Annotated in this window: 51 protein-coding genes and 4 tRNA genes (1 of these 55 running past the window's edge); 7 read left to right on the forward strand and 48 right to left on the reverse strand. The window is 67.0% G+C overall.

Annotated elements, in window-relative coordinates:
- The 5 genes from D105_RS15105 to D105_RS0111565 all read right to left on the reverse strand — a co-directional run.
- Positions 1-182: transposase (locus D105_RS15105; protein ID WP_196799921.1), on the reverse strand; the 182-nt coding region annotated here is incomplete at its 3' end.
- A gap of 286 nt (positions 183-468) precedes the next feature.
- On the reverse strand, positions 469-2085 hold the full coding sequence (locus D105_RS0111550) for an ABC transporter ATP-binding protein (protein WP_018867489.1): 1617 nt from the start codon (positions 2083-2085) through the stop codon (positions 469-471).
- A 2-nt stretch (positions 2086-2087) separates the two neighbouring features.
- Complete coding sequence (locus D105_RS0111555; RefSeq protein ID WP_018867490.1) at positions 2088-3356, reverse strand: ABC transporter permease; 1269 nt, start codon at positions 3354-3356, stop codon at positions 2088-2090.
- Positions 3349-4728, reverse strand: coding sequence for an ABC transporter permease (locus D105_RS0111560; RefSeq protein WP_018878515.1), 1380 nt, complete (start codon positions 4726-4728; stop codon positions 3349-3351). Before D105_RS0111560 ends, D105_RS0111555 begins: the two co-directional genes overlap by 8 nt.
- Before the next feature lie 47 nt (positions 4729-4775).
- A complete protein-coding gene (locus D105_RS0111565) occupies positions 4776-6635 on the reverse strand; it encodes a peptide-binding protein (protein WP_018878516.1) in 1860 nt (619 codons plus the stop codon).
- 252 nt (positions 6636-6887) lie between these two features.
- On the opposite strand from D105_RS0111565, the gene D105_RS0111570 reads away from it, so the two are divergent.
- Positions 6888-7691 (forward strand): enoyl-ACP reductase, encoded by an 804-nt coding sequence (locus D105_RS0111570; RefSeq protein WP_018867493.1) that lies wholly within the window; start codon positions 6888-6890, stop codon positions 7689-7691.
- Between the two features lie 339 nt (positions 7692-8030).
- Here the strand turns inward: D105_RS0111570 and D105_RS0111575 are convergent, their stop codons facing one another.
- The 22 genes from D105_RS0111575 to prmB form a co-directional block, all read right to left on the reverse strand.
- The gene (locus tag D105_RS0111575; RefSeq protein ID WP_018878517.1) at positions 8031-9920 is read right to left on the reverse strand and encodes a SurA N-terminal domain-containing protein; all 1890 of its coding nucleotides are present in this window, start codon (positions 9918-9920) and stop codon (positions 8031-8033) included.
- Between the two features lie 391 nt (positions 9921-10311).
- A tRNA-Asp gene (locus tag D105_RS0111580) sits at positions 10312-10388 on the reverse strand.
- 36 nt (positions 10389-10424) lie between these two features.
- Positions 10425-10500 (reverse strand) — tRNA-Val (locus D105_RS0111585).
- Positions 10501-10511: 11 nt separating this feature from the next.
- Positions 10512-10784, reverse strand: coding sequence for an HU family DNA-binding protein (locus D105_RS0111590; RefSeq protein WP_017940837.1), 273 nt, complete (start codon positions 10782-10784; stop codon positions 10512-10514).
- Positions 10785-11044: 260 nt separating this feature from the next.
- The gene (gene lon / locus D105_RS0111595) at positions 11045-13510 is read right to left on the reverse strand and encodes an endopeptidase La (protein WP_018867495.1); all 2466 of its coding nucleotides are present in this window, start codon (positions 13508-13510) and stop codon (positions 11045-11047) included.
- Positions 13511-13592: 82 nt separating this feature from the next.
- Positions 13593-14873 carry an ATP-dependent Clp protease ATP-binding subunit ClpX gene (gene clpX, locus D105_RS0111600; RefSeq protein WP_018867496.1) on the reverse strand — a complete coding sequence of 427 codons (1281 nt, stop codon included), beginning with the start codon at positions 14871-14873 and terminating at the stop codon, positions 13593-13595.
- 148 nt (positions 14874-15021) lie between these two features.
- Positions 15022-15663: an ATP-dependent Clp endopeptidase proteolytic subunit ClpP gene (clpP, locus tag D105_RS0111605; protein ID WP_018867497.1), complete on the reverse strand. Its 642-nt coding sequence runs from the start codon at positions 15661-15663 to the stop codon at positions 15022-15024.
- Entirely contained in the window at positions 15660-16967 is a 1308-nt protein-coding gene (gene tig, locus D105_RS0111610) for a trigger factor (RefSeq protein WP_026279296.1), read from the reverse strand. Before tig ends, clpP begins: the two co-directional genes overlap by 4 nt.
- Positions 16968-17049: 82 nt before the next feature.
- Positions 17050-17136 (reverse strand) — tRNA-Leu (locus D105_RS0111615).
- Between the two features lie 122 nt (positions 17137-17258).
- Positions 17259-17334 (reverse strand) — tRNA-Lys (locus tag D105_RS0111620).
- Positions 17335-17473: 139 nt separating this feature from the next.
- On the reverse strand, positions 17474-18742 hold the full coding sequence (locus D105_RS0111625; protein ID WP_028484713.1) for a YeeE/YedE family protein: 1269 nt from the start codon (positions 18740-18742) through the stop codon (positions 17474-17476).
- A 138-nt stretch (positions 18743-18880) separates the two neighbouring features.
- Positions 18881-19567, reverse strand: coding sequence for a 7-cyano-7-deazaguanine synthase QueC (gene queC, locus D105_RS0111630; RefSeq protein ID WP_018867500.1), 687 nt, complete (start codon positions 19565-19567; stop codon positions 18881-18883).
- A 1-nt stretch (position 19568) separates the two neighbouring features.
- Positions 19569-20264 carry a 7-carboxy-7-deazaguanine synthase QueE gene (queE, locus tag D105_RS0111635; RefSeq protein WP_018878518.1) on the reverse strand — a complete coding sequence of 232 codons (696 nt, stop codon included), beginning with the start codon at positions 20262-20264 and terminating at the stop codon, positions 19569-19571.
- Entirely contained in the window at positions 20261-21010 is a 750-nt protein-coding gene (gene ybgF / locus D105_RS0111640) for a tol-pal system protein YbgF (RefSeq protein WP_018867502.1), read from the reverse strand. Before ybgF ends, queE begins: the two co-directional genes overlap by 4 nt.
- 121 nt (positions 21011-21131) lie before the next feature.
- Positions 21132-21686, reverse strand: coding sequence for a peptidoglycan-associated lipoprotein Pal (gene pal / locus D105_RS0111645; RefSeq protein WP_018867503.1), 555 nt, complete (start codon positions 21684-21686; stop codon positions 21132-21134).
- A gap of 45 nt (positions 21687-21731) precedes the next feature.
- Entirely contained in the window at positions 21732-23018 is a 1287-nt protein-coding gene (gene tolB, locus D105_RS0111650; RefSeq protein WP_038032937.1) for a Tol-Pal system beta propeller repeat protein TolB, read from the reverse strand.
- Positions 23019-23052: 34 nt separating this feature from the next.
- A complete protein-coding gene (gene tolA / locus D105_RS0111655) occupies positions 23053-24066 on the reverse strand; it encodes a cell envelope integrity protein TolA (RefSeq protein ID WP_018876942.1) in 1014 nt (337 codons plus the stop codon).
- Between the two features lie 10 nt (positions 24067-24076).
- A complete protein-coding gene (gene tolR / locus D105_RS0111660; protein WP_017940849.1) occupies positions 24077-24529 on the reverse strand; it encodes a protein TolR in 453 nt (150 codons plus the stop codon).
- Between the two features lie 3 nt (positions 24530-24532).
- On the reverse strand, positions 24533-25207 hold the full coding sequence (gene tolQ, locus D105_RS0111665; protein WP_018867507.1) for a protein TolQ: 675 nt from the start codon (positions 25205-25207) through the stop codon (positions 24533-24535).
- A 32-nt stretch (positions 25208-25239) separates the two neighbouring features.
- Positions 25240-25659 carry a tol-pal system-associated acyl-CoA thioesterase gene (gene ybgC, locus D105_RS0111670; protein ID WP_018878520.1) on the reverse strand — a complete coding sequence of 140 codons (420 nt, stop codon included), beginning with the start codon at positions 25657-25659 and terminating at the stop codon, positions 25240-25242.
- Positions 25656-26699: a Holliday junction branch migration DNA helicase RuvB gene (gene ruvB / locus D105_RS0111675; RefSeq protein ID WP_018867509.1), complete on the reverse strand. Its 1044-nt coding sequence runs from the start codon at positions 26697-26699 to the stop codon at positions 25656-25658. The genes ybgC and ruvB overlap by 4 nt, the downstream gene beginning before the upstream one ends.
- Positions 26700-26795: 96 nt before the next feature.
- Positions 26796-27689: a 50S ribosomal protein L3 N(5)-glutamine methyltransferase gene (gene prmB / locus D105_RS0111680; protein WP_018878522.1), complete on the reverse strand. Its 894-nt coding sequence runs from the start codon at positions 27687-27689 to the stop codon at positions 26796-26798.
- An 84-nt stretch (positions 27690-27773) separates the two neighbouring features.
- On the opposite strand from prmB, the gene asd reads away from it, so the two are divergent.
- On the forward strand, positions 27774-28628 hold the full coding sequence (asd, locus tag D105_RS0111685) for an archaetidylserine decarboxylase (protein WP_018878523.1): 855 nt from the start codon (positions 27774-27776) through the stop codon (positions 28626-28628).
- Positions 28629-28880: 252 nt separating this feature from the next.
- Here asd and D105_RS0111690 read toward each other — a convergent pair whose 3' ends face one another.
- Positions 28881-29636, reverse strand: a complete 756-nt coding sequence (locus D105_RS0111690; RefSeq protein ID WP_018878524.1) for a DUF3581 family protein — start codon at positions 29634-29636, stop codon at positions 28881-28883.
- A gap of 43 nt (positions 29637-29679) precedes the next feature.
- Entirely contained in the window at positions 29680-31569 is a 1890-nt protein-coding gene (recQ, locus tag D105_RS0111695) for a DNA helicase RecQ (protein WP_018878525.1), read from the reverse strand.
- 176 nt (positions 31570-31745) lie between these two features.
- Between recQ and D105_RS0111700 the strand changes: the two genes are divergently transcribed.
- The 4 genes from D105_RS0111700 to D105_RS0111715 all read left to right on the forward strand — a co-directional run bounded on the left by D105_RS0111700 (position 31746) and on the right by D105_RS0111715 (position 35947).
- Positions 31746-32210: a c-type cytochrome gene (locus tag D105_RS0111700; RefSeq protein ID WP_018867514.1), complete on the forward strand. Its 465-nt coding sequence runs from the start codon at positions 31746-31748 to the stop codon at positions 32208-32210.
- Positions 32211-32223: 13 nt separating this feature from the next.
- Positions 32224-33222, forward strand: coding sequence for a diguanylate cyclase (locus D105_RS0111705; RefSeq protein WP_018867515.1), 999 nt, complete (start codon positions 32224-32226; stop codon positions 33220-33222).
- A gap of 78 nt (positions 33223-33300) precedes the next feature.
- Positions 33301-33699, forward strand: coding sequence for a hypothetical protein (locus D105_RS0111710; RefSeq protein ID WP_018878526.1), 399 nt, complete (start codon positions 33301-33303; stop codon positions 33697-33699).
- A gap of 427 nt (positions 33700-34126) precedes the next feature.
- Positions 34127-35947: an ABC transporter ATP-binding protein/permease gene (locus D105_RS0111715; RefSeq protein ID WP_018878527.1), complete on the forward strand. Its 1821-nt coding sequence runs from the start codon at positions 34127-34129 to the stop codon at positions 35945-35947.
- Positions 35948-36208: 261 nt separating this feature from the next.
- Here D105_RS0111715 and arfB read toward each other — a convergent pair whose 3' ends face one another.
- The 17 genes from arfB to D105_RS0111800 all read right to left on the reverse strand — a co-directional run bounded on the left by arfB (position 36209) and on the right by D105_RS0111800 (position 55223).
- Entirely contained in the window at positions 36209-36625 is a 417-nt protein-coding gene (gene arfB, locus D105_RS0111720; protein ID WP_018878528.1) for an alternative ribosome rescue aminoacyl-tRNA hydrolase ArfB, read from the reverse strand.
- Between the two features lie 7 nt (positions 36626-36632).
- Positions 36633-36938 carry a hypothetical protein gene (locus D105_RS0111725; RefSeq protein WP_026280478.1) on the reverse strand — a complete coding sequence of 102 codons (306 nt, stop codon included), beginning with the start codon at positions 36936-36938 and terminating at the stop codon, positions 36633-36635.
- 166 nt (positions 36939-37104) lie between these two features.
- A complete protein-coding gene (locus tag D105_RS0111730) occupies positions 37105-38697 on the reverse strand; it encodes a peptide chain release factor 3 (protein WP_018878530.1) in 1593 nt (530 codons plus the stop codon).
- A gap of 132 nt (positions 38698-38829) precedes the next feature.
- Positions 38830-39636: a tetratricopeptide repeat protein gene (locus tag D105_RS0111735; protein ID WP_018867521.1), complete on the reverse strand. Its 807-nt coding sequence runs from the start codon at positions 39634-39636 to the stop codon at positions 38830-38832.
- Between the two features lie 169 nt (positions 39637-39805).
- Positions 39806-40285 carry a ribosomal protein S18-alanine N-acetyltransferase gene (gene rimI / locus D105_RS0111740; protein WP_018878531.1) on the reverse strand — a complete coding sequence of 160 codons (480 nt, stop codon included), beginning with the start codon at positions 40283-40285 and terminating at the stop codon, positions 39806-39808.
- Positions 40286-40393: 108 nt separating this feature from the next.
- Complete coding sequence (locus D105_RS0111745; RefSeq protein ID WP_018878532.1) at positions 40394-41125, reverse strand: uracil-DNA glycosylase family protein; 732 nt, start codon at positions 41123-41125, stop codon at positions 40394-40396.
- A 4-nt stretch (positions 41126-41129) separates the two neighbouring features.
- Positions 41130-41954 (reverse strand): CDP-diacylglycerol--serine O-phosphatidyltransferase, encoded by an 825-nt coding sequence (gene pssA, locus D105_RS0111750; protein ID WP_018867524.1) that lies wholly within the window; start codon positions 41952-41954, stop codon positions 41130-41132.
- Positions 41951-42625 carry a phosphatidylserine decarboxylase gene (locus D105_RS0111755; protein WP_018867525.1) on the reverse strand — a complete coding sequence of 225 codons (675 nt, stop codon included), beginning with the start codon at positions 42623-42625 and terminating at the stop codon, positions 41951-41953. Before D105_RS0111755 ends, pssA begins: the two co-directional genes overlap by 4 nt.
- Positions 42626-42686: 61 nt before the next feature.
- Positions 42687-43703, reverse strand: a complete 1017-nt coding sequence (gene ilvC, locus D105_RS0111760) for a ketol-acid reductoisomerase (protein WP_018862774.1) — start codon at positions 43701-43703, stop codon at positions 42687-42689.
- Positions 43704-43769: 66 nt separating this feature from the next.
- Positions 43770-44264, reverse strand: coding sequence for an acetolactate synthase small subunit (ilvN, locus tag D105_RS0111765; protein ID WP_018867526.1), 495 nt, complete (start codon positions 44262-44264; stop codon positions 43770-43772).
- A 22-nt stretch (positions 44265-44286) separates the two neighbouring features.
- Positions 44287-46005: a biosynthetic-type acetolactate synthase large subunit gene (gene ilvB / locus D105_RS0111770; protein WP_018878533.1), complete on the reverse strand. Its 1719-nt coding sequence runs from the start codon at positions 46003-46005 to the stop codon at positions 44287-44289.
- Between the two features lie 289 nt (positions 46006-46294).
- Positions 46295-47878, reverse strand: coding sequence for a DNA mismatch repair protein MutS (locus D105_RS0111775; protein WP_018877046.1), 1584 nt, complete (start codon positions 47876-47878; stop codon positions 46295-46297).
- A 149-nt stretch (positions 47879-48027) separates the two neighbouring features.
- Positions 48028-49194 (reverse strand): aldo/keto reductase, encoded by a 1167-nt coding sequence (locus D105_RS0111780; protein ID WP_018878534.1) that lies wholly within the window; start codon positions 49192-49194, stop codon positions 48028-48030.
- A 228-nt stretch (positions 49195-49422) separates the two neighbouring features.
- Complete coding sequence (locus tag D105_RS0111785) at positions 49423-50319, reverse strand: hypothetical protein (protein WP_018878535.1); 897 nt, start codon at positions 50317-50319, stop codon at positions 49423-49425.
- Positions 50320-50596: 277 nt separating this feature from the next.
- Positions 50597-51814: an acetoin utilization protein AcuC gene (locus D105_RS0111790; protein WP_018878536.1), complete on the reverse strand. Its 1218-nt coding sequence runs from the start codon at positions 51812-51814 to the stop codon at positions 50597-50599.
- Entirely contained in the window at positions 51811-54366 is a 2556-nt protein-coding gene (locus tag D105_RS0111795; RefSeq protein WP_018878537.1) for a nitric oxide reductase activation protein NorD, read from the reverse strand. Before D105_RS0111795 ends, D105_RS0111790 begins: the two co-directional genes overlap by 4 nt.
- Positions 54363-55223, reverse strand: a complete 861-nt coding sequence (locus tag D105_RS0111800) for a CbbQ/NirQ/NorQ/GpvN family protein (RefSeq protein WP_018867533.1) — start codon at positions 55221-55223, stop codon at positions 54363-54365. The genes D105_RS0111795 and D105_RS0111800 overlap by 4 nt, the downstream gene beginning before the upstream one ends.
- 219 nt (positions 55224-55442) lie before the next feature.
- On the opposite strand from D105_RS0111800, the gene D105_RS0111805 reads away from it, so the two are divergent.
- Positions 55443-55760 (forward strand): hypothetical protein, encoded by a 318-nt coding sequence (locus D105_RS0111805; RefSeq protein ID WP_018877049.1) that lies wholly within the window; start codon positions 55443-55445, stop codon positions 55758-55760.
- 576 nt (positions 55761-56336) lie between these two features.
- Here D105_RS0111805 and D105_RS0111810 read toward each other — a convergent pair.
- Entirely contained in the window at positions 56337-57206 is an 870-nt protein-coding gene (locus tag D105_RS0111810; RefSeq protein ID WP_018877050.1) for a glycine betaine ABC transporter substrate-binding protein, read from the reverse strand.
- A 52-nt stretch (positions 57207-57258) separates the two neighbouring features.
- A protein-coding gene (locus tag D105_RS0111815; RefSeq protein WP_018877051.1) for a proline/glycine betaine ABC transporter permease crosses the window boundary here: on the reverse strand, positions 57259-57671 show its 3' portion. It continues 430 nt past the right edge of the window; only the last 413 of its 843 coding nucleotides appear in the window; its start codon lies off the right edge, out of view; it ends in the stop codon at positions 57259-57261.

Genomic DNA, 57671 nt, shown 5'->3' on the forward strand with positions numbered 1-57671 from the left:
CGGTAGCCCAGGCGGCCCTCGGTGCGCTCGCCCGGTGCCGCCTGGAGCTGGTCGCTCATCTCGGCTTCCAGAACCTGCTGGACCGCCTCGCGCACCAGCGTGCGCATCAGTTCCTCGTCTGTCCCCAATAACGCTCGCAGTGACGTGCGATCCGCAGTAGCCTGGCTCTTGTGAGTGGTCATGGTCTCGCCCTCCTTGAGGGGTTCCGGTGGTCGCTAACCAACCCGAATACCATGGCCGCTCACCTCCTGCCAGCTTCTGCACATAACTCAGCACACTACTCTCGAGAAGCGGAGAGCCTGGATATCACCCAGGACAAGACCGATTGCCAGCCCACTACAAACCGCCCTTGGTCTTCTCCGTGCACTCGGTCTCCTCTGTGGTGCAAAAATGCCCTTGACCTTCTTCGTGCCTTCGTGGTGAATCAAAACGACCGCACCAAGGCACATTGCCGCCGGCTCGCCCGGTTCAGAGGTAGCGCGAGACGCGGGGCACGGCGTCCAGCAGGTGGCGGGTGTACTCGGCCTTCGGGCTGGCCAGCACCTCCTCGGTGGCGCCGATCTCTTCCATGCGTCCGTCGTGCATCACCAGCATGCGATCGGAGAAGTACTCGACCACGCCCATGTCGTGGGTGATGAAGATCATCGCCAGACGCCGCTCGGCCCGCAGCCGGGCAAGGATCTGCAACACCTCGGCCTGCACCGACACGTCCAGCGCACTGGTGACCTCGTCGCAGATGATCACGTCCGGATCCAGCACCAGGGCCCGCGCGATCGCGATGCGCTGGCGCTGACCGCCGGAGAACTCGTGCGGATAGCGCCACAGGGTATCTTCCGGCAGCGCCACCTGCTGCAGGACCTGCCCGGCCAGGGCGATGCGTTCGTCCACGTCCGCCCCGATGCCGTGCACCGCCATCGGCTCGGTCAGCAGCGTCAGCACGTTCAGGCGCGGATTCAGGGACGAGGCCGGGTCCTGGAACACCACCTGCAGGTGGCGCCGCAGTCGGCGCAGGGGCTTGCGCGGCATGCGGGTCAGCGACTCGCCGCGGTAGCGGACCTCGCCACCGGTCGGTTCCACCAGGCGCAGGATGGCCCGGCCCAGGGTGGTCTTGCCACAGCCGGATTCGCCGACCACCGCCAGCACCTCGCCGTTCTCCAGCTCGAAACTGACATCGTCCACCGCGCGCACCACGTCGACCTGGCGGCGCATCAGCCCCTTGAGCACCGGGAAGTGCACCTGCAGCCCGGAGACCTGCAGCAGCGCATTGCGTCCGGCGCCCGGCACCGGCGGCAGCGGGGGCAGATTCTCCGGCAGGGCCTGGATCAGCTTGCGCGTATAAGCATCCTGCGGGTCGCGCAACAACGGCAGGCACTCGCCCTGCTCCACCAGCCGCCCCTCGCGCATCACCGCCACCCGGTCGGCCACCGAGGCCACCACCCCGAAGTCGTGGGTGATCAGCAGCACCGCCATGCCGTTCTTCTCGCGCAGGCGGTCGATCAGCTTCAGGATCTCGGCCTGGATGGTCACGTCCAGCGCGGTAGTCGGCTCGTCCGCGATCAGCAGGTCCGGCTCCGCCACCAGCGCCATCGCGATCATTACCCGCTGGCGCTGCCCGCCGGAGAGCTTGTGCGGATACTCGTCGCGGCGCTGTTCGGGGTTCGGCAGCTGCACCTCGCGCAGCACCTCCAGCGTGCGCGCGGCGCGCTGCTCCGGGCTCATCTGGGGGCGGTGCAGACGCAGCACCTCCTCGATCTGATCGCCCACGGTCAGCACCGGATTCAGCGAAGTCATCGGCTCCTGGAAGATCATCCCCACTCGGTCGCCGCGTACCTGCTGCATCGCCGGGGCTGGCAGCCCCAGCAGTTCCTGGCGTCCCTCGCGCCCGGCCAGCCAGACCTCGCCCGTGGGGCGCTCGAAGCCCTCGTCCAGCAGGCGCATGATGGCCAGCGCGGTGATCGACTTGCCGGAACCCGACTCCCCGACCAGCGCGAACAGTTCGCCACCGCGGATGGCGAAGCTCGCCTCCGCAACCAGCGGTGCCTCGCTGTCACGGTGACGGATCTGCAGGTTGCGCACCTCCAGCATGTTCAGCGCACCCCGCCGCTGGTCGCGCTGGTGGCACCGGCCGCCGGACGCGCGCCGGCATCGCGATTGGCACTGCGCGCGGCCGAGCGCGCGTGCGGGTCCACGGCGTCGCGCAGGGCCTCGCCGATCAGGTTGTAGGCGAACACCGTCAGGAAGATCGCCCCGCCGGGGAAGGCCGCCATCCACCAGTTGAAGGTGGAACTCTGTACCGCCTGGTTCAGCATCTGCCCCCAGGAGGGATCATCCACCAGACCCAGGCCGAGGAACGATAGCGTCGCCTCGGCGAGGATGGCCGAGGCGACCCCGAAACTGGCCGCCACCAGGATCGGCGCGATCCCGTTCGGCAGCATGTGCCGGAACAGGATCGACGGCAGCGACAGCCCCGACGCGATCGCCCCCTGCACGAAGTCCTGCTGGCGCAGGCGCAGGAACTCCGCGCGCACATAGCGCGCGTAGCCGGACCAGGAGGTCAGGCCGATGATCAGCATCATCAGGTACAGCGAGCGACCGAAGAAGGCGACGAAGGTCAGCAGCAGGAACAGCGTCGGGATCGCCTCGAAGATCTCCACCAGGCGCATGCCGATGATGTCCACGATCCCCGAGAAGTAGCCCATCAGCCCGCCCAGGATCACCCCGATCCCCAGCGCGATCCCGGTGGCGATGAAGCCGATGGACAGCGCGATGCGCGAGGCGTGGATCATGCGCGAGAGGACATCCGCACCGGTGTCGTCAGTGCCGAACCAGTGCACCCGATCCGGCGCCTCGCGCGGGGCCTCCAGGCCGGTATCGGCATAGTCGCGCAGGTAGTCGCGCGGCGAATACGGGATCGGGGCGCGAATCACAGTCTGGTATTCGCCCATGCGCTCGGCCTCGCGGTACTGATCGTGGATCACCAGCGACGGCGGCGAGACCGTCTGCCAGGCCACCGCGGCCAGCACCGCGCCCAGCGCGGCCCACAGCCCGAAGCGTCGCCAGGGCCGCCCGGGCAGGCGCCAGAAGACCAGCGCCAGCACCAGCAGACCGAACAGCGTCACGTCGGCTGCCGTCAGATAGCGCAGGAAGGGCATCGCCCACTCGCCGTCGGTGGTCTGCACCAGCAGCGGATGGGAGGTCGCCAGCACCGGCGCGAGGATCGCCACCAGAGTCAACAGCGCGATCCAGCCAATCCCGAGGCGCGCGCCCCAGCGCAGCAGGACCTCGCCCACCACGCGCCGCGCCCAGGAGCGGCTGCGGCGACCCCCGGTTTCCGGATGGCGGCTCGGCTCAGTCATAGTTCACCCGCGGATCGACGATGGCGTAGGCGAGGTCCGCCAGCAGGTAGCCGACCAGGGTCAGCACCCCGGAGATCAGGGTGATCGACAGCACCAGTTCGCGGTCGCGCGTCTGCACGGCCTCCACCGCCAGCTTGCCCATGCCGTCAATGGAGAAGATGGCCTCCACGATCACCGACCCGGCCAGCAGCGAGGGCAGCAGGGTGGCGGACACGGTGATCAGCGGCAGCAGGGAGTTGCGGAACACGTGGCGCCACAGCACGTCGTGCTCGGCGACCCCCTTGGCCCGCGCGGTGCGCGCATAGTCCGAGGTCAGGTTCTCCAGCACCGCCGAGCGCGACAGCTTGGCCAGGAACGCCAGCCCGCCGTAGGACAGACACAGCACCGGCAGCACCAGGTGCCAGGCCCGATCCAGCAGGAAGCCGGGCACCATGCTGCCCGGCGCCAGTCCGAGGGCCAGCGCAAGCCCCGCGCCCAGCCCCAGCGTCCCCAGATAGAAGCCGCGCAGCACCCCCCAGTCGCTGTGCGCCATCAGCCAGCCGACCGCGGCGCCGACCCCCATGGCGACCCCGGTACTGACCATCCCGGCAACGGCCAGGTCGCGGAACATCAGCCAGCCACACAGGGCCCCGAGTACGGCCCCGACCCCACCACGGATCCGCGCCGGCAGGGTTCGCGCCAGGTAGATCCCCAGGGCCGCGCCCAGAAACGGCAGGATCAGCAGCAGCGGCAGGGCCCACACCACCTCCACCGTCGGCAGGAAGGTCATATCCAGTGCCGCGCGCTGGCTGATGCCCCCGGTGGGAAACCACTGCCAGAACTGGTCGGAGGCGAAGAAGCCGATCAGCAGCACGCCCGCCAGCATGGTCGGCACCGACCACAGCGCCAGCAACACCACGCCGGATTGCGAGTCGAAGGCCTGGCCGTGCTGGGTGGCCGCGCGCACCCCCACGGCCACCGCGACGATGTAGATCAGCGGGATCGACAGCACGTTCAGCAGCAGCGTAATCGGCAACCGCTCCGCGATCAGGTCGACCACCGGGCGGCCGTAGCGAAAACTGGTCCCCAGGTTGGGCGCCTTGAAGTGCGGCCATCCGGTCAGTGAACCGTCCGCGTCCTGGGCGAAACCGATCGGCGAGATGTTGTTGAGCCAGCGCCCGAACTGCACCGGCGCCGGTTGATCCAGGCCGTAGAGGCGGTTGTAGTACTCCTCCATCGCCTTCTGCGCCTGCGGCTCCAGGCCCTGCCCCTCCACCAGGGTCAGGGCGCTGATGCCCCCGGGCGCCGCCGCCATCACCGCGAACACGACCACGGTGATGCCGAACAGGGTCGGCACCATCAGGATCATGCGGCGCAGGATATAGGTCAGCATCCCGCGCGCCGCCTGCCGATCGGTTCCACTACGTGGCCCATGGGCGACTACTGTCCGTAGCGCTGGAGTTCGAAGGGCACGTAGATCTCCAGCGGCACCGCCCCGAGGTTCAGCCCCAGCGCGGTCTGTTCCAGGTTCTGGATGCGCCGGTCGATGAAGGCCAGCGTCTGGCGCCGCATCAGGAAGGTGTAGGGCTGGTCCTCGTGCAGGATGCGCTCGGCCTCGCGCCACAGCTCCATGCGCGCCGGCTCGTCCACCTCGCCGCGGGCCGCCTCGATGATCGCGTCCAGCTCGGGGTTCTGGTAGTGGATAAAGTTATCGCCGCCGGAAACGGTCTGGCTGGAGTGGAACATCTGGTAGATATCCACCTCGACGCCACTGGTCCAGCCCAACGTGATGGCGTCGAAGTCCTGGCGAGAGAGCTTTTCCAGCATCACCGACCACTCGGTCGGCTGGGGCCGCATCTCCACTCCGGCACGCGCATAGAGATCGCGCAGGAACAGAGCGATGCGGCGGGTGTCCTCATTGTCCTGGAAATACGCCAGCTCGAAGGAGAACGGCTCGCCGTCCTCGTTCACCAGCACGCCATCCCGGTTACGCTCGCGGTAGCCGGCCTCGGCGAGCAGCTCCAGGGCCCGCTCGACATCAAAGGGGATGGGTTCGAGATCCGGATTGTGCTGATCGCTGCGTGGCGAGAACGGCGAGATCGCCCGCTCGGCATACCCCAGCATGACCTCCTCGATCAGCCGGTCGACGTCGGTCAGGTAGCTCATCGCCTTGCGCACCCGCGGATCGGCGAAGCGCGTTGGCTCGCCGTTGCGCTGCTGATTCCAGGCGATATAGGAATAGCCCGCCGTCGGACTCATGTACTCGTGGGTGTCCGCGCGTTCGCGCAGCGCCTCGTCGTCACGTAGCCGGGCGTATTCACGCGGCCGCGCGCCGTAGACATCGATATCCCGGTTGCGGAAGGTGGTCAGGCGCGCGCTGTCGTTCTGGATTACGCGCCAGACCAGGCGATCCAATGGCGGCTCGATCGGGCCCCAGTAGCGCGGGTTGCGCTCCAGCTCGATGCGCCCGGCGTCCGGCGTCCAGCCGGTCGGGTCCTCCAGCCGGTAGGGGCCGGAACCGAGCAGGATGCCGCGCGACTCGTTGAAGGTCTCGGGGTCCTCCAGGTAGCGCTCGTAGAAATGCTTCGGCAGCACATCGAGCCCACCGGCCACCCGCATCGCATCGAAGTAAGGTTCCTCGAACACGAACCGTACCGTGCGTTCGTCCACGGCCTCCACGGCCTCGACCTTCTCCAGGAAAGCACGCGCCCGCGGCACGGCGATGGCGTCGGTCATCAGGAAATCGAAGGTGAACTCGACGTCCTCCGCGGTCAGTGGCTCGCCATCGGAAAACTGGGGCCCCGAACGCAGGCGGAAGGTCAGCTCCGTCCCGCTGTCGTCGAATTCCCAGGACTCGGCCAGCAGACCCTGCCATTCCAGGGTGTCCGGATCGCGAACCACCAGCGACTCCAGCACATAGTTCTGCACCTCGGAGGCATAGGCATCCGAGGACACATACGGCGTAATGGTCGCGAGCCCGGTGCCAAAGGCCTGCACCAGCCAGTCACCCTCGGCGTAGTCCTCCTGCTCCGCGGCCCGTGCCGCGCGGCGGAAGGCCGACGGGACCGCGTCCGCCCGCGGGGCCTGCTCGGCCTCCATGCCGGCGAAACGTCCCGAGGCCAGGTCCGACTCCAGCCCCTGCAGGCTGCGCCGCAGCGCCCGCAGGTCCCGAGCCTGCTCGCTCATGGTGTTCTGCATGGAGGCCATGCGCTGCCACTGGCGGTCGATCTGGACCATCACCAGCAGCAACAGGATGCCCAGCACGATCAGGGTCACGATCCAACCGAAATGACGACTCACAAGACCTCCGGGTTGTTGCGCTGGCCGCCCGCCACACTGTTTTCGGCATGACGGGCGAGCGGTCGCGGGGACCGCGGGTGCTGGCACTATAGCAAGCCACCTGCTTCGGCTCATCGGGTGCTGGCCGCACTAGCACCACATCGGTATGATCCCGGAGACAGTCGCGCCCGTCCCCGGTTCCGCAGCCGGGCGGGCGCCGTCGAGACGGCCCGCCCGGGTACGTCCGCACGGATCCGAACCAAGGAGTGTCACATGGGTTTTCTGAAGGGCAAGCGCGCACTGATCGTCGGCGTTGCCAGCAACCGTTCCATCGCCTACGGCATTGCCGCGGCCATGCATCGCGAGGGCGCCGAGCTCGCCTTCACCTACCAGAACGAACGCCTGCGCGATCGCGTCGAGAAACTGGTCGCGGACTTCGACTCCGACATCCTGGTGCCCTGCAACGTCGAGGATGACCGCGAGATCGAACAGGTCTTCGAGCACCTGGACAATTACTGGGACGGCGTCGACATCCTGGTGCACTCGGTGGCCTTCGCACCCAAGGAGCAACTGGAAGGCGACTTCCTCGACAACATGACCCGCGACGGCTTCCGCATCGCGCACGACGTCAGCTCCTACAGCCTCGCGGCCTTTGCCAAGGCCGGCCGCGCGATGATGAAGGATCGAGACGCCTCCATCCTTACCCTCAGCTATCTGGGCGCCGAACGCTCGATGCCCAACTACAACGTGATGGGTCTGGCCAAGGCGAGCCTGGAGGCGAACGTCCGTTACCTGGCCTATACGCTGGGGCCGGAGAGCACCCGGGTGAACGCGATCTCCGCCGGCCCGATCCGCACCCTCGCGGCCTCCGGGATCGGCGAGTTCAAGCGCATCCTCGACCACGTCGAGGCCAATGCCCCGCTGCGGCGCAACGTGACCACCGAACAGGTCGGAAACGCCGGCGCCTTCCTCTGCTCCGATCTCGCCTCCGGCATCACCGGCGAGATCATGTATGTCGACTCCGGCTACAACACGGTGGGCCTGGGCGCGGCCGAGATCGGCCTCGACAACAAGTAGCTCGCGGGCTTCGGCCCCGATGCCGCCTCTTCCCGTGGCAGACATGGAAAAGCCCGGCCCGCATGAGCGGAGCCGGGCTTTCTTGTTTTCGGGCTGCAACCGGTCTCGGCCAATCAAACCCGCTCGGCATTAGCGGCCATAAGGCAAGGGCGTTGAACCACAGAGTGCACAGAGGACACGGAGAATTCGCAGGGACTGCTTAGCGCGAAGGTATTCCGAGAGACAGGACAAACGCATCGCTCCCCGCGCCCCGTCCAGTCAGTCACAATCGACGTTCTTCGTGGGCTCCGTGTCCTCCGTGGTGTTACGTCCCTTGGCCTTTCCAAACAACGACTCAGGCTAGTCGAGCGCGTCGGGGAAGCGCTTGATGTCGGCCTGCTCTTCCAGCCAGGCGAGGTAGGCCCGGAATTCGGCGCTGCCATAGGCATTACCGATCTGGTCACGCTCCTGCTGGCGTGCAGCGGCATCGGCGGCGTCCTCGCCCATACGCACCTCTTCCAGCACGGTCACGGCAAAGTCGCCGTCGCCGATCCGGGCACCGGCGATCTCCACCGCGCCCTCGCCCGGGGCCGGCAGGCGGAACAGGTGGTCCTGCAAGCCGGTGGGCAGTTCCGCGGCGCGCTCGCGGGTGACCTCGACCGAGCGACTCCAGGCCCCGTTCTCGTCCGCCTCTGAGGCCCAGTCCTCCGCCGCGGTCAGGCGCTCGATCAGGGCCTCGCCGGCTTCACGGGCAGCATCGGCCGCCGCCTGACGCTGCAGGCGCTCGCGAATCGTGTCTTCCACCTCCGCCAGCGGGCGCACCTCGGACGGCTGGTGTTCGTCGACCCGCAGGATCACCGTGGAGCCGTCCTGCAGGTCGATTGCCTCGCTGTTGTGGCCGTCTTCCAGCACCCGCGGATCAAACGCCGCATTGCGAATGGAGCGGTGCCGCGCAATGCCGTCCCCGGAGCCCCGCGAGAACCAGTCGCTGGTCTGGATCTCCAGCCCGGTCGCATCGGCCGCCGGCTCCAGGCTGTCGGGGAACTCGATCCCCAGCGCCATCATGTCGTCCAGGGCGTCGATCTGCATCTGCTCCGCCGTGCGATCGCGCAGATCCTGCTCGACCTCGTCGCGGATCTCTTCGAACGGCTGCGGCTGGGCCTCCTGGATCGCGGTCACCTCGAGGATGAACCAGCCTCGCTCGGTGCGCACCGGCTGGCTGATCAGGTCCTTCGGCAGGGTAAAGATCACGGTCTCCAGCGTGGAGCCCAGATCCCCCCGGGCGATCTCGCCCAGCTCCCCGCCACGGTCGGCGGTCAGGCTGTCCTCCGAGTATTCCTCGGCCAGCTCGGCAAAGTCCTCGCCGGCCTCCAGCCGCTCGCGCAGCTCCCGGATGCGGGCCTCGCCCTCCTCGCCCGTGTCCTGAATACGGATCTGGCGCACCTCGCGCAGCTCCGGCTGCTCGTAGCGGCTGCGGTTCACCCGGTAGTGCTCGCGCACCTGGTCCTCGGTGACCTCGACCCCGGCCTCCAGGCCCTCCGGATCCAGCCGGAGATAACTCACCCGTACGCGCTCGGTGGTGGTGAACTCATCGGGATTGGCTTCGTAGTAAGCCTGAATGGCGTCCTCGTCCACCACGTCCGGACGGTCGAACTCGTCCGCGGAGAAGACCCGCCAGCTGGCCACGCGGGTCTGGTTGCGCAGACGACTGTAGTCTTCCACCAGGCTTTCCGGTACCACGCCGGTCGCCTGGATCCCCCGCTGGATCTGCGACAGCACAATGCTGCGCGCGATGTCCTGTTCGAAGTCCGCAGGACTGATGCGCTGGGCGTTCAGCAGCTGGCTGTAGCGTTCGCGGCTGAAGCGCCCCTCTTCCTGAAAGACCGGCATGCCGCGGATCTCGCGCAGCACGCTGTCACCGGCGGCCTTGAACCCGGCGGAATCCGCCGCCTGGCGCAACAGTTCCTGACGGATCAGCGTCTCCAGGGCCTGCAGGCGGATGCCCTGCTCGTCGAGCACATCATCGGGGATCTCGCCGCCGAACATGCGCGCCATCTCGTCGCGCTGGGCGCGCGCCTCCTGATGCACATCGCGCACCGCGATATCCGTGCCGTTCACCTCGGCCGCCACCAGCGGGCCGGCCCCGCCGAAGTACTCGCCCAGGCCCCACAGGGCAAAGGGAATGGTGATCAGGCCGATGATCACATAGGCGAGCCAGCCGCTCGCCCGGTCACGAATCGCTTGCAACATGATGGTCTCTGCTCACTCCGCCGTGGAGAGGAAATCGGGAATCAACCGCCGATGGTAGCAGGCGCGCCCGCGCACGTCTGCGCCTAGGTTATCCACCACGAAGCGCACGAAGGCACGAAGAAGGGCAAGGTCAAGGGCGTTTGCACCACAGAGGACACGGAGGGCACGGAGAAAGTCGATAGCGATCCGCGGGAAGGACAGAGCATCGTAGGATTGGAAGGATGAAGTTGTGTCAGGGGGGGGGACGGCGCGTGTTGCCGCGGCCCCGAATTCCTTGCCCTTCTCCGTGTCCTTCGTGTCCTCTGTGGTGCAAACGCCCTTGACCTTCTTTTCTCCTGGATCGCAATAGCCAAAAAAGAAAAAGGCGCCACAAGGGCGCCTTTCTCGGAGATGGCGGAGCGGACGGGACTCGAACCCGCGACCCCCGGCGTGACAGGCCGGTATTCTAACCAGCTGAACTACCGCTCCGTATTCTTGCAGTGCAACCAGGGTCAGGGTTGCACTTGGTGGGTGCTGACGGGTTCGAACCGCCGACATTCGCCTTGTAAGGGCGACGCTCTACCAACTGAGCTAAGCACCCGATAAAGCGCGCTAGTTTACTCGATCCTTGAGCGCTTTACCAGCCTTGAACGAAGGCGTTTTCGAAGCGGCGATCTGGATGGTCTGACCGGTACGCGGGTTACGACCGGTGCGGGCCTCACGCTCGCGCACCAGGAAGGTACCGAAGCCGACAAGGGAGACCTGGTCACCCTTGGCGAGGGTGTCGCCAACAACACTTACCATGGCATCCACGATCCGGCCGGCCTGGGCCTTGGGGACATCGGCTTCCGCCGCGATCGCGTCGATCAGTTCGGATTTATTCATGAAGCGCTTCCTTATCTCAGTGGTGACTCAGGCTTTCTGCCGGACTGGGCCTAGCTTACACCAGCCGGAGGCCTTTTCTCCATGGCCCCGCAACTGCCCTCGGCGAGAAATCAGGTGATGCGGATGGGGTTATAGCAAGCCCCCGGAAAACGAGTCAAACGCGATCTCCTGACCGCCCCCGCACGGGTGTGATCCAGTCCACAAAAAACCGCGGAGCCCCGGTCTGCGGGTCCCCGCGGTTTCCGTCCGTTTACAGACGCTTAGTGGTGCCGAACCCGGCGACGGCCGGATTCCTTGGCCGGTTTGACGACTTCTTCGACCTTCTCCGGGGTTTCGCCCGCCTTGCCCTCCGGCATATGCGTCAGCGCCACCTCCAGGACCTCGTCGATCCAGCGCACCGGGCGAATATCGAGCTTCTGCTTGATGTTCTTCGGGATGTCGACCAGATCCTTCTCGTTTTCTTCGGGGATCAGGACCGTGCGGATCCCGCCGCGATGGGCGGCCAGCAGCTTCTCCTTCAACCCGCCGATCGGGAGGACCTGGCCGCGCAGGGTGATCTCCCCGGTCATCGCCACATCCGCTCGCACCGGGATCCCGGTCAGTGCCGAGACGATCGCGGTGCACATGCCGATACCGGCAGATGGTCCGTCCTTGGGCGTCGCACCCTCCGGCACGTGGATATGCAGGTCCTTCTTCTCGTGGAAGTTTTCCTCCAGCCCCAGGGCCTCGGCACGCGAGCGCACCACGGTCAGCGCCGCGTGGATGGATTCCTGCATCACGTCGCCGAGCTTCCCGGTCTGCTGGGTCTTGCCCTTGCCCGGGACCACGCTGGCCTCGATAGTCAGCAGCTCGCCCCCGACCTCGGTCCAGGCCAGACCGGTCACCTGACCGATCTGATCGTTCTCCTCGGCCAGGCCGAAGCGGAAACGGCGCACGCCCAGGTACTTCTCCAGCGTCTTCGGGGTCACCGACGTGGTCCGCGCACGCTCCTTCTCGCTGGCCAGCAGGCGCTGCTTGGCCACCTTGCGGCAGACCTTGGCGATCTCGCGCTCCAGCGAGCGCACACCGGCCTCCCGGGTGTAATAGCGCACGATGTCGCGCACCGCCGCATCGGAGATCTGGATCTCGGCCGGCTTCAGGCCATTGGCCTTGATCTGCTTGTCGAGCAGGTAGTTGTGGGCGATGTTGACCTTCTCGTCCTCGGTGTAGCCGGACAGCCGGATGACCTCCATGCGATCCAGCAGCGGCCCGGGGATGTGCATGCTGTTGGCCGTGGCCACGAACATCACGTCGGACAGGTCGAAATCGACCTCCAGATAGTGGTCGCTGAACGTGTGGTTCTGCTCCGGATCCAGCACCTCGAGCATGGCCGAGGCGGGGTCGCCCCGGAAATCCATCGCCATCTTGTCGATCTCGTCGAGCAGGAACAGCGGGTTGCGCACCCCGACCTTGGCCAGGTTCTGGATGATCTTGCCCGGCAGCGAGCCGATGTAGGTGCGACGGTGGCCGCGGATCTCGGCCTCGTCACGCACCCCGCCCAGCGCCATGCGCATGAACTTGCGGTTGGTCGCACGAGCGATGGACTGACCCAGCGAGGTCTTGCCGACGCCGGGCGGGCCCACCAGGCACAGGATCGGGCCCTTCAGCTTGCGCACTCGCGACTGCACGGCGAGGTACTCGAGGATGCGTTCCTTGACCTCTTCTAGGCCGTAGTGGTCCTCGTTGAGGATCTTCTCGGCACGCGCCAGATCCTTGCTGACCCGGGTCTTCTTCTTCCACGGGACATTGACCAGCCAGTCGATGTAGCTGCGCACGACGGTGGCCTCGGCCGACATCGGCGACATCATCTTCAGCTTGTTCAGCTCGGCGGTGGCCTTCTTCTTGGCCTCCTCCGGCATCCCGGCCTTCTCGATCTTCTCGGCCAGGTCTTCCTGTTCGTTCGGCGCGTCCTCGAGGTCGCCCAGCTCCTTCTGAATGGCCTTCATCTGCTCATTCAGGTAGTACTCGCGCTGGGACTTCTCCATCTGCTGCTTCACGCGGCCGCGGATCTTCTTCTCGATCTGCAGCACGTCCATCTCGCCCTCGATCTTGGCGACCAGGTGCTCCAGGCGTTCGCGCACATTGGCGATCTCGAGGACCTGCTGCTTCTCCTCGAGCTTCAGGGACATGTGCGCGGCGATGGTATCGGCCAGGCGCGAGGTGTCGTCGATCCCGGCCAGCGAAGTCAGGATCTCCGGCGGGACCTTCTTGTTCAGCTTGATGTACTGCTCGAACTGGTTCAGCGCGGAGCGGCCGAGGACCTCGAGTTCCTTGTCCTCGGTGTCGTATTCCTCGTCGATCAGCCGGATGTCGGAGACGAAGTAGTCCTCCTCCTTCTCGGCATCACCGGTGGTGGAAACATCCATCACGCGGGCGCGCTGGGCCCCCTCCACCAGCACCTTGATGGTGCCGTCGGGCAGGCGCAGCAGTTGCAGGATGTTGCCCAGGGTACCGATATCGTGCAGATCGCCGGCTTCGGGTTCGTCGACCTCGGCGCTCTTCTGGGCGACCAGCAGGACCTGCTTGTTCTCGGCCATGGCCGAATCCAGCGCGCGGATCGACTTCTCGCGACCCACGAACAGCGGGATGACCATGTGCGGATAGACCACGACATCGCGAAGCGGCAGCACCGCGACGCGCTTGACGGGGGAGTCCACCTCGTTCTGGGAGGAGTGGGTATCGGTCATGTTGCCCCCTCAGGGCTGGACGAATGTACAGAAGGAAGTGGGGGCGGCGGCGCCCATTTCAAGGGCGCCGCAACACTTCCGCTCAGGAATCCGCGGCCGCCTGCTTCTTGGCGAACGAGTCGTTCTCGTACACCAGATACGGCTCGGCATCGCCGCGGATCACCGCCTCGTCGATCACCACCTTGCTGACGCCTTCCATGGACGGCAGCTCGTACATGGTGTCGAGCAGGATGTTCTCCATGATGGTGCGCAGGCCGCGCGCCCCGGTCTTGCGCTCCATCGCCTTGTGGGCGATCGCGGACAGGGCGTCGTCGCGGAACTCCAGTTCCACCCCTTCCATCTCGAACAGGCGGGCATACTGCTTGACCAGGGCGTTCTTCGGCTGGGTCAGGATGGTGATCAGCGCGTCCTCGTCCAGCTCGTCCAGGGTCGCCTGCACCGGCAGGCGACCCACGAACTCGGGGATCAGCCCATAGCGCACCAAGTCGTCGGCCTCCAGCTGCTTGAGCCACTGGCCACCGGACTTGGCCGCCTCGGTGGTACGCAGCTCGGCGCCAAAGCCGATGCCGCCCTTCTCGGCGCGCTGCTGGATGACCTTCTCCAGCCCGGAGAAGGCCCCGCCGCAGATGAACAGGATGTTGCTGGTATCGACCTGCAGGAACTCCTGCTGCGGATGCTTGCGTCCGCCCTGCGGGGGGACCGAGGCGGTGGTGCCCTCGATCAGCTTCAGCAACGCCTGCTGCACACCCTCGCCCGAGACGTCACGGGTGATGGAGGGGTTGTCCGACTTGCGCGAGACCTTGTCGATCTCGTCGATGTAGACGATGCCGTTCTCGGCCTTCTCCACATCGTAGTCGCACTTCTGCAGCAGCTTCTGGATGATGTTCTCGACATCCTCGCCCACGTAACCGGCCTCGGTCAGCGTGGTCGCGTCGGCGATGGTGAACGGGACGTTCAGTACTCGCGCCAGCGTCTCGGCCAGCAGCGTCTTGCCGGAGCCGGTCGGGCCGATCAGCATGATGTTCGACTTGGACAGCTCGACATCGTCCTTGCCGGCCTTGGCCTGCAGACGCTTGTAGTGGTTGTACACCGCGACCGAGAGGATCTTCTTCGCGGAGTTCTGGCCGATCACGTAATCGTCCAGGATCGCGCGGATCTCGTGCGGGGTCGGGAGGGAATCCCGCTCGGTGTGGCCGGCCTCCTGCATCTCCTCGCGGATGATGTCATTGCACAGCTCGACGCACTCGTCGCAGATGAATACGGATGGCCCGGCGATCAGCTTGCGCACCTCGTGCTGACTCTTTCCGCAGAAAGAACAGTACAGGAGCTTGCCGTCGGCGGAGGGGGTGGTTTCGTCGCTCATCCGTTTGCCTCGGTTGCGATTTCAGTGTTCTTCAAAACATGCCCCGTTTGCCTGTGAGTTGCAAACGGGCCAAGCAGAAGTCCGGTATTGAGGCCCCGCCCCGGAGCCGGTTTCCGGGGCGCGGTTGCGATCGGCGCGGACGAGGGGATCAGTCGTCCGCGGAGTTGCGGTGGGTCAGGACGTGGTCGACCAGGCCGTATTCCTTGGCGTCGGTCGCGGTCATGAAACGGTCGCGATCGGTGTCCTGCTCGATCTTCTCGATCGGCTGGCCGGTGTGGTGGGCCAGTACGCGGTTCAGCTCGTCGCGGATCTTCAGGATCTCGCGGGCATGGATATCGATATCCGACGCCTGACCCTGAAAGCCGCCCAGCGGCTGGTGGATCATCACCCGCGAGTGCGGCAGCGTATGGCGCTTGCCGGGGGCCCCGCCCGCCAGCAGAACAGCGCCCATGCTCGCGGCCTGGCCCACGCACAGCGTGCTGACCTCGGGCTTGATGAACTGCATGGTGTCGTAGATCGCCATGCCAGCGGTGACCGCGCCCCCCGGGGAGTTGATGTACAGGCTGATCTCCTTGTCCGGGTTCTCCGACTCGAGGAACAGCAGCTGAGCCACGATCACGTTGGCCATGTAGTCCTCGACCGGACCCACACAGAAGATGACCCGGTCCTTCAGCAGACGGGAATAGATGTCGTAGGCGCGCTCGCCGCGGGCGGTCTGTTCGACCACCATCGGGACCAGGTTCAGGCCCTGGGCATGCTGCGCACCCTGGTCGGCCATGTCGTGGCTCATTCAGTCGACTCCTTGTTCGGATTCATGACGTCCTGGAAGCTGGTTTCCTTCTCGGTGACCTTGGCCTGCTCGACCACCCAGTCGACCACCTGGTCTTCCAGCACCAGCGACTCCAGGTTGCTCTTGGCCTGGGGATTGGAGCGGTAGTAGTTCTTCACCTCTTCCGGGTCCTCGTAGGTCGCGGCCATCTCCTCGAGATCGCGCTCGACGCGCTCGGCGTCCACCTCGAACCCCTTCTGGTCGATGATCGCACGCAGGGCCAGCCCCAGGCGGACGCGGCGCTTCGCCTCGTCCTCGAACAGGCTGTCCGGCAGCGGCTGGGTCTGCTCGGCACCCCCGAAACGCTTCTCGGCTTCCTCGCGCAGACGGTTGATCTCCGACTTCACCAGGGCGTCCGGCAGGTCGAAGTCGTGCTTGTCGACCACGGCCTCCAGGACCTGCTGCTTCACCCGGCCCTTCAGGGCCTGACGCAGTTCCCGCTCCATATTGGACCGCACATCAGCGCGAAGTTTCTCCACCGAGCCGTCCTCGATGCCGAATTTCTTCGCGAACTCTTCGTCGACCTCCGGCAGCTTGGGCCCCTCGACCTGCTTGATGGTCAGGGCGAACTGCGCGGTCTGGCCCTTCAGGTTCTCCGCCGGGTAATCCTCGGGGAAGGTGACGTCGATGGTCGGCTCCTCGCCGGCCTTCACGCCCTTGAGCTGCTTCTCGAAGCTCTCGATCAGGCGCCCGGCGCCGACCTCGACCTGGAAGTCCTCGGCCTTGCCGCCCTCGAACTCCTCGCCGTTCAGGGTGCCGACGAAGTCCAGGGTGACACGGTCGCCCTTCTTCGCCTTGCGCTTGACCTCGGCCCACTCCTTGTTCTGCTCGCGCAGCGAGTCAATTACGCGGTCGATGTCCTCGTCCGCCACCTCGGCCTTCGGCCGCTCGATCTCGACGTCGGCGAAGTCGGCCACCTGCACCTCCGGGAACACCTGGAAGCTGGCGGTGAACTCGATGGCGTCGCCGCCCTCCAGGCTGGTCGGCTCGATGCTCGGGTTACCGGCCGGTTCCAGGCCCTCCTGCTGCACCGCCTCGCGGTAGCTCTCCTGCAGGACCTCGCTCAGCACCTCCTGGTAGACGCCGGTGCCATAGCGCTGGCGCACCACCTTCAGCGGGACCTTGCCCGGGCGAAACCCGTCCAGCTTGACCCGCTTGGCCAGGGACTTCAGGCGGTTGTCGACCTCGGTGTCGACCCGCTCGGAGGGGACCTGGATGGTCATCTTGCGTTCCAGGTTGCCGGTGGCTTCAACAGAAACTTGCATGGAGGGCCTCGTCATAGTTCGGATATCGGTCATCCCTGCCGATCGCAGTGGTAACCTTCATGGCGTTGGGAAATGCGGACTGTGGTGCGAAAGGAGAGACTCGAACTCTCACGGGTTTTACCCCACTGGGACCTAAACCCAGCGCGTCTACCAGTTCCGCCACTTTCGCGATCTTGCAGAAAACTCTTGTTGTGTTCGCGCGTTAGCCGCGCATTCTAGCGTGTTCCCCGCCCACAAACACAAAAGGCCCGTATGAACGGGCCCTTGTGCCGGCGCGGGGACCGGAGAAAATGGTGGGTCGTGTAGGATTCGAACCTACGACCAATTGGTTAAAAGCCAACTGCTCTACCAACTGAGCTAACGACCCTTTTCGGTTTGGCCGGCGGCGACCCCGCGGGTCGCCCTGGCCGAGCTGCAAAACCGAAGGCCCGGGATCACCGGGCCTCCAGTGCCGCGTAGTTTACGGCGCGGCGGGGAAAACGCAAGGCGCCCCCGCCGCTACGCCATCAGATGGCTTCCAGCTTGCGCATGCCACCCGGCAGCAGCTTCATGTCCACCAGCGAGGTGATCAGCGCCTTGCCGAAGGAGGCCTCGTCTTCGTAGACCATCTTGTAGTACTGGATCTTCATGGTCAGCGCGGCCCCGAAGACGATCATGATGAAGGTCAGGAAGCCGCCCAGCGCGAGCGTGGAGATCCCGGTGATGCCCTGGCCGATGGTGCAGCCCATCGCCAGCACGCCACCGAAGCCCATCAGGATCGCGCCGATGAAGTGGTTCACGAAGTCGCGCACCGAGGCGAACCACTCGAAGCGGAACGCACGGGTAACCAGGGCCCAGAAGAAGGAGCCGAGGATCACGCCGGCCAGCGCCATCACGCCGAAGTACAGCACGGTGTTGTCAAACCCGCTCGACACGTAACGCAGGCTCTGGCCCATCGGATTGATGAAGGTGAACGACTGGTTGGCCCACGGGGCACTCTCGGACGGGCGCTCACCCGCGTCGGCATCGGCCACGAAGTCCCAATCGGCCACGTAGGCCTGCGGGGTATAGGTGTCCATGCCATCGTCGATCTGGATGTTGCTGGTCAGCCACCAGGCGCCGAGCACCATCAGGCCGATCACCAGACCGCCCAGGATGTTGTCAAAGCTCTTGCGGAAGTCCGCGGCCTTGAAGATCAGGGCCAGCAGCAGCACGCCGATCACCGCGCCCAGCACCAGGCGGGCGGTCAGGCCGTTCTCTTCGCCGGCCACCAGGGTACCCAGGTCCTGGCCCGCCGGGGTGGAGATGGCCAGCGCGGTGGTCCAGTCCATGAACAGCAGGGAATAGAGGGTATCGGAAGTACCCGGCAGCGGGCGCACCATGTAGTAGGCGATGATCGCGATCACGATCAGCACCATCAGCGACTTGATGTTGCCGCCACCGACGCGCACCAGGGTCTTGTTCCCGCAGCCGGAGGCGTAGGTCATGCCGATCCCGAACAGGAAGCCGCCCAGGGCATGCTCGACCCACTGGAACTCGCTCATGCGGTAGTTCGGGAAGGAACCGTCGGCGCTCAGCACCCCGAAGAACTCGAGGATGGCCACGCCCAGCATGGCCACGGCGATCGCTAGCAGCCAGGAGCGCATACGCCCGGTATCACCCATGTTCACCCAGTCGGAGACGGCGCCCATGGTGCAGAAGTTGGTCTTGTTCGCCACGGCCCCCATGATGAAGGCGAGGATGAACGCCCCACCGAGGAACGCCATCGCGGCAGTTGAAAAACTGGAGAATTCCATCACGTATCCTCTCGACGAAAGATTTCAGGGCAGGCCTGCACCCACGGGGTGCGCAGCATACATCGGACGCTAGACGAGATCGAGCCCGTTTTCATTCCTGCGGGAACGAACATGCAGCCGGCGGGCTGCCGGCGGGCATCACGCGGGGATATAGCGGGTCGGGTCCGGCACGCCGGCCGCAGCAAAGCCCTCGCGCCGGATGCGGCAACTGTCGCAGCGGCCGCAGGCGCGCCCCTCGGCATCGGCCTGATAGCAGCTGACCGTGTGGCGGTAGTCCACCCCGAGCTCGCTGCCCGCCCGGATGATCTCGGCCTTGGACAGGTGCATCAGCGGCGCCCGCACCTCCCAGGGCGTGCCCTCGACCCCGCTGCGGGTGGCCACCCGGGCCAGGTCGCGGAACGCGTCGATGAAGGCCGGACGGCAATCCGGATAACCGGAATAGTCCACCGCATTGGCGCCGACGTAGAGCAGCCGCGCGTCCAGGGTCTCGGCCAGCCCCAGGGCCAGGGCCAGAAACACCGTGTTGCGCGCCGGCACGTAGGTCACCGGGATGCCCTCGGTCGGCGCGGTCGGTACGTCGATCGCCGTGTCTGTCAGCGCCGAGCCACCGATGGCGCTCAGGTCCACCGCCACCACGCGGTGGTCGGTCACGCCCTGGTCCGCGGCGACCCGCCGCGCAGCCTCCAGCTCGGTCCGGTGGCGCTGTCCATAGTCAATGGACAGGGCATGGCACTCCAGGCCTTCGGCGCGCGCCATGGCCAGGCAGGTCGCCGAGTCGAGCCCGCCCGAGAGCAGCACCACGGCCTGTTCCGCGCGTTCGTTCATATCAGCGGCCCGGCTGATCGCCCCAGAGGAGCTTGTGCAGCTGAACCTGGAAGCGTACCGGCACACGTTCGGCCACGATCCAGTCAGCCAGGGTCCGCGGCTCCAGTTCGCCGAACACGGGCGAGAACAGGACCTCGACCTCCGGGTCCAGCCCCAGGCGCTCGAGCTCGGCCCGGGCCCAGTCAAAGTCTGTGCGCCCGGCCAGCACGAACTTCAGCTGGTCCCCGGCCTTCAGCCGCGGAATGTTATCGGGGAGGTTGCGTTCGGCCTCCTTCGAGCCCGGCGCCTTCCAGTCCATCACGATGGCGACCCGGGGGTCGACACCGGCGATGTCCATCGCCCCGCTGGTCTCCAGCGACACCGTGAACCCGGCGTCGCATAGTGCCTCCAGTAGCGGCAGGCAGCCCGGCTGGGCCAGGGGTTCACCACCGGTCACGCAGACATGCCGCACCCCGGTGCGCCCGACCCAGTCGAGGACCGTCGGCAACATCAGCGCCTCGCCGCCCTCGAAGGCGTATTCGCTGTCGCACCAGCGGCAGCGTAGCGGGCAACCGGTCAGGCGCACGAAGGCTGTGGGCCAGCCGACCTGCGCCGCCTCGCCCTGCAGCGAGACAAACATCTCGCTGATCCGCAGCCGCACCGACGCCGGGTCGACGACCCCCGAGCCACGGGCGTCACGCAACGGGGCGGTGGTCATTGGGCGCGATCGATCCGCTGCAGGCGTTCGCGGGCCAGGCGGTCCAGTGTCGTACCGCCATAGTCGGCACGCACTGCCTCCAGGGCCTCGCGGGCCGCATCGAAGTCCTCCAGCTCGTAGTGGGAGTACCCGATCTTCAGCAGGGCATCCCCACTCTTGTCGCTTTCGGGGAAATCCTCGCGCAGGCGCTGGAAGTCCTCGAGCGCCGCCTCGAATTCGCCGCTGGCGTACTTCGCCTCCGCCAGCCAGTACCACGCATTCGCGGTAAAGCTCCCCTCGGGGTAATCCTCGATGAAACGCTCCAGCTTGCGCATGGCGGTGGCGTAATCACCGGCCATCAGATCGTCAAAGGCCTCCTGATAGGCGGCCTGCTCGTCGGCCTCAGGCAGATCCAGCTCGACCACCTCCTCGCGCGGGGTTGCGTCCGGCACCGGGGCCCCACCCTCGACGGCGGCCACGCGCTCGTCCAGGTGGCGGAACTGGTCGCGCTGACGGGTACTGAGGCGGTTCACCTCGTGGCGCAGGGTCTCCACCTCCCCGCGCAGTTCGCGCAGGTCCCGGTTCAGCGACTCGGAAACCTGCAGCAGCTCGTTCATCGCGCTGGAGTCCAGCACGCGTTCGATACGGTCCAGGCGCCGATCCAGCTGGCGGATCTGCGACTGGGTCGCGAACACGGTGTCGTCCTGCGCCCCGGCGGTCCCCGGCATCAGAGCCAGCGGGGTCAGGACAAAGGCCGCGGCCAGCATGGCCGCCAGGAACGGCCCCGGGCGCGCCGGGTTCCGAAACAGAAATGCCCCCGAGGGGGCATCTCCGCAAGACGTCCTGAACATCGATCGCATCTGGCTTCCCGGGTTTACCTACCCTGACTCAGCGCCGGGATTCGTAGACGAGCTCGACCCGGCGGTTCTTGGCCCAGGCCTCCTCGTTCTGCTGGAAGGCCACCGGCATCTCCTCACCATAACTGATGACCTCGAGCTGGTCATCCGAGGCGCCGTTCAGATTCAGCACCCGCCGCACGGACTGCGCACGGCGTTCGCCCAGGGCCAGGTTGTATTCGCGGGTGCCGCGCTCATCCGTATGCCCCTCCAGGCGCATGCGCGCGCCGGGGTTCTCCGCCAGGTAGGCCGCGTGGGCCTCCAGCATCGGCATGAATTCGGATTTCACCTCGTCACGGTCGAAGTCGAAGTAGACCAGGCGCTCGGCCAGCGGACTGTCCGGGTCGTCCAGGGCGGCGGCATCGAACTCCCGGTCGCGACCGATACCACGGGCCTCGGCGGCCTCGCGTTCGGCCCGCTCCTGCTCGGCGGCACGTTCGCGCTCGGCGGCACGCTCGGCATCCTCGGCATCGCGGGTCGGAGTGGCACAAGCCGACAGGGCCGCGATCACCACGGCGGCAAGGGTCAGACGAAACGCGTTGTTCATGGTGTTGGTTCCTCGAAAGAAGGTGACAGTCAAAGGGTCCGAAAATCAGTTCAGGGGTGACCAGGCCGGCTCGCGCACCTCGCCTTCACGGGCGGCCAGACGCTGGTGCACCTGGCCGTCGCGGCTGACGGAACCGAGCACGCCCCGCCCCCCGTCGGTCATGGCATACAGGATCATGCTGCCATTGGGGGCAAAGCTTGGCGACTCTGCATCGCGTCCGTCCGTGAGGCGCGTCACACGGCGGTCATCCAGATCGAGTCGGGCCAGCTGAAATCCGCCGTCACCCCCATGGACATACACCAGCGACCGCCCGTCCGGCGAGATGGTAGCGGCGGCCGCGTAGCCGCTCTCGAAGGTCAGACGCCGCGCATTCCCGCCGCCGGCTGGCTGGGCATAGATCTGCGGGGCCCCCGCCCGGTCGGAGGTGAAATAGATCGTCTCGCCGTCCGGCGACCAGACCGGCTCGGTCTCGATCGCGCTGGAACGCGTCAGCTGCCGCAGATCCCCGGAGGCCAGGTCCATCACATAGATGTTCGGCGAGCCGTCGCGCGACAGGCTCAGCGCCAGCTGGCGACCGTCCGGCGACCAGGCCGGGGCACTATTGATCCCGGTGAAGCTGGCGATACGCGAGCGCTCGCCGGTCTCCACATTCTGGCGAAAGACCTCGGAACGGCGGTTCTCGAACGAGACGTAGACCAGCTCGCGGCCATCCGGGGACCAGTCCGGCGACATGATCGGATCCTCGGAGCGGAACAGGGTGCGCGGATTGGCTCCGTCGGAATCGGCCACCTCCAGCCGGAAGGTGCGCGAGTCGTTCTGGCGCTCGACACTGACGAACGCGATACGCGCGCTGAAGGCGCCCGGGTCGCCGGTGATCTGTTCGTAGACGATGTCCGATACGCGGTGGGCGCCCCTCCGGAGCATGTCCGCCGGCACCGGGATGCGCCAGCCACCCAGGCGCTCCTCCGCCAGCACGTCGAACACGTGGAACTCCACGATCACGTTGTCCCCGTCCGGGCGCTTGGAGCCCACCACCAGGTACTCCATGCCGGCGTCGGCCCAGGGCTGCGCGATGAAGTCGGCCGGGCCCGAGGGGGCCCGCGGCAGCCCCTCGCGCTCAACGTCGAACAGACCGCTACGGGTCAGATTCGCGGCCAGGATTCGCCCCACATCCTCGTCCGGGCGGCCCTCACCCTCCCAGGTGAACGGTGCGACCGCGACCGGAATGGCCCCGGTCACACCCTCGGTCACGGTCACTTCCAGCACCGCGTGAGCCTGCGCCGACCACAGCAGCGCCAGCCCCAGCAGCATCGCGTGAATCATTCGTTGCATGGTGTTCCTCGTGGCCCGGTTGGGAGCGGGCCGGTCAGTCGGGCTCGAAACGGATGCGCACCCCGCCGCGCACGGCATCCGCGTCGGGCGGACGCGGCAGCGAGGACAAACGGTCCATGGTCTGGCGGACCGATTCGCAGAAGGCGGACCCGCCCGAGCAGCTCTCGATATCGAAATTGATGATACGCCCGGTCTCGTTGACACGCACGAGAACAATGGCACGGTCCGACGCATCCAGGCCCGAGGGCTGGCGCCAGCGCCGCTGCACCACCGACTGCACCTGGGCACGCCATTCGTTCAGCTCCTGATCCAGCTGCGCCTGGCGCTCGGCGGCCTCGCGTTGCGCCTGTGCCTCGGCCAGACGTTCGCGCTCGCGCTCCATCGCCTCGCGCCGGCGCTGCTCTTCCAGTTCACGCTCCTGCTCGGCGCGACGCTCGGCCTCCTCCCGCTCGCGGCGTTCGGCCTCCTCGCGTTCGCGCCGCTCCGCCTCTTCCCGCGCCTGGCGCTCCGCCTCCTCGCGCTCCCGCCGCTCGGCTTCCTCGCGTTCGCGCGCCTCCTCGGCCTCACGCCGCGCCTGTTCCGCGGCCTCGCGTTCCTGGCGGATGCGCTCGCGCTCGGCCTCGGCCTCCTCGCGCGCGCGTTGGCGTTCTTCCTCCGCCTCGCGGCGCGCCTGCTCGGCCTCCTCCAGCGCCTGCTGGCGCGCGCGCTCGGCTTCCTCGCGGCGGCGCTGTTCCTCGGCCTGGCGACGTTCCTCCTCGCGCCGGGCCTGCTCCTCGGCACGGCGGCGTTCCTCCTCGGCGCGCAGCTGCTCGGCGACCTGCTCCTGTTCGGCCACCTCGCGCTGGTGCTCGACACGATCGAAGGTCTCGGCATCCACCGCGACCGCGTCGATCACCTCGATATCCTCCTGCACCGCGATCTCCACCGCCGCCCGGGTCGAGGTCGGCGACATCAGGCTCACGTTCAGCAGCAACGCCGCGAACAGCACCCCGTGCAGGATCAGGACGAGGAGCAGGCTGAGGGGGTGACGGCGCAGGAGCTCGAACACGGCGTGTGGCTCAGTCCTGGTTGTTACGTGGCGGTTCGGTGATCAAGCCGACACGACCGCCCCCGGCGCGCTGGAGGGCGACCATTGCATCGATCACCCGGCCGTAGTCCACGTTGCGGTCCCCGCGCACGAAGGTCTGGGTGCCCGGATTCTCGGCGAGGAACTCGCGCACGATCTCGGTCATCTCCTGCGGCGCCAGCGGCTCGTTCACGTACGGGCCCTGGTTCAGGCTCATGGCCCCGGAGGCATCCACGGTGACTACCAGCGGCTCGGCTGCGGACGGATCCTCGTCCATGGCCTCGGCGTCGGCCTCCGGCAGATCGACCTCCACGCCCTGCTGCAGCATGGGGGCGGTGATCATGAAGATGATCAGCAGGACCAGCATCACGTCGATGAACGGCACGACGTTGATCTGCGACATGGGCCGCCGCAGGCGGCGGCTGTTGCGACGCGACTCGGCCATGGTTCAGGCCGGCGCCCCGGCGGCGCCCTCGGCCGGCTTGCCCGCGCCCTGGCGGTTCAGCAGGGCCACGAACTCGTCGCTGAAGTTCTCCAGGCGCGAGGCCACGCGATCGACGTCCCCGGCAAAGCGGTTGTAGGCGATGACCGCCGGGATGGCCGCGAACAGGCCCAGCGCGGTCGCGATCAGCGCCTCGGCGATCCCCGGAGCGACCATGGCGAGTGTGGCCTGCTGCACCCCGGAGAGCCCGAGAAATGCATGCATGATGCCCCACACGGTCCCGAACAGGCCGATGTACGGGCTGGTGGAGCCAACCGTGGCCAGGAATTGCAGGTAGCGCTCCATCTCGTCGGTCTCGCGGGCGATGGCCACGCGCATCGCGCGATGGGCCGGCTCGCCGGCCACCATGCCGTGCTGGCGGGCACGCAGGAATTCCTTGAAGCCGGAGGAGAACACGTGCTCCATGCCGGACATCTCGGACTTGCGGCGTACGCCCTCGTACAGGTGCGAGAGGTCCGCACCCGACCAGAACCGTTCCTCGAACTCGTCGCTGGCCCGCTGGGCCGCGTTCAGCGAGCGCGCCTTGATGATGATCACCAGCCAGGAGAGTACCGAGGCGATCACCAGGATCACCATGACCAGCTGCACGATCAGACTGGCGTCCATGATCAGCTGGTACATCGAAAAGTCCACTGTCACTTGTCCATCTCCCGTTATGCCGTTGTTCCGTCCGCCGCCCGCATCGCGCGCGCCACTTCATCGGGGATCGCCACCGGCGCCTGCCGGGCCATATCGACACAGGCAATGGCGACCTCGCCGGTTGCCAGCGCCGTCGCCTCGCGCTGCACGACCTGCGCGAACTCCACGCTGGCGCGACGCATGCGCGTGACCCGGCAGGTGACCGTCAGGGCCTCGTTGAAATGCGCGGGACGCTGCATCTCCACAGCCAGACGCCGCACGGCGAACACAATTCCATACTCGGACCGCAGCCGGTCCTGCTCGAAGCCGAGGGCACGCAGCCATTCGGTACGCGCGCGCTCCATGAATTTCAGGTAATTGGCGTGATAGACCACGCCGCCGGCGTCGGTATCCTCGTAGTACACCCGCACCGGCCACTCGAATGCTGCGGTCATGGCTGGCGCGGGCCCTCCGCCGCGGGCGTCAGCAGATCGCCCTCGTCCATCCGGGTCAGGCCGAACATCGCCAGGGTACGCCGGGTCGCCTGGCGCCCGCGCGGAGTGCGCTGCAGGTAGCCCTGCTGAATCAGGAAGGGCTCGACCACATCCTCCAGCGTGCCACGGTCCTCGTTCATCGCCGTGGCCAGGCTCTCGACCCCGACCGGGCCACCGTCGAACTTCTCCACCAGCACCTCCAGCAGGCGACGGTCCTGGGCATCCAGCCCGGAGGCATCGATCGCCAGCAGGTCGAGCGCCTGCGCCGCCACGTTGTGGGTCACCACGCCATCGGCCCGGACCTGGGCGAAATCCCGTACCCGCCGCAGCAGGCGGTTGGCCAGCCGCGGCGTGCCGCGGCCCCGGCGGGCGATCTCCGCGGCCCCCTCGGCCTCGATCCCCACGCCCAGCAAACCGGCCGCGCGATCCACAATATGCGCGAGATCGGTGACAGTGTAATGATCGAGACGCTGCACGATACCGAACCGGTCACGTAACGGGGCCGAAAGCAGCCCCGCGCGGGTGGTCGCGCCCACCAGCGTGAACGGCGGCAGGTCCACCTTGATCGAGCGCGCCGCCGGGCCCTCGCCGATCACGATGTCCAGCTGGCCGTCCTCCAGGGCCGGATACAGCACCTCTTCCACCACCGTCGGCAGGCGGTGGATCTCGTCGACGAACAGGACATCGCGCGGCTCCAGGGCCGTCAGGATGGCGGCCAGGTCACCGGCGCGTTCCAGTACCGGACCAGAGGTCTGGCGCAGGCCTACGCCGAGTTCGTTGGCGACGATGTGCGCCAGCGTGGTCTTGCCCAGCCCGGGCGGGCCGGCGACCAGGGTGTGATCCAGGGCCTCGTCGCGCCGGCGGGCGGCCTCGATGAACAGCCCCAGCTGCTCGACTACGCGGGGCTGGCCGGTGTAGTCCGCGAGCCGCTTCGGGCGCAGGCTGACCTCGGCCCGCTCTTCCTCGGACCGACTCTGCATATCCACCAGACGTGATTCCATAGCCCCGCAGTATGCATCGCCACCGGTGCCGTTTACAGGGCCGTCCGGCGGGTTTTCGGATTCGCGTGCGTTCGAGCGTTCCCGCCCGTAGCGCCGTCAGGCGCCGGGGAGATCGCGGGCGTAGACCAGGAACACCCCGTGCCCGCCCGCCTCGAACTCCAGCCAGATCAGCGGCAGGTCCGGGAAGGCCGCCTCCACCGCGGCCTGACTGTTGCCGACCTCGACGATCAGCACGCCGTCTTCCGTCAGGTGTTCGCGGGCCCCGTCCAGGATGCGGCGCACGATATCCAGTCCGTCGCCGCCGGCGGCCAGCCCCAGCGCGGGTTCGTGACGGTATTCGTCCGGCAGGGCCGCCATGTCCTCGGCATCCACGTATGGGGGGTTGGACACAATCAGCTCGTAGCGATCCCCGGGTTCCAGCCCGTCGAACACGTCGGACTGCACAGCGCGCACCTGATCGCCCACCCGGTGGCGCTCGATGTTGATCCCCGCCACCGCCAGCGCATCCGTCGACACATCCGCCAGATCCACCCGCGCCTGCGGCAGCGCCAGGGCCATTGCAATCCCGATACACCCGCCCCCGGTGCACAGATCCAGCGCGCGGGTCACGCCATCGGGGTCGACCCAGGGCTCGAAGCCTGCGGCAATCAGCTCGGCCAGCGGCGAGCGCGGCACCAGCACGCGCTCGTCGACATAGAACGGCAACCCGGCGAACCAGGCCTCGCGGGTCAGATAGGCCGCGGGCTTGCGCGTGGCGACCCGCTCGCGCAGCACCGCGACCACCCGCGTGCGCTCGACCTCGCTCAGGCGCGCATCCCACCAGGACTCGGGAAGATCCAGCGGCAGATGCAGGGTGTGCAGTACCAGCCAGGCGGCCTCGTCGAAGGCGTTGTCGGTGCCATGCCCGAAGCTCAGGCCGGCGCCGCGAAACTGACTGGCGCCGAAGCGAATGAAGTCGCGCAGGCTGCGCAATCCGGTGGTCGAATCCATGCCCGGTCTTTCCGTTACGTGCGAGGGCGGTCATCATACCGTCTCGAACCCGGCCTGTACGCCACCCATCCCGTCGGACATCACATGAGCAAGATCGACCCCTGGCTGGCGCGTCTGTCGCACCTGCTGCCCCAGCACGCCCTTTCGCGCGGCGTGCACTGGCTGGCGCGCATCGAGTCGCCGCGCCTGCAGCCCCTGCTGCGCGCCTTCGTGCGCCGCTTCGGCCTGAACCTGGACGAGGCCGCCGAGCCAGACCTCGCGGCCTATGCCAGTTTCAACGCACTGTTCACTCGGGCCCTGCGCGAGGATGCGCGGCCGCTGGAGGGGGACGCCAACACGGTGGTCAGCCCGGCCGATTCGCGCGTCAGCGCGGCCGGGCGCATCGAGGCCGGCCAGATCTTCCAGGCCAAGGGCCATCACTACACCGTGCGCGAGCTGCTGGGTGGCGAGGACGATCTGGCGGAGGCCTTCCGCCACGGACACTTCGTCACCCTGTATCTGTCACCGCGCCACTACCACCGGCTGCACATGCCGCTGACCGGCACCCTGACCCACATGATCCATGTGCCCGGGCGGCTGTTCTCGGTGGCCCCGCGCATCGTGCGCCACGTACCCCGGCTGTACGCCCGCAACGAGCGGGTCGTGGCCTGCTTCGACACGCCTGTTGGCCCGATGGCCATGGCCCTGATCGGTGCCCAGAACGTCGGTTCCATCGAGACCGTCTGGGCCGGCGAGGTCACCCCGCCGCGGGGGCGCGAGATCAGCGTAAGCGAGTATCCGGACCGCGATATCACCCTGGAACGCGGGGCCGAGATGGGCCGCTTCAACCTCGGGTCCTCGGTGGTGCTGCTCCTGCCGGACCACCCGCTGAAGCTCGCCGACCACCTGACGCCCGAGACCGAGGTCCAGGTCCGCTCCGCACTCGGCCAGTTCTACTGACTTTTTTCACCACGAAGCACACGAAGGCACGAAGAAGGGCCAGGTCAAGGGCGGTTAACAGGAAGATGGGAAGACTAGAAGTAAAAACGATCAGTTAGATGGACTCGGGGGGTAGCCGGCCATCGAGGGCTATTAACTGCATCGCCCGGATCAGCCTTATCTTGCCTTTCTTCCGATCTTCCCGCCTTCCTGTCCGCTCCAAGCCCTTGACCTTCTTCGTGCCTTCGTGCGCTTCGTGGTGGATACAGAAGCTCAGGCGTGGGCGCGGGTCCCGGCGGGCGGGTTGAAGTAGGCGGCCTTCCAGCTTTCGTAGTCGGCGACGAGTTGCTCGACGTCGGCGGCATCGAACGGGCGCAGGCCGCTCAGCACCAGGTGCTTGCTGCCGTCGGCGACTACGGACTGATCGATCACCAGCTCGTAGTCCAGGCGGATCTCGCCGCGCTTGCCGTTGACGGTCATCACCGCATCCTTCAGGCGCGGCTCCGGCACCCCGGCGCTGGCGGCCAGCGGCTCGGGCAGGCGGAAGCCCATGCGCTCGTACATCACCAGCGGGCGCTTCGGGTTCACCATCACGCCGTGCTCCTCCATCAGCGGCACCAGCACATGCGGGAAGTTCTGCCCGGAGAAGCTCACATAACTGCGGATCAGGGATTCGATCGCGTTGGGCTCATCAATCACCGCGCCGGAGCGCTCGACCTCGATCACGCTCTTGCCGTGATCATCGGTGATCGCGAATGCCGCGCCCGGGGCCTCCGGGAACACCAGGGGCACGTTCCCGCCCACCATGCCGGTGAAGCGAAAGTGCATGTTCGCGCTGGCGCCGTAGGTATCCAGCACCAGCGCGAACAGCAGATCGCCCGGCACGCAGAAGCGCCGGTTGTCGGCATCGTGGATCGGATTGAAATCGCCGGCGAGCGTCTTGGCAAAGTCACTGCCCTGCTCCGGGGTCACGACAAGTTGACCGTCGCGATGGCGGTAGAAATCCTCAAGGAAGCTTTTGTCGGTCACGCGGTCTCCCCGAAATCGTATTGCGGCGTGGTTTTTCGCACCACTATAGCCCGAAATGCCCCTCAATGGCCTTGATAAAGGCATCGCCATAGCGCTCCAGCTTGTGCTGGCCGACCCCGGAGATCCCGGCCATCTCGTCACGGCTGCGCGGGGCGGCCGCGACCATCTCCAGCAGTGTGGCATCGCTGAAGATCACGTAGGGCGGCACCCCCTGGTCGCGCGCGAGGTCGGTGCGCAATGCGCGCAGGGCCTCCCACAGCGCGCGGTCCTCGCTGTCCATCGCCGCCACACTGCGGGCGGTGTCGCGGCGGGCCGGGCGGGCCGTGCGCGCCTCGCGTTCCGGGCGCGCCAACTCTTCGCGCAGGTGGATCGACTCCTCGCCGCGCAGCACCGGGCGACAGGCCGGGTCCAGCTTCAGCCCGCCGTAGCCCTCCTCGTCCAGGCGCAACAGGCCGCGGGCGAGCAGCTGACGCACCACGCCGCGCCACTGTGCCTTGTCCAGTTCCTTGCCGATCCCGAAGGTGCTCAGGCGGTCGTGACCCAGGCGGCTCAGGCGTTCGCTCGCGGAGCCGCGCAGCACGTCGATCACGTGCCCCGCGCCGAAGCGCTCGCCGGTGCGGTAGATGCAGGACAGGAGCTTCTGCACCGGGACACTGGCATCCCAGGTGGCCGGCGGCTGCATGCAGTTGTCGCAGGTCCCGCAGGGCTCGGGCATGCGCTCGTCGAAGTAGGCAAGCAGGGCCTGGCGCCGGCAACTGGTGATCTCGCAGAACCCGAGCATCGCCTCCAGCTTTTGCTGCTCGATGCGCTGGCGCTCGGCGCCGGCCTGCGAGCCCTCCAGCATCTGGCGCAGGGTCACGACATCCTGCAGGCCATAGACCATCCAGGCATTCGCGGGCAGGCCGTCGCGCCCGGCGCGGCCGGTCTCCTGGTAGTAGCCCTCCAGGCTCTTGGGCAGGTTCAGGTGAGCCACGAAGCGCACGTTCGGCTTGTCGATACCCATACCGAAGGCGATGGTCGCCACCATCACCACGCCCTCCTCGCGCAGGAATCGGGTCTGGTTAGCCGCGCGGGTCGCCGCCGGCAGACCCGCGTGATAGGGCAGCGCGGTAATGCCCTGCTCCGCCAGCCACTCGGCCACGGCCTCGACCTTCTTGCGCGACAGGCAGTAGACGATGCCGGCCTCGCCCGCGTGTTCCTCGCGGATGAAGCGCAGCAGCCGATCGCGTGCGGAACCGCCGCGCCCCCCGTCGGCCTGGGCGATGCGGTAGCGGATATTGGGGCGATCGAAGGAGCTGACAAAGGCACGGGCCTGCTCCAGGCGCAGCCGCTCGCGGATCTCCTGGCGGGTGGGGCCGTCCGCCGTCGCGGTCAGGGCGAGGCGCGGCACCTGCGGGAAGCGTTCGGCCAGCACCGCCAGCTGGCTGTACTCCGGGCGGAAGTCATGCCCCCATTGCGAGACGCAGTGGGCCTCGTCGATGGCGAACAGCGCCAGTTCGATACCCTCCAGGCGCTCCAGCATGCCCGCGGCGAACAGGCGCTCCGGCGACATGTACAGCAGATCCAGTTCGCCCGCGTGCAGCGCGGCCAGAACGGAGCGGGCCTCGTCCGCCTTCTGGCCGGAATCCAGACTGGCCGCCGCCACGCCGTTCTGGCGCAGGGCCGCCACCTGATCCTGCATCAGCGCGATCAGCGGCGAGATCACGATGCCGCACCCGGGCCGCGCCAGCGCGGGGATCTGGTAGCACAGCGACTTGCCGCCGCCGGTGGGCATCAGCACCACGGCGTCGCCACCCGCGGTCACATGCTCGACGATGGCTTGTTGCTGACCGCGAAATTCCGTGTAGCCGAAGGTCTCGCGCAGGATCTCCAGTGGCGCCGCCGCCGGAGCGCTTCCCTGCGCTTCTCCAGCTGCAAGACCCGAGGGTTCCAATGGACGTACTCCAGACGGGAAGACAAGCCACGAAGACTGCCGAATGCCCGCCACCGCTGCAAGCCACCAGCGCCACAACCGCCCCGCGCCGGCCGCAATCCCTCCCGGTGCGCAGTCGCCCGCCGTGACCCGCCGCGATAAACTCCCCACCTGAATACCAAAATCCAGGACGCCCGATGCCGACAAACGCCCGCCTCCTGCCCGCCGCCTTGCTGGCCCTGTTCGCGTTGACCGCCTGTTCCGACGCCCCGGAACCGGACACCGCCGCCGAGGCGCCTGCGCAGGCATCCAGCGAAGACTCGAGCGCGGCCTCCGGCTCCACCGCGCAGCTCGACTACAGCCTGCCGCCAGAGGACTTCGCCGCCGACCCCGAGGCCGGGCGCTCGCTGTTCCGCGCCAACTGCATGCAGTGCCACGGCGAGGACGCCCGCGGCACCGACCAGGGCCCGCCGCTGATCCACCGCATCTACGAGCCTTCGCACCACCCGGACATCACCTTCCATCGCGCCGTGGCCCTGGGCGTGCACGCGCACCACTGGGACTTTGGCGACATGCCGCCGGTGGCCGGGGTCACCGGTGAGGAGACCGCCCATATCATCGCCTGGATCCGCCAGGAACAGCGCGCCGTCGGCATCGACTGAACACAACCCGTACATGACAGATCCACGCACGGAGGCGATCCGCGGCACGGTTCACGCCTACCTGGACGCCTGGCTGCGCCAGCGCGATCTCGCGGCCCTGCTGCGCTTTCACACCCCTGGGGTCAGCGGCTTTGGCACCGGTGCCGACGAGGCCGCCTTCAACCCCGAAGAGGTTGAGCGCATCGCCGGGCGCGACATCGAACAGGTACCGGAGCCCTTCGACTTCGCGATCCACCGCGAGGAGATCCGACTGCTGACGGATGACGTGGCGCTGATCATGCTGATCTTCGACATGATCCTGGATACCCGCGGGCAGCGGGTCCGACTGAACGGCCTGCGGGCCAGCCTGGTGCTGCACGCGACCGCCGACGGCTGGCGCCTGGAGCACCTGCATGGCTCCTTCCCCGCGAGCGTCCATGGAGACGACGAACCCTACCCGGTGAAGGAGCTGGAGGAGCGCGCACAGGTGCTCGAACGCCTGGTACGGGAACGCACGCACTCCCTGGAGGCCGCCCAGCAACACCTGGAACACCTCGCCACCACCGACCCGCTGACCGGATTGAACAACCGCATGAAGGCCAGCGAGGCCCTGGCCGAAGAGATCCTGAGGGCCGAGCGTCACGCGAGCCCGCTCAGCGTAATCCTGCTGGACCTTGATCACTTCAAGCCGATCAACGACACCCTGGGACACGGCCGCGGCGACGCGGTACTGACCGCGGTCGGGCAGCTGATAACGGGCCGCATCCGCGCCACCGATCGGGCCGCGCGCTGGGGTGGCGAGGAGTTCCTCATTCTCTGCCCGCAAGATGACATCGCCGCCACAGCCCGGCTGGCCGAGGACCTGCGCCACTGCCTGGAGACCCACGACTTCCAGACCGGACAGCCACTGACCGCCAGCTTCGGCGTCGCCCAGCTGAAGCCAGGCGAGAGCGCGGAATCCCTGGTGGACCGGGCCGACCGCGCCCTGTACGCGGCCAAGCACGCCGGGCGCAACCGGGTACAGGGCGCGTGAAATCAATCCGGCCCCGGGGGCGTCCCGTCCATGAACCGCAGGAACGCATTCACCCCGATCGGCAAAAGGAGCCTTGCCATGTGCACGAAGAGACTGACCCTCGCCACCCTTCTGGGCCTTCTGGCCCTGCCCGCTCAGGCAAACCCGGTCGACATGCTGGAGGCCCAGCTGCATGCCAGCGGCCCGAACCAGTGGCGGGTCGCCGTCACCGTGGAGCATCCCGATACCGGCTGGGATCACTATGCCGATGCCTGGCGTGTGCTGGACGCCGATGGGAACGTCCTCGGTGAACGCATCCTGCACCACCCGCATGTCAACGAGCAGCCGTTTACCCGCAGCCTGCGCCGGCTGTCGATCCCCGATGACACGCGCTTCCTGCAGATCGAGGCCCGCTGCTCGCAGGACGGCTGGAGTCACCAGCGCCTGCGGACCGACCTCGAACAGGACCAGGGCGAGGGCTTCCGCATCCACCGGTGAGATGCGCGGCCGGGCCGCACCGGGCCGGGGAGCCGCCACGGAACGCGCGCCCATGTGCGTACCCGGCGGGGACCTCCTAGGGAGACGCTGATTTAATCGCACGTCCGCGCTCGAGTCGCTTTTGCGTGCGAACAAGGCGCGGTGACTGCCGTGCAGTCATTCTGCACAAGGGAACCGCAACGCCGTTCCCGCGCCCGTTTTTGATCAACAACGGGCGGCCGATCCCCTGCTTTCAATGGCTTGTGGGGTTGTTGCCCCCTGTTCCCCGATCCTGCGTTGCGCCCCGAATCCATCAGAAACGGGCGGGTAGAACCACTACCCGCTGCACGACGCGCCTTGTCTCGGAAAACAGGGGGCACCAACGCGGACGTGCGTTTATATCAGCGTCTCCCTAAAGTAGGCAGCCTACCCAGCCCCGGATTCCTCCATGCGCGGTCACTCCAGCGTGCACGATGCGCCCGACGACGCGATCAACTGGCGCATCGTTCGCTCCCTGTTCCCCTATCTCGCGGAGTTCCGCGGCCGGCTGTTCCTGGCCCTGGGCCTGATGGGCCTGGCCAAGCTGGCGACCGTGCTGGTCCCGCTGGCGCTGAAGTACATCGTCGACCACTTCGAGGACGGCGGCACCGAGGCGCTGGTCGCAGTCCCGGTGGCCCTGGTGATCGCCTACGGCCTGCTGCGCTTCGGCAGTACCCTGTTCGGCGAGCTGCGCGACGCGGTCTTTGTGCGCGTGGCCGAACGGGCCATGCGGCGCGCGGCCCTGCGGGTATTCGAGCACCTCCACCGGCTCGAGCTGAGCTTCCACCTGGCGCGCGAGACCGGTGGCCTGGCACGCGACATCGAGCGCGGCACCAGCGGCATCAGCTTCCTGCTGCGTTTCATGGTGTTCAACATCCTGCCGACCATCATCGAGATCGCGCTGGTCGCGGTGATCCTGCTGGTGGCGGTCGGTCCGGTCTTCACCGTCACCGTGATCCTCGCGGTGGCCGCCTACATCGCCTGGTCGGTATGGATTACCGAGTGGCGTACCCGCTTCGTGCGCGAGGCCAACCAGCGCGACAACGAGTCCAACACCCGCGCGATCGACTCGCTGCTGAACTACGAGACGGTGAAGTACTTCGGCAACGAGGGCTTCGAGGCCCGGCGCTACGACGAAGGCCTGGCCACCTGGGAGCAGGCGCGCACCAAGAACGTGCTGTCGCTGGTATTGCTGAACTCCGGCCAGGCCCTGATCATCGCCGCCGCGATCACCGTGATGATGCTGCTGGCCGCCAGCCGGGTGGCCTCGGGGCAGATGTCACTGGGCGATCTGGTGATGGTCAATGCCTACATGATCCAGCTGTTCATGCCGCTGAACTTCCTCGGCTTCGTCTACCGCGAGATCCGGCAGTCGCTGGCGAACATCGAGCGCCTGTTTGGCCTGCTGGAAAAACCGGTACAGGTCGAGGACCGGCCAGGCGCGCCGGATCTCGACGTCGCGGAGGGGCATGTGCGCTTCGAGCAGGTTGCCTTCCACTACCAGCCGGAGCGCCCGATCCTCGAGGACGTATCACTGGAAATCCCGGCCGGGCACAAGCTGGCGGTCGTCGGGCCCAGCGGGGCCGGCAAGTCCACGCTCGCTCGCCTGCTGTTCCGGTTCTTCGACGTGACGGACGGGCGCATCACTATCGACGGCCAGGATATCCGCGAGGTAACCCAGCAAAGCCTGCGCCGAGCGATCGGCGTGGTCCCGCAGGATACCGTGCTGTTCAACGCGAGCATTCGCTACAACATCGCCTATGGTGATCCGGAGGCCTCCGAGGAGGCCATCCGGCGCGCGGTGCGTCTGGCGCACCTGGACGATTTCATCCAGCGCCTGCCCGACGGCCTGGATACGGTCGTCGGCGAACGCGGCCTCAAGGTCTCCGGCGGCGAGAAGCAACGCATCGCCATCGCCCGCATGCTGCTGAAGGACCCGCCGATCCTGGTCTTCGACGAGGCCACCTCGTCCCTGGACTCGGGCTCGGAGAAGGCGATCCTGCAGGCGCTGAACGAGGTCTCGGCGCGGCGCACCACGCTGGTCATCGCACATCGCCTGTCGACCGTGAAGGATGCCGAGCAGATCGTGGTCCTCGATCAGGGACGCGTGGTCGAACGCGGCACCCACCGCGAACTCCTCGCGGCGGGCGGCGCCTACGCCCGCCTGTGGCAACACCAGCAGGAACACGAACCCGCGCCCGTCGATCCGAGCCCGAATGCCGGGGCCTGAACCCTTTTATTCACCACGAAGCACACGAAGGCACGAAGGAATTCAAGGGCGGTTAACAGGAAGGTACGAAGACGGGAAGATGAACAGGGTGCGTCTCCCAGAGCCCCTGATGCCCGGGCGCGCGGATGTGGCCAGCCGGTGCCCGGCGTCCCAACCAAAAATCCTTCCGACCTTCCCGTCTTCCTGTCCGCTTTTATGCCATTGACCTGGCCCTTCTTCGTGCCTTCGTGTGCTTCGTGGTGAACAAAAAGCCCTTGGCAATCAGTCGGGGGCGACGCGGCCGCGCAGGGCCTTCTTGCGGCCGCGGTGGGTCTTGCCCTCCAGGCGGCGCAGCTTGGAGGCGCGCGTGGGGCGCGTCGGCTTGCGCGCCTTGATCGGGCGACCCACCTCGCGCAGCAGCTCCGCCAGGCGCTCCAGCGCATCCTCGCGGTTGGCTTCCTGGGTGCGGTACTGCTGCGCCTTGAGGACGACCACGCCGTCCTTGGTGATGCGCTGGTCATGGCGGCGCAGCAGGCGCTCCTTGTAGACGTCGGGCAGGCTGGAGGCGCGGATATCGAAGCGCAGATGAATGGCCGAGGCCACCTTGTTCACGTTCTGCCCGCCAGCCCCCTGGGCACGGATCGCGGTCAGCTCGATCTCGTGCTCGGGGACGCTCACGCTGTTGGAAATGCGCAGCATCGGGGAATCAGCGGAAATCGCCGTCATGGATGCGGCCATCCGCGTCCAGTTCGGCGAAGAAGCGGCTGTTATCCGTGCGGTATTCCTGGGTCACGATGTCGCCGGGCAGCACCAGCATCACGTCGGGGTAGACGCGCTCGAACTCCTCGGGCGTCGGCCGACTCTCGAGGAAGTGCAGGAACGGGTTCATCTGCTCGACCGTACCCGGTCGCGGCTCGGGTCCATCGCCCCGGGTCTCGGTCTTGTGCACCGCACAGCCGCCAACCACCAGCGCCACAGCCACGCCAATCACAGACAAGAATCGAAACGCCACATTCTCCTCCTGCACCACACAATTGCACCGTCATTGCGAGGCGTCGCAGACGCCGTGGCAATCGCCTCAAGCTGGCATCAAGCCCGGGGCCGCTGATTTCGGATGGAGTTCGCCACGTCGCTTCGCTCCTCGCGATGGCGGTTCGAGTGCACCCCGGAGCGGCGATCTACTCCGTCGGCTGGCCGTGCTCGCGGGTCGCCTCGAAGCGGATCTCCGGCCATTTTTCCATCGCCATCTGCAGGTTCACCCGGGTCGGGGCGATATAGACCAGATCGCCGCCGTGGTCGATCGCCAAGTTCGCCGCGGCCTTCTCCTTGAACTCCTCGAGTTTCTTCGGGTCGTCGCATTCGACCCAGCGCGCGGTCTGGACGTTCACGTTCTCGAACTGCGCCTCGACCTTGTACTCGGTGCGCAGGCGCTCGGCGACCACGTCGAACTGCAGCACGCCGACCGCGCCCAGGATCAGGTCGTTGTTGGTCAGCGGGCGGTAGAGCTGGGTCGCACCCTCCTCGCACAACTCCTGCAGGCCCTTGGCGAGCTGCTTCATCTTCAGCGGGTCCTTCAGCTGCGCGCGCCGGAACAGCTCCGGGGCGAAGTTGGGCACGCCGGTGAAGGTCAGGTCCTCGCCCTGGGTGAAGGTATCCCCGATGCGGATGGTGCCGTGGTTGTGAATGCCGATGATGTCGCCCGGATACGCGGTCTCGACATGTTCGCGGTCGGAGGCCAGGAAGGTCAGCGCATCCGGGATCTTCACGTCGCGCCCGATCCGCACGTGACGCAGCTTCGCGCCCTTGTCGAAGGTGCCGGAACAGATGCGCATGAAGGCGATGCGGTCACGGTGATTCGGATCCATGTTCGCCTGGATCTTGAACACGAAGCCGGTGAACTTCTCCTCGGTCGGCTCGACCTTGCGCGAGTGCGTCGGGCGCGGCAGCGGGCCCGGGGCGTACTCGACGAAATCGTCCAGCAACTCCTCGATGCCGAAGTTGTTGATCGCGGAGCCGAAGAACACCGGGGTCTGCTCGCCGCGCAGGTAGGCGTCCGCGTCGAACGCGTGCGAGGCGCCCTGCACCAGCTCGAGCTCCTCGCGCAGCTCCTGCGCCTGATCGCCCAGCACCTCGTCCAGGCGCGGATTGTCCAGGCCCTCGATGATCTCGCCGGTGGACTTCTTCCCGCCCTGCTCGGGATCGTACAGGTGCACCGCATCGCGACGGATATGGTAGACGCCACGGAAGCGCTTGCCGGAGCCGATCGGCCAGGTGACCGGGGCGCACTCGATCTTCAGTACCTCCTCGACCTCGTCGAGCAGCTCGATCGGGTCGCGGCCCTCGCGGTCCATCTTGTTGACGAAGGTCATGATCGGCGTGTCGCGCAGCCGGCAGACCTCCATCAGCTTGATGGTGCGTTCTTCCACGCCCTTGGCCGCGTCGATCACCATCAACGCGGAGTCCACCGCGGTCAGCGTGCGGTAGGTGTCCTCGGAGAAGTCCGCGTGCCCGGGGGTGTCCAGCAGGTTCACCATGCGCCCCTTGTACGGGTACTGCATCACGGACGAGGTGACCGAGATCCCGCGCGACTTCTCCATCTCCATCCAGTCGGAGGTGGCATGGCGCGACGACTTGCGCCCCTTGACCGTACCGGCGAGCTGGATCGCACCGCCGTACAGCAGGAGCTTTTCGGTCATGGTGGTCTTGCCGGCGTCCGGGTGCGAGATGATCGCGAAGGTCCGGCGTCGGCGGGTTTCCTCGATAAAGGACATGCATTCGGGCCGCTGGGAACAGCCCGCAAGTTTAACGCGAAATCGGGGCTCCGGTTCAGCCGGATGCCCCCGAAACGCAAACGGCCCCGGAAGCCGGGGCCGTTGTGCAACCCCACACTGGCCGCTGCGGGCTCAGCGTGCGGCGGCCGCCTGGATCGCCGCGTTCTGCTCCTCCAGACGCCCGCGCGCGGTCACCAGGTCGCGGTTGTTCATGCGGGCCTCGAGCGTAGCAATGCGCTCTTCGTCCTGGGCCAGGCTGTACCAGACATGCGCCTGCACCAGGTCACGCTCGACCCCGCGGCCGTTCTGGTGCAGCCGGCCCAGCCCGATCTGGGCATGCCGGTAGCCCTGTTCCGCCGCGGCGGTGTACCAGCGGGCGGCGGCGGCCGCATCGCGCGTGGTGCCCTGGCCGTTCTCGTGCAGCAACCCGACGTAGTACTGGGCGGCGGGCAGCCCCTGATCCGCGGCCCGGGTCAGCCATTCGAGACCGGCGGCCGGGTCCTGTTCGCCATTGGCCAGGTGGCTCCCCAGCCAGTACTGGGCATCGGCATGTCCCAGTTCGGCGGCGCGGGTGTAGTGCTCGCGGCTGCGCTCGGGGTCCGCCGGGGCGCCCTTGCCGGCCGCCAGGAGATAGCCCAGGTAGTAGTGGGCCCCGGCGTGGTCGGCATCCGCTGCGCGGGCGAACCAGCGCACGGCCTGGTCGTGGTCCACTGGCGTACCCCGCCCGGAGTAGTTGGCCATACCCACGTCGAACATCGCCGCGGTATTGCCCTTCTGCGCGTTGCTTTCGCGGATCTCGTACCAGACCTCCAGCAGTTCCTGCTGGCGCTCGGCCTCGTCATAACCAAAGGACTGCTGGGCCTGAACGGCCCCGGCGGACAGCGCCAGTGGCAGGGCCAGAGGGAGCGAAACGAACAGTGCGCGCAGGGATCGGGACATGGGTTACCTCATCCGGTGTCGGGGCGAATACCGGTTTTGATCATAGTCCGGGGGGCGGGCCGTCACAACGCGGGGGTGGCAGGACGAGAACCGATGACGGCAAAACGGGCGCACATCACGCAAAGGTCACCCGGGACTGTGACCGGTTTCACGCCGCCAGCGGAACCCGTCAGGCCCCGGCCGGGGCGTTGCAGCGACGTGTCAGAACCCAGGCATCCTCGCGGCCGCTGGGTAGCGGGTAGTAGCGCGGGCGGGTGCCGACATGCTCGAAGCCCTCCGAACGGTAGAGCTGGACCGCGGCCACGTTCGACGGACGGACCTCCAGAAAGAGCGCCTCGGCCTCCTGCTCACAGGCATAGTCGAACAAGCGCCGCACCATGAACCGGCCCAGCCCGTTGCCCTGCCAGCGCGGGTCCACCGTCAGGTTCAGCAGGTGGGCCTCGCCCGCGGCCACGCTCAGCACGGTGTGGCCCACCTGGCGGCCATCCACCTCGAGCACCCAGCAGTCATAGCCCACACGGATGCAGTCCTCGAAGATGCGGGCGGTCCACGGGTAGTCATAGGCCTCGCGTTCCACGCGCATCACCCCCTCCACATCCGCCGTCTGCATACGGCGCAACTCGGGCTGGACGCGGGGTTCGGCACTCATGTCGCAGCTTCCTCCTGAACGGGGTGAACGAAGGGGATACGGGGCGCTTCCGGGAGTTCCGAGCCCGGGAATGCTGCCCGGGTTCCCATCTCCACAACGGGAATCGGGTTACTCCAGGAAGGCCCGGGCGCGCTGCAGGTCCTGCCAGGCCTTGCCCTTGTCTCCCGGCTTTCGCAGCAGGTAGGCCGGGTGATAGGTCACCACCAGCGGCACGCCCTGATAGCGGTGCTGCGCCCCGCGCAGGCGTCCCAGGGGCTCCTCCGATGCCAGCAGGCTCTGGGCCGCGATCCGTCCCAGGGCGACAATGACCTGGGGCTGGATCAGGGCGATCTGGCGATCGAGGTAGGCGCGGCAGGCCGCCGATTCCTCCGGTTTCGGGTCGCGGTTTCCGGGGGGCCGGCACTTCAGAACGTTGGCAATGAAGACATCGTGGCCCCGCTCCAGCCCCAGCGCCCGCAGCATGTTGTCCAGCAGCTGTCCGGCACGGCCGACGAAGGGTTCCCCCCGCCGGTCCTCCTCCGCGCCGGGGGCCTCGCCAATGAACAGCCAGCGGGCGCGCGGATCGCCCACCCCGAACACGGTCTGCGTACGTTCGCGCGCCAGCTCGGCACAGGCCTGGCAGTCACGCACGCGTGTCTGGAGGGCCTCCAAGTCCAGGGTCGCGACGGCGGCGTCCTGCCCCCCGCCACCCGCATCCGCCGCCCCGGACGGCACCTCGGCGGCCGGGGCCAGCGGTTCGCCCGGCGGCGCTTCGATCGCCGGGGCGGCCGCGACCCGCGACCGCCACACCGGGATACCCATATCCGCGAGGATGCGGCGCTGGCGCACCGACAGCGACACGCGACTACTCCCCCGAGGGCGCCCGGCGACGATGCCGGCGCCAGCGCTCCAGGGTCAGCAGCGGACCGGACAGGGCATAGATCACGAAGCCCGCGAGGAGGACCTTGGGCGGATCCAGGGCCAGCAGCATCAGCGCGACCACCACGCCGACGATCGCCAGGAAGGGCACCCGGTGCTTGAAGTCCATGTCCTTGAAGCTGAAGTAGGTCAGGTTACTGACCATTGCCGCCCCGGACAGCACGGTAACCACCAGGATGCCGACCACGTACGGATCGGCCAGCTCGGCGGGGATGCCCCAATCCTCCAGCACCCAGACCATACCGACCAGGATCGCGGCACTGGCGGGGCTTGGCAGGCCCTGGAAGAAGCGCTTGTCGCTGACCGCGAGGCGGCTGTTGAAGCGCGCCAGGCGCAGCGCGGCGGCGGTGGTAAAGAAGAACGCCGCCACCCAGCCGAAGTTGCCCAGGTCATGCAGTTGCCACAGGTAGACGATCAGCGCCGGCGCAACACCGAACGAGACGAGATCCGACAGCGAATCGTACTGCGCGCCGAACTCGCTCTGGGTGTCGGTCATGCGCGCGACGCGCCCGTCCAGGGTGTCCAGCACCATGGCCACGAAGACCGCGATGGCAGCGGTGATGTATTCGCCGTTGATCGCCGAGACGATGGCGAAGAAGCCGGAGAAGAGCACCCCCGTGGTGAACAGGTTGGGCAGCAGGAACACGCCGCGCCGGCGCCGACGATGCGGGGGCTGGTCGTCGGCGATGGTGTCCTCGCCCTCGATGTAGTCGGGTTCCGCGCGCCGGTCGCCTTCGTCGCCTGTACTCATTGCAGCATCTCCACGGCCCCCTCGGCGTCCCCGGTCGATTCGGACTCCGGCAGCCCGCCCAGCAGGGCGGAACCAGCCAGCACCCGCTGCCCCGGCTCGACCATCACCTGCGACCCGGCCGGCAGCCACACCTCGAAGGTACCACCAAAGCCGGCGAACCCCATGCGCTTGCCGCGCCCCAGACGATTGCCCGGGACGTTGTTCTGCATGCGGATCATCCGCGGCCAGTGATCGACACTGAGGGCCAGGGTCAGCCGCGTGCCCTCGTCGGTCTCCAGCGCGTAGGCCAGGCGGCCCTCCAGTTGCGCATCCGGGGCTTCGTCGGTTTCCTTGCCCGGCCAGACCCGTTCGCGGATCTCGGCCTCCTGCGGAGCATGCACGTTGTACTCGCCCAGCCGCCGCTGGCGCAGGCGGATGCAGACCGCCGGCTTCTTCGTGAACGGGTCGCGGGCCTCGGCGACCGATTCGATGGTGCCATCAGCCGGGGCGATTACGCCCAGGGCCGGCGCCGGGGCCTTGCGCCGCAGGTCACGGAACACCGCCATCAGGAACACGGTGAGGATCACCATGAACAGGCCCAGCTCCGCCTCCCCGACCAGCAACGTGATAACCGCCATCCACGCGGCGATGATCACGAACAGGCGGCCTTCAGGGGCTAGCGGAAACAGCATCGGGCGCTCGGCAGGAATGAAGGACCACGGCGGGCCGGAACGCCCGCCGCGGGGAGCCGCATCAGTTGCGGGACTTGTCGACCAGCTGGTTGGCCTTGATCCACGGCATCATCGCACGCAGGCGTTCGCCCACCTGCTCGATCTCGTGGGCGGCGTTCAGGCGGCGGTTGGCGGTCATCGACGGGTAGTTCATGGCGCCTTCCAGGATGAACTGCTTGGCGTACTCGCCGTTCTGGATGTTCTTCAGCGCCTCGCGCATGGCCCAGCGGGACTCCTCGTTGATCACCTGCGGGCCGGTCACGTACTCGCCGTACTCGGCATTGTTGGAGATCGAGTAGTTCATGTTGGCGATGCCGCCCTCGTACATCAGGTCGACGATCAGCTTCAGCTCGTGCAGGCACTCGAAGTAGGCCATCTCCGGGGCGTAACCCGCCTCGGTCAGGGTCTCGAAGCCGGCCTTGACCAGCTCCACCGCACCGCCGCACAGCACGGCCTGTTCGCCGAACAGGTCGGTCTCGGTCTCGTCCTTGAAGGTGGTCTCGATGATGCCGGTGCGACCGCCGCCGATCGCGGAGGCATAGGACATCGCGATGTCACGGGCCTTGCCGGAGGCGTCCTGCTGGATGGCGATCAGGTCGGGGATACCGCCGCCACGCACGAACTCGGAGCGCACGGTGTGGCCCGGGGCCTTGGGCGCGATCATGATCACGTCCAGGTCCTTGCGCGGCTCGATCTGGTTGTAGTGGATCGCGAAGCCGTGGGCGAAGGCCAGGGTCGCGCCCTGCTTCAGGTTCGGTTCCAGCACGTCGCGGTACAGCGCGGCCTGGTACTCGTCCGGGGCCAGCACCATGATCAGGTCGGCGCCGGCGGTCGCGGCGTCGACGTCGGCGACCTTCAGGCCCGCCTCTTCGGCCTTGGCGCGGGAACCGGAGCCCTCGCGCAGGCCCACGGTCACGTCCACGCCGGAGTCCTTCAGGTTGTTCGCATGGGCGTGGCCCTGCGAGCCGTAGCCGATGATGGCCACCTTCATGCCCTGGATGATGGAGAGATCGGCGTCTTTGTCGTAGTAGAGATTCATCACAATTTCCTTGATATCGGGCAAACAAACGGGTCCGGCACCGCAGGCAGCACCGGACCCGGGGATTCAGATCTGCAGGCTGACGTCGCCGCGTGCGATGCCCATGACGCCGGAACGCACGACCTCCAGCACCGGGAACGGCTGGAGCGCCTCGAGGAAAGCATCCAGCTTGGAGCCCTCGCCGGTGATCTCGACGACATAGGTGTCGTGGGTCACGTCGATGATGCGGCCGCGGAAGATATCCGCCAGGCGCTTCGCCTCCTCGCGATCGGCGGCCTCCGGCACGCGGACCTTGACCAGCGCCATCTCGCGCTCGATGTGCGGATAGGCGGTCATGTCCAGCAGCTTGATCACGTCGATCAGCTTGTTCAGCTGCTTGGTGATCTGCTCGACGATCTCGTCGGAACCACTGGTGACGATGGTCATGCGCGACAGCGACGGGTCGTCGGTCGGCGCGACGGTCAGCGACTCGATGTTGTAGCCACGCGCGGAGAACAGCCCGGCCACCCGCGAGAGGGCACCGGCTTCGTTTTCCAGCAGGACACTGATGATATGACGCATACGGCTCTTCCCTGTACCCGGCTCAGACCAGGATCATCTCGTTCTGGCCGGCACCGGCCGGGATCATTGGATACACGTTCTCGGACTGGTCGGTGATGAAGTCCAGGAACACCAGGCGCTCCTTCTGCGCCAGGGCCTCCTTGATGGCACCCTCGACGTCGCCGGGCTGGGTGACCTGGATGCCGACATGGCCATAGGCCTCGGCCAGCTTCACGAAGTCCGGCAGGGCATCCATGTAGGACATCGCGTAGCGGCCCTGGTAGAAGAACTCCTGCCACTGCCGGACCATGCCCAGGTAGCGGTTGTTCAGGTTCAGGATCTTCAGCGGCAGCTGGTACTGGAAGCAGGTGGACAGCTCCTGGATGCACATCTGGATGCTGGCCTCGCCGGTGATGCAGCCCACCGTCGCGTCCGGATGCGCGAACTGCACGCCCATCGCGAACGGCAAGCCCACGCCCATCGTGCCCAGGCCGCCGGAGTTGATCCAGCGGTTCGGCTTGTCGAAGCGGTAGAACTGCGCGGCCCACATCTGGTGCTGGCCGACATCCGAGGTCACGAAGGCCTCGCCCTGGGTGAGCTCCCAGAACTTCTGCACCACGTACTGCGGCTTGATCAGCTCGGAATTCTGGTCGTACTTCAGGCAGTCCTGCGCCTGCCATTCCTCGATCTGCTTCCACCAGGTGGCCAGAGCCTCGGCATCCGGCTTGCCACCGTTCTCGCTCAGCCCCTTGATCAGTTCGCGCAGCACCGGCTCCACCTCGCCCACGATCGGCACGTCCACCTTCACGTTCTTGGAGATGGAAGACGGATCGACGTCCACATGCACGATCTTCGCGTGCGGGCAGAACTTTTCGATGTTGCCGGTCACGCGATCGTCGAAGCGCGCACCGATCGCGATCAGCACGTCCGCGTGATGCATGGCCATGTTGGCCTCGTAGGTCCCGTGCATGCCGAGCATGCCGAGGTACTGCTTGTCCGACGCCGGGTAGCCGCCCAGCCCCATCAGGGTGTTGGTGATCGGATAGCCCAGCTTTCGGGTGAACTCCGTCAGCGCCTCGGAACCCTTGCCCAGGATCACGCCACCGCCGGTGTAGATCATCGGCTGTTTCGCCGACAGGATCAGCTCCACCGCCTTGCGGATCTGCCCGGTGTGCCCCTTCGAGACCGGGTTGTAGGAGCGCATGTGGATGCTCTCCGGGTACTCGAACTCGCAGCTGTCGGCGGTCACGTCCTTCGGGATGTCCACCACCACCGGGCCGGGGCGACCGGTGGTCGCCACGTAAAAGGCCTTCTTGATGGTGGTGGCCAGGTCCTTCACGTCCTTGACCAGGAAGTTGTGCTTCACGCAGGGACGCGTGATCCCCACGGTGTCGACCTCCTGAAAGGCATCATTGCCGATCAGGCTGGTCGGCACCTGGCCGGTGAACACCACCAGCGGCACGGAATCCATGTAGGCATCGGCGATCCCAGTGATCGCGTTGGTCGCGCCGGGGCCGGAGGTGACCAGCGCCACGCCGGGCTTGTCGGAGGACTTGGCATAGCCCTCGGCCGCATGTACCGCGCCCTGCTCGTGGCGCACCAGTACGTGGGAGACCTTGTCCTGCCGGTACAGCGCATCGTAGATGTGCAGTACCGCGCCACCGGGATAGCCGAATACGACCTCGACGCCCTCGGCCTGCAGGCTGCGGCAGAAGATTTCGGCGCCGGTGATGGCGGTGGAGGAACTTGCGGTCTCGGACATGATGGTCGACTTCCTTACCGGGGGCTTGTGCACGATCGTCGAGCGATCATGCACCACAAATCAAAATAGCCCACCATCCTAATATGAAATCGCCCCCATTTCACGCCATGACGCGCGGAATCGGTGCAATTCATGCAGCGCCGAGGAGCCTGCCGCAACCCGCGTTGGGGTTGTGCCCAGAGATGGCCACGGCCCCGGCGGGGCCTCGCCATGACCGGCACGAAAAATAATCGTCATCGCGAGGCGCGCAGCGCCGCGGCGATCTCCAGGGAGCACCCCGGATCAAGGCTCAGCTGTGCTCGGCCCCAGCCTGCGCGGTGGGCAGCTCGGCGAAGTGCTCGCGGGCGCGGGCCACCAGCTGCGGCGGCAGGCCGTTCTTCTCCGCGATGGTCAGACCGAAGGAGACGCCGGGCTCGCCAATCAGCAACCGGTAGGTGGGCGACAGGGTCTCCGCGTCGAACTGCATCGAGGCGTTGACGATGCCCGCATGCTGTGCGGCGTAGTCCTTCAGCGGCGCCAGGTGGGTGTTCACGATCCCGCGCGTGCCCCGCGCGCGCAGTTCGTCCAGCATCGCCATCGCCAGGGCCGCGCCCTCGTCCGGGTCGGTGCCCGTGCCCAGCTCGTCCAGCAGGATCAGGCTCTCGGGGCCGGCGTTTTCGAGGATGCGTTTCAGGACCTCCACATGCCCGGCGAAGGTCGACAGGTGGTGGAACAGGCTCTGGTTGTCACCAACATCCACCATCACCTGATCGAAACGCCCGATGCGGCAGTCCTGTTCGGCCGGGATATGCAGCCCGCACCACGCCATGGTGACCAGCAGGCCCAAGGTCTTCAGCGCGACCGTCTTGCCACCGGTGTTCGGCCCGGTGATCAGCAACAGCGGCTGCTCGCCATCCAGCCGGATCGACAGCGGCACCGGCTGCGGGCCGTTGCCCTCGGCAAACTGCAACAGCAGCAGCGGATGGTAGGCCTCGACCAGCTCCACGCCCGCCTCGGCCTCCAGCCGCGGGGCGTGGGCATTCATCTGGGCCGAGAGCTGCGCCGCGGCCGAGGCGAGATCGATCCAGGTCAGCGCGGTCAGCATCAGCTCCAGCGGCTCGCCGTACTGGCGCACCACATCGGTCAGCTCGCGTAGCAGGCGCTGCTGCTCGGTGTTGATCTGACCGTTGACCGTATCCAGCTGGTTGTTCAGCGGCACCGCCTCGATCGGCTCCACGATCTGGTCGCGCCCGCCCATGGCCGTGCCTCGGCGCACGCCCTTTACCGCGCTGGCGGCATCCCCGCGCAGCACCATCACGGCGCGCTCCTGGTGCCACTGAACCTTCAGCGCGTCCTCGCCCTTCTGCGCGACATCGGAGGCTGCCAGACGCTTCTTTACCACCGCCTCGACCTCGCCGCGCAGGCGGTTGCGCTCGCCAAAGGCCTCGACCAGTGATGCACTGGCGTCCTCGCGCAGCGAACCCCCAGGATTCAGGCACGCGGACAGACGCTCTTCCAGTGCCTCGGGCGGATACAGTTTGTTCAGGTCGGCCGGGTAGATCTCCGGCGTATCGGCGAGCTGGTCCGCCAGCTCGCGGGCATGACGCATGATGGTCTGCAGGTTGTGCAGCGCCTGCACCGGGAGGGCCGCGCCGGGATTGGCCGCCTGGCGCAGCGCCGCGCGCACGTCGGGAAGCTGGCCCAGCCGCGGCAGGGTGCCGGCGTCCAGGCGCTGGCGCGCGACGGTTACCGCCTTTTGCAGGGCCCGGGCGGCATCCAGGTTCGGCGCCGGCTCCAGGCCGCGCGCGGCATCGGCACCGTAGGGGGTGGCAGTCAGGCGCTCCAGCAGGCGCTGGATCGCGGGAAATTCGAGGGCCTTCAGATCAACCTGCATGGCATACCCTTGTGCATGAATTCGCGATTGCAGCCGGGGCCCGGGACCCTGTGGGAGCGTGCTTGCACGCGAAGCCCCTGCCAAAGCCGGATGCTGGCAGGGGCTTCGCCGGCAAGCCGGCTCCCACCAGGGAAAGACCCGGCTCCGGCTTACTCCTCGGCCTTCTTGAACATGCCAAGGTAGGCCTTCTTGTCCATCATCGGCTCGCGCATCACCGCCAGCATGTCGTCCAGGTGCGCCGGCGTACTCATGCCGACCAGCGAGGTGCCCAGCCCCGGCGTGGAACGGTTGAACTGCATCGCGCGCTGGGCCGGATTAGGCAGGCTGGCCAGCTGCTGCTCGACCACCTCCACCGACTGCTGCGCCAGATGGCCCTTGAGCATGGAGTGCGAGGCAATCATGTACACCTCGAGCTGGTGGGCGGCCTGCAGCGGGCTCGCCACGTTGCCCTGCCCGGTGGCGGTGTTGAAGCGGGTGAACCCCTCCAGCATCACCTGGTTGAAGGGGAGCATCGCGATCTTGAAGTGATGCCGGGCATGGTCGTCGCCGGTGACGGTCTGCGCGGCGCGCTCGGCCAGCCCCTGCATCGAGGTCAGCGACTGGAACACCGCGGCATCGGTCTCCTCGCGGAAGCCCTCGAAGGTGGAGATGCCGTAGGCGCGGATCTTCTTCTCGCGCGCGGCCCGCTCCAGCACCTCGAACACCGGCTCCAGCTTGCGGTTGGTCGCTTCCTTGCCGATCTCGTGGATGTGCACCTCGGGCTGGTCGATGATGAAGGCATCCAGCGTCTCCACCCCCATCAGCGAGCGCGACAGCTCCATCTGGTAGTGGATGTATTCCGGCGTCAGCAGGTGCGCGCCCTTGGCCAGGTCGTCCTTCGTCCCCATGCCCTGGGACTCGATCTCGCGCTGGAACCAGGCCTCCATGTCCTCCGGCGGCCCGCCGCGCAGCGTCAGGAAGCCGCCCTTGGAGATCAGGAACATCGCCTCGCGCGGGACCCCGGCCTCCAGCGCGGTGCGCACACCCGCCCCGACGGCCGCCAGCGAACGCCCGTACCGGTAGTGCGCGCCAGTATCCACCACGTTGACGCCCTCGGTCAGCCCGCGCGCGACGATCGCGGAGATCTGCGCGTCCACCTCGGCGGTGGCCGCGCCGCCGAAGGTGCCGATTCCGAGGCTCGACAGGCGCATCTTCGCGCGCGAGAACTCGCTGTAATGCCCCTCGGCGGCCTTGCCCTCGGACACGAACTGCTCCGCGTAGCGGCGCGTTGCCTTGGCGTTGGCGTATCCGGGTATCAGTTTCTGCTCGGACTCCATGCGTTTCCTCGCTCGGTCGCAGCCATCCCTCATCCGGCCAGCGGGGGCTGGCCGACCCGGGCCGAACGGGGTCCGGGCGCGGGAGGAATCCTACGTCAGCGGCCAGGATTTGCGAAAACCCGCAACGCGAGCGGGCCACTACTGCGCCGTTTCACCCCAAATGCACTGCGCCCCGGCATATGCCGGGGCGCAGGGTCAAGCGCGGAAAGGCCGAGAGGGGCCGGGCGCCTAGTGGGCTGCTGGACCCGCGCGACCGCGCCGGCGCACGGCTACCACCAGCAGGGCCAGGCCAAGCCCCAGCAGCAGGAACGAACCGGGCAGCGACACCGGCGTACCGTTGGTGAACCGGCCACTGAGGTAGAGCTCCTCGAAACCATTGTTCAGGTCATTCATGAAGAAATCGATCCCGAACAGATAGCCGGCCCCGGCAAACAGACTGAGGTCCATGGTCGGCGCGAACACGATGTAGTCCAGTCGGCCGCTCCCGACATTAGCATTGGCCTCGTACACGGTGCCGGATTCGCCGATCACCTCCACGTTACCGGGCGAGAGCGCCGGGTTGCCGTTGCCATCGTCGAAGATCCAGCGGGCCACGCGTTCCCCGGTCTCGGGGTCGTAGATGAAGACCTCGGCCTGCACCCACAGATCGGGGGAGCCCCCAGTCTGGTTGTGGTCGAAAATGAAGGTGGGAATCGTCGCGCCCGGATTGATGGCGTCGAGGTAGGCCAGCAGATTATCCACCAGGACCGGGCCATTGGCCTGCGTGCCCATGCCCCAAGTGCCGTCAAACTCCGAGGTATTGCCGCTGGGGAAAGGCATGGGGCTCTCGAAACTGTAGCTACCCCCCGGCCCGATGTTCTGATTGTCCTGGCCACTGGATCCCGTGCCCACGATCAGGTCGAGCGATCCCGTGCCCTGACCGGTGTACTGGTTCTGAGTGAGGAAGCCCCACTGGTACAGCAGGGAACCGGAATAGGAATAAAAGTCGTTGTACTGCAGCGCGACCGGGATCCCGTCGTAGGTTTCATCGATACCCGGAAGCTCGATGATGGCGGCATTCGCCACCGATCCCGCGAGCATCACGCCCGCCAGCACTGCAACCTGATTCGCCCACCACTTGCGCATCGCACCCACCTCCAGCTCCCGGCCCCGCGGCCTTCGAGGGCGCCCATCGCCCCTTGCTGGAATACAAAGCAAACGCCGGACCAAATCCGTAAGCGCCTAGTTTGTTTATGCGTTTTCGTGAATATGTTCACCCCGAGAGGCTGTTATGTAAAAAGATCCGACGCTGAACGCCGAATATCCACCGTAGAGGCGTCGGACATCTTTACACCGAGGACCGAGGGGACCGGTCCTCCACTAAGGACGCCGCCCCTGCCGCCGCAGGGCCAGGCCGCCCGCGCTAGCCGCGCAGCAAGGGGTGTGTGGCTCGCAGCTGCGCCAGTCGCGCCTCGAGCTCGGGGCGGACTGGGCCCGAGCGGTCGGCGTCGAGGCGGGAGACGAACAGGTTCTCGTACCAGTCCTCCTCCTCGTCCATGTCCCAGTCGACCTCGCGCAGCAGGGCCTGGCCGGACTCCGGGATCGCGGCGGGGAGCTCGCGGCCAGTCAGCAGGGCCCAGACCCCGGTCCAGCAGCGCGCCAGCGCCAGCGGGTGATAACCGCCGCCTCCGAGCACCAGGAGCCTCGGCGTGCCGTCGGCGTGGCGCGGGCTGGTCTCGATTACGTCGTCGATGCACTGGAGAAAGCACTGGGTGGAGATGCCGAACTTGCCGAGCGGGTCCGGCAGCAGCGCATCGGTCCCGGCCTGGACCACGACCGCATCCGGCTGCCAGCGGGTGCGCACGGCCTCCCAGACGGCCGTGAAGGCGGCGCGGAACTCCGTGTCGTTGGTCTCCTTGGGCAGCGGCAGGTTCACGGCGTTGCCCAGCGGTCCGGTGTCCTCGATGCGCCCGCCCTCGAAGGGGTAGCCGTATTCGGTGTCCATGTGCAGGGAGACGGTGAGCACGTCCGGGTCGTCGGTGAACGCGGCCTCGACCCCGTCGCCGTGGTGGGCGTCGATATCCAGATACAGCACGCGCTGCCCGGCCTGGCGCAGGCGCAGGATGGCCAGCGCCGGGTCGTTGAAGTAGCAAAAGCCGCGCGCCTGGTCGGGGGCGGCGTGATGCATGCCACCGGCCGGGTTGAAGGCCATGCGCCCGCCCAGCACCACCTCGGCCCCCTGGATGGAGCCCCAGGTGGCAGTCGCCGGAGTAGCGAAGAAACCGGCGAAGAACGGGTTCTCGAAGTTGCCGATGTTGTGGCGGTCGCGGTAGCGCTGAAAGACCTTGCCCAGCGCCTCGGCGCGCTGCATCGCGGCGACGTACTCGCGGGTGTGAAACCATTCGAGCTCGGCCGGCTGTGCCTTGCGCGATACGGCCATCTCCTGCGGCGTGATCGCGTCATAGGCCTCGATCAGGTCGATGGTCAGCGAGACGCGCGGGATCCCGAGCGGGTGGTTGTCGCCGTAGCTGTGGCCGCGGTAGCGCGGGGCATGCAGCAACGTGGCATGACGGCGGGCCGGCTCCGGGTGCCGGTCCGCGGCCCCGGTGGAGGCATCGATGGCTTCGGGGGTGGCACTCACTGTCGCAGCCTCAGGTAGATCTCGGGCAGACGGCGCGGCAGCTCGTCCACGTGGTCGATGATGGTGTAGTGACCGGGACCGAAGATCGCCGGCAGGTACTCGGAGCCGGACGGGTCCAGGGTGATGCAGAAGGGGTGGACGCCGGCGTCCACCGCCTCCTTCATCGCCATGCGCGTGTCCTCGTGCAGGTAGCGCTGATCGCCGCCGTCGTCGTAGTCGGCCGGGCGGCCGTCGGACAGGATCAGCAGCAGCCGGCGCTGGGCCGAGCTGCGCCGGAATGCCTCCAGCGAGTGCCGAATGCCCGCGCCCATACGCGAGGCCAGACGCCCGGAGACCCCGGCGATGCGGGCGCGGACGGTGTCGTTCAGGCCCTCGTTGAAGTCCTTCAGCCAGTAGTAGTTGACCTGGTCGCGCTGCTTGGAGGCGAAGCCGGAGATCGCGTAGGGGTCGCCGACCTTCTCGATCGCCTCGGCGAACAGCATCATCCCCTCGCGCACGCGGTCGACGATCTTGCCCTGCCCGCCCGGGTGGCGCGCCATGATCGAGGTGGACATGTCCGCCAGCATCAGCACGGCGGTATCGCGGTGCTGCACCGCACGGCGGCGGTAGATGAAGGCCTTGGGCGACAGCCCCGCCTTCTTGTCGGCGATGTAGTCGATCACCGCCTCGGTATCCAGTTCATCACCGTCGAGCTGTTTCCTCAGCGGCGCCAGGCGCATCGGGCGCTGCATCTCCAGGCCGCGGGTCAGGCGCTTCAGGGTATCGGCGTTCTCCGACAGGATCGTGGCCGCCCGCGCCGGGTCCTCGTCGTCCAGCACCCGCTCGTAGAGATTCACCCAGTCGGAGATGTAGCGCTGCTCGCGGTAGTCCCATTCCGGATACGGGATGCCGTCCTTCTTCGGGGTGTAGGGGGCGGCGCGCTTGGCCACCTGCGCCGGCTGCGGGATACCGGTGCCGATGCGCCCGCCGGTGCCGGAAGTCTCCTGCTGCGGGGTCTGGATGTCGGCGTCCGGATCCTTCTGCGCCTGCTCCGGGGCCTGCTGCGGCTGCTCTTCCTGTTTCTGGTGCTCGAACTTGTGCTCGTCGTGCGCCTCGTGGTCGCGGAAGTCGGCCAGGCTGCCGTCGCGTTTGCGCTGCGGATACACCGGCAGCGACTGGTTCAGCGACAGCCCGGGCAGATAGGCCTCGGCGCGCTCCTCGATGGTGATCCCGGGGAAGGCCTCGTCGGCGAACAGCTCCTCGCCGACCGCCCAGGCGGTTACGACGTCCGCGTCCGGCTCCAGCACACGCGCCAGACGCGGGTCCTGCGGCTCGTCGCGCAGCAGGGCCTGGTGGGCCTTCAGTGCGAAGTCGAAATAGACGCCGGCCACGCCTTCCGGGCGACCGTGGACCTCGGCCAGCGCCACCAGGCGCGGCAGGAAGTTCGGGATACGCGGGGCCAGGCGTGCGTTCACGCGCAGGTCTTCGGCCAGGTCGAACAGCACCTGGAAGCGGAACATGCGCGCCTCGAAGGGCGCGAACAGCGGGCGCCAGGTGATGCGCGACTTGTCGTCCAGCGGTGGATGCTCCGCACCCGCGCGTGCGAACAGCCGCTCCACCTCGCTGTGCGCATAGGTATCGAAGGCGAGATGCGCGGCCGCGTGCTGGGTGGCGACGATCGCCTCCTCGCGCGAGCCCATGACCGCCGGCATGAACAGGCGCCGGCCGTCGGTCTCGAGCATCGGGCGGCCCTCGCCCGGCTTCCAGCTGGAATCGGCCAGCGGGATGTCGGCGTCCAGCCAGGCCATCAGCACCAGACGCAGGAAGCGCCCGTGCATGCGCGGGCGAAAGCCCGGCAATGCCTCCAGCAGCAGCTTCAGGCTCTCGTCGCTCTCCAGACGAAAGTAGGCCTCGCCGCGCGAGCGGCCGGCCTTCAGCAGGTCCGCGCCGCGCCGCGCCCAGGACAGCAGGCCCTGGTCGCCGACCAGGTTTCGCGCGATCGGTGCACCCTCGAGGTAGGCATCCAGGGTCAGGCCGCGCTCGTCGAACAGGGTCTCGGCCGGCTCGATCAGGGCGCGCAGGCCGTCGATGCCACGCCCGCCGGCGAGCTTCTCGAAGTCGGTCTCGAAATAGGCCCGGGCATCCGGCAGGCTGCGCGCGCACCAGCGCAGGCCGATCTCGGCCCACTCGCGCTCGCCGGCCTCGCCCCAGGCGTCATACACGCGATCGGCCTGGGCCATGAAGCCTTCCAGGGCATAGTTGGAGTTGACCCACTCCTTGAAGCGGGCCGCCTGCTCCAGCCACAGCTCCACCGTCTGCATGTGCTCGGCGAGTCGCGCCGAGTGGCGCATGAAGCTCTTGCCCGACTCCCGGTCATGGAAGAACAGGTCGCGGGCCGTCTCGATCCAGCGCCGCGCAATGGTCGCGCCGAACGGGCGGATAGCCGGCAGGGCTTCCTTCGTGTCGCGGTGGGCGACGAAGCTGATGTCCTCCAGGTGCTGGAGGATTTCCTCGATCTCGACGAGTTCTTCCGCCTCCGGTTTCGCGCCGCCGTTGGTCGCGATATCGCTCACGCGGCTTCGGACTCGGGGAAGTGGGCGTCGAAGATCTCTTCCAGCGCCTGGATCAGCTCGGGGTCGTCGGTGATCGGGGCGATCATCGCGGCACGGCAGGCCACACGCGGGCTCAGACCGGCCTGCATCAGTTCGCCGGCATAGGCGAGTGCTCGGGTGGAGGTCGCCTCTTCCAGCCCATGGTCCTTCAGGGCCCGGGCCTTGCGCCCGGCCGCCACGAGTTTTTCCACGCGGTCGGCATCCAGGCCGCCGGATTCCTTGGCCACGATCTCGCGCTCGACATCCTCGGCCGGGTAGTCAAAGTGGATGCCGACAAAGCGCTGCTTGGTCGAGGGCTTCAGATCCTTCAGCACGGTCTGATATCCCGGGTTGTAGGAGATCACCAGCATGAAGTCCTCGTGCGCGTCGATGATCTGGGACTTCTTGTCCAGCGGGAGCTGGCGGCGGTGGTCGGTCAGCGGGTGAATGACCACGGTGGTGTCGGTACGTGCCTCGACGATCTCGTCGAGGTAGCAGATCGCGCCCTCCTTGACCGAACGGGTCAGCGGGCCGTCCTGCCAGACGGTCTCCTCGCCTTCCAGCAGGAAGCGGCCGACCAGATCGGAGCTGGTCAGGTCCTCGTGGCAGGAGACGGTCACCAGCGGCTGGCCGAGGGTGTGCGCCACGTGCTCCAGAAAGCGGGTCTTGCCGCAGCCGGTCGGGCCCTTGAGCATCACCGGCAGGCGCTTCGAGTACGCCGCCTGAAAGATCTCGATCTCGTCACCCTGGGGCTTGTAGAAGGGGGCACCGCCCGCGTCCCCCGGCTTCTCGATGACATCGCGTTCCACACCGCGGATGCGGTTGATCAGGTTCTTCATGGGATCTCCGGCAGGGACTGGTGTATGCGCGTGCGCAGCGTTACCCTCCAGCGCGCTGGGCGGGCGGCCAATCGTGTTCGCGCAGGCTTTGTTGTATCATTTGCTGTTTATATTCTATCGAACCTGCGCACTTGCATGAACCAAACGCCCCACGGCTGCGGGGTTGGGCGTGCAAAGGCGCCCGTCACTCGGATTCAGCGCTTCAACAGAGGACCCGGTATGAAACTTGTCAAACTCGTCAAGCTGAACAACCTGCAGTACAACCCGAACCGCGACCCGAACGTGTACCGCCGTCCGATCAACGAGGAATTCCGGGTCCAGGCCATGCTGAACGGCTCCGGCAGCGCCAGCTGCAAGTTCTCGGTGGAAGGCGAAACCCTGTGCGAGGGCAGCGTGTCCCTGCCGGGTACCTTCGATTGCAAGTTCAGCTTTGATACCGCCGGCACCCGCATTGGCGACCTGGTGATCGAGGGCAATGGCGAGACCTTCCACGAGAAGATCCGCATCGACGTGCTGGAGCACGCCTGGATCGGCTGATCCCGGATCGCCCCACCCCGCGGCTCGCCCCGGGGCGCGTCACTCAAAGGCCCCGCGGCGACCCGCCCGGGGCCTTTCGCGTTCCGGGCCGGGTGCACCGGTGGCCCACGCCCCAACAACAAACCTAGACATACGGCTGGCACCGCCACCATCCCGGCAGCCCCCTCCGCAACCCTGTCATCTCGGCCGCCCCCTACCCTCCTGTCATCCCGGCCGCAGCGCAGCGGAGAGCCGGGATCTTTCGAGCCTGCCACCAACGCATCGCCAGCCCCAGGAGATACCGGACGACCGCTTTGCAGTTTCCTGGATGACGATGATTGGTGAAAGGTTCTTGCGAGCAGGATGCGGTTGAGCGCCGCGAAACGCATCCATCCGGGCACCGGGCAGCTTCACATCCTGCCCTTTGGTAAGCTAGCTCCTTTCTCCGTGAACTCTGTGCCCTCTGTGGTGAAAAGCCCTTAACCTGGCCCTTCTTCGTGCCTTCGTGCGCTTCGTGGTGAAACAAAATGCAGTGGCCTGAACAAAGAAAGCCCCGCCGGGGCGGGGCTTTCGGGTGCTGCGGGTAGTCCGTGCTGATCAGTCGATCACGCCGGTCACCCAGTACTGCACGTACTCCGGGTGGTCCTCGATGAAGCGGTCCACGGCCTCAGCGTAGGAGTTCTCCTGGGCGTAGAACATCGCCTCTTCCAGCACGTCCAGGTTCAGGTGCATGCGCGAGATCATCATCGCGACATCGTGATACTCCTCGGCGAAGCCCTCGCGGGCCAGGGCATGGATACGCTCGAAGCCGCCCAGGGCCTCATCCGGGTCTTCCAGGTAGCGCAGGTCGTAGGCGCCGAACTTCCAGTGCGGGCTCCAGCCAGTGACGACGATCCATTCATCACGACGGATCGCCCGGTCCAGCGCGGAGGTCATGCCCGCCCCGGAGGAGATCTGCAGGCTGTAGCCGTCCAGGCCGTAGGTCTCGAGGGCCTCTTCCGAGAGCCGGGTCAGGCCCGCGCCGGGGTCGATCCCGGTAATGCGGCCGTCCAGGCGATCGCGGACCGAGTCCTTCTTCAGATCCTCGATAGAGCCGAGTTCATCCTCGGGCACGTAGTCCGGCACCACCCAGCCCAGGCGGGCATTGCCGTACAACGGGCCGAGGTTCACCACGTCCTGCCCGACGCGCTCCATGTAGTCGGCATGGGTACCCGGCAGCCAGGCCATCAGCATCATGTCGATATCGCCGGAGGCCAGGCCCTGATACTGCGGGGCGATGTCGGTCTGAATCAGCTCGACCGAATAGCCCATTTCGTCCTCGATGACCCGCTCGGCCAGCTTGGTCACGAACTCGGCATCGGACCACGCAGTCCAGCCAATCTGGATATCGTCGGCCTGCGCGGTGGACAGGCCCATGGAGGCGGCCAGCACGCCGCCCAGCAGGGTTGAAGTCAGTGTCTTGTTCATCTTGCTACTCCTTCCTTCGAGTGAAACGGATGGCGCCGCGCACGAGCCCGAATCAGCCGCTCGCCTTGCGCCGCAGCCCTACGCTCTGGGTGATCCGGTCGAGCAGGATGGCGAGGATCACGACGCCCAGGCCGCCCTCGAACCCCAGCCCGACATCGAGCCGCTGGATACCGGTCAGCACGGTATTGCCGAGCCCGCCGGCACCGATCATCGACGCGATCACCACCATGGAGAGTGCCAGCATGATGGTCTGGTTGATGCCGGCCATGATGGACGGCATCGCCAGAGGTAACTGAATCTTGGTCAGAAGCTGGCGCCGATTGCAACCAAACGCCAGCCCCGCCTCGATCTGCTCGCGGTTGACCTGGCGAATACCAAGGTTGGTCAGGCGCACCACCGGCGGCATGCAGAACACCACCGTGGCGATCGCACCCGGCACGGTGCCCAGCCCGAAGAAGATCGCCG

It is taken from the genome of Thioalkalivibrio sp. ALE28 (genome assembly GCF_000377425.1).
GTDB lineage: Bacteria > Pseudomonadota > Gammaproteobacteria > Ectothiorhodospirales > Ectothiorhodospiraceae > Thioalkalivibrio.

What these genes read in the sequence shown, in the direction of transcription:
- D105_RS0111550 (WP_018867489.1), bottom strand. Translation starts at nt 2,085, where the DNA reads ATGCTGGAGGTGCGCAACCTGCAGATCCGTCACCGTGACAGCGAGGCA.
- D105_RS0111555 (WP_018867490.1), bottom strand. Translation starts at nt 3,356, where the DNA reads ATGACTGAGCCGAGCCGCCATCCGGAAACCGGGGGTCGCCGCAGCCGC.
- D105_RS0111560 (WP_018878515.1), bottom strand. Translation starts at nt 4,728, where the DNA reads ATGCTGACCTATATCCTGCGCCGCATGATCCTGATGGTGCCGACCCTG.
- D105_RS0111570 (WP_018867493.1), top strand. Translation starts at nt 6,888, where the DNA reads ATGGGTTTTCTGAAGGGCAAGCGCGCACTGATCGTCGGCGTTGCCAGC.
- D105_RS0111575 (WP_018878517.1), bottom strand. Translation starts at nt 9,920, where the DNA reads ATGTTGCAAGCGATTCGTGACCGGGCGAGCGGCTGGCTCGCCTATGTG.
- D105_RS0111590 (WP_017940837.1), bottom strand. Translation starts at nt 10,784, where the DNA reads ATGAATAAATCCGAACTGATCGACGCGATCGCGGCGGAAGCCGATGTC.
- lon (WP_018867495.1), bottom strand. Translation starts at nt 13,510, where the DNA reads ATGACCGATACCCACTCCTCCCAGAACGAGGTGGACTCCCCCGTCAAG.
- clpX (WP_018867496.1), bottom strand. Translation starts at nt 14,873, where the DNA reads ATGAGCGACGAAACCACCCCCTCCGCCGACGGCAAGCTCCTGTACTGT.
- clpP (WP_018867497.1), bottom strand. Translation starts at nt 15,663, where the DNA reads ATGAGCCACGACATGGCCGACCAGGGTGCGCAGCATGCCCAGGGCCTG.
- tig (WP_026279296.1), bottom strand. Translation starts at nt 16,967, where the DNA reads ATGCAAGTTTCTGTTGAAGCCACCGGCAACCTGGAACGCAAGATGACC.
- D105_RS0111625 (WP_028484713.1), bottom strand. Translation starts at nt 18,742, where the DNA reads ATGGAATTCTCCAGTTTTTCAACTGCCGCGATGGCGTTCCTCGGTGGG.
- queC (WP_018867500.1), bottom strand. Translation starts at nt 19,567, where the DNA reads ATGAACGAACGCGCGGAACAGGCCGTGGTGCTGCTCTCGGGCGGGCTC.
- queE (WP_018878518.1), bottom strand. Translation starts at nt 20,264, where the DNA reads ATGACCACCGCCCCGTTGCGTGACGCCCGTGGCTCGGGGGTCGTCGAC.
- ybgF (WP_018867502.1), bottom strand. Translation starts at nt 21,010, where the DNA reads ATGCTGGCCGCGGCCTTTGTCCTGACCCCGCTGGCTCTGATGCCGGGG.
- pal (WP_018867503.1), bottom strand. Translation starts at nt 21,686, where the DNA reads ATGAACAACGCGTTTCGTCTGACCCTTGCCGCCGTGGTGATCGCGGCC.
- tolB (WP_038032937.1), bottom strand. Translation starts at nt 23,018, where the DNA reads ATGCAACGAATGATTCACGCGATGCTGCTGGGGCTGGCGCTGCTGTGG.
- tolR (WP_017940849.1), bottom strand. Translation starts at nt 24,529, where the DNA reads ATGGCCGAGTCGCGTCGCAACAGCCGCCGCCTGCGGCGGCCCATGTCG.
- tolQ (WP_018867507.1), bottom strand. Translation starts at nt 25,207, where the DNA reads ATGTACCAGCTGATCATGGACGCCAGTCTGATCGTGCAGCTGGTCATG.
- ybgC (WP_018878520.1), bottom strand. Translation starts at nt 25,659, where the DNA reads ATGACCGCAGCATTCGAGTGGCCGGTGCGGGTGTACTACGAGGATACC.
- ruvB (WP_018867509.1), bottom strand. Translation starts at nt 26,699, where the DNA reads ATGGAATCACGTCTGGTGGATATGCAGAGTCGGTCCGAGGAAGAGCGG.
- prmB (WP_018878522.1), bottom strand. Translation starts at nt 27,689, where the DNA reads ATGGATTCGACCACCGGATTGCGCAGCCTGCGCGACTTCATTCGCTTC.
- asd (WP_018878523.1), top strand. Translation starts at nt 27,774, where the DNA reads ATGAGCAAGATCGACCCCTGGCTGGCGCGTCTGTCGCACCTGCTGCCC.
- D105_RS0111700 (WP_018867514.1), top strand. Translation starts at nt 31,746, where the DNA reads ATGCCGACAAACGCCCGCCTCCTGCCCGCCGCCTTGCTGGCCCTGTTC.
- D105_RS0111705 (WP_018867515.1), top strand. Translation starts at nt 32,224, where the DNA reads ATGACAGATCCACGCACGGAGGCGATCCGCGGCACGGTTCACGCCTAC.
- D105_RS0111710 (WP_018878526.1), top strand. Translation starts at nt 33,301, where the DNA reads ATGTGCACGAAGAGACTGACCCTCGCCACCCTTCTGGGCCTTCTGGCC.
- D105_RS0111715 (WP_018878527.1), top strand. Translation starts at nt 34,127, where the DNA reads ATGCGCGGTCACTCCAGCGTGCACGATGCGCCCGACGACGCGATCAAC.
- arfB (WP_018878528.1), bottom strand. Translation starts at nt 36,625, where the DNA reads ATGCTGCGCATTTCCAACAGCGTGAGCGTCCCCGAGCACGAGATCGAG.
- D105_RS0111730 (WP_018878530.1), bottom strand. Translation starts at nt 38,697, where the DNA reads ATGTCCTTTATCGAGGAAACCCGCCGACGCCGGACCTTCGCGATCATC.
- D105_RS0111735 (WP_018867521.1), bottom strand. Translation starts at nt 39,636, where the DNA reads ATGTCCCGATCCCTGCGCGCACTGTTCGTTTCGCTCCCTCTGGCCCTG.
- rimI (WP_018878531.1), bottom strand. Translation starts at nt 40,285, where the DNA reads ATGAGTGCCGAACCCCGCGTCCAGCCCGAGTTGCGCCGTATGCAGACG.
- pssA (WP_018867524.1), bottom strand. Translation starts at nt 41,954, where the DNA reads ATGAGTACAGGCGACGAAGGCGACCGGCGCGCGGAACCCGACTACATC.
- D105_RS0111755 (WP_018867525.1), bottom strand. Translation starts at nt 42,625, where the DNA reads ATGCTGTTTCCGCTAGCCCCTGAAGGCCGCCTGTTCGTGATCATCGCC.
- ilvC (WP_018862774.1), bottom strand. Translation starts at nt 43,703, where the DNA reads ATGAATCTCTACTACGACAAAGACGCCGATCTCTCCATCATCCAGGGC.
- ilvN (WP_018867526.1), bottom strand. Translation starts at nt 44,264, where the DNA reads ATGCGTCATATCATCAGTGTCCTGCTGGAAAACGAAGCCGGTGCCCTC.
- ilvB (WP_018878533.1), bottom strand. Translation starts at nt 46,005, where the DNA reads ATGTCCGAGACCGCAAGTTCCTCCACCGCCATCACCGGCGCCGAAATC.
- D105_RS0111775 (WP_018877046.1), bottom strand. Translation starts at nt 47,878, where the DNA reads ATGCAGGTTGATCTGAAGGCCCTCGAATTTCCCGCGATCCAGCGCCTG.
- D105_RS0111780 (WP_018878534.1), bottom strand. Translation starts at nt 49,194, where the DNA reads ATGGAGTCCGAGCAGAAACTGATACCCGGATACGCCAACGCCAAGGCA.
- D105_RS0111785 (WP_018878535.1), bottom strand. Translation starts at nt 50,319, where the DNA reads ATGCGCAAGTGGTGGGCGAATCAGGTTGCAGTGCTGGCGGGCGTGATG.
- D105_RS0111800 (WP_018867533.1), bottom strand. Translation starts at nt 55,223, where the DNA reads ATGAAGAACCTGATCAACCGCATCCGCGGTGTGGAACGCGATGTCATC.
- D105_RS0111805 (WP_018877049.1), top strand. Translation starts at nt 55,443, where the DNA reads ATGAAACTTGTCAAACTCGTCAAGCTGAACAACCTGCAGTACAACCCG.
- D105_RS0111810 (WP_018877050.1), bottom strand. Translation starts at nt 57,206, where the DNA reads ATGAACAAGACACTGACTTCAACCCTGCTGGGCGGCGTGCTGGCCGCC.